This window comes from candidate division WOR-3 bacterium, assembly GCA_039802205.1.
Lineage (GTDB): Bacteria > Hydrothermota > Tepidihabitantia > SM23-42 > JAOAFX01 > JAOAFX01.
This window is the reverse complement of sequence record JBDRWD010000005.1, coordinates 1-57671: the sequence shown is the minus strand read 5'-3', so window position 1 is coordinate 57671 and position 57671 is coordinate 1. Positions and strand designations below refer to the sequence as shown.

At 43.1% G+C, this 57671-nt stretch carries 62 protein-coding genes and 2 tRNA genes; 35 read left to right on the top strand and 29 right to left on the bottom strand.

Going from position 1 to position 57671, the window contains the following annotated elements; genetic code table 11:
* Positions 1-171: 171 nt before the first annotated feature.
* From ABIL39_02035 to msrA, 5 genes are all read right to left on the bottom strand, one after another.
* Positions 172-1392: an HD domain-containing phosphohydrolase gene (locus tag ABIL39_02035; GenBank protein MEO0164899.1), complete on the bottom strand. Its 1221-nt coding sequence runs from the start codon at positions 1390-1392 to the stop codon at positions 172-174.
* 192 nt (positions 1393-1584) lie between these two features.
* Complete coding sequence (locus ABIL39_02030) at positions 1585-1779, bottom strand: hypothetical protein (protein MEO0164898.1); 195 nt, start codon at positions 1777-1779, stop codon at positions 1585-1587.
* Positions 1780-1797: 18 nt separating this feature from the next.
* A complete protein-coding gene (locus ABIL39_02025; protein ID MEO0164897.1) occupies positions 1798-1989 on the bottom strand; it encodes a hypothetical protein in 192 nt (63 codons plus the stop codon).
* A gap of 218 nt (positions 1990-2207) precedes the next feature.
* The gene (locus ABIL39_02020) at positions 2208-7052 is read right to left on the bottom strand and encodes a sigma 54-interacting transcriptional regulator (protein ID MEO0164896.1); all 4845 of its coding nucleotides are present in this window, start codon (positions 7050-7052) and stop codon (positions 2208-2210) included.
* A 65-nt stretch (positions 7053-7117) separates the two neighbouring features.
* Complete coding sequence (msrA, locus tag ABIL39_02015; protein ID MEO0164895.1) at positions 7118-7603, bottom strand: peptide-methionine (S)-S-oxide reductase MsrA; 486 nt, start codon at positions 7601-7603, stop codon at positions 7118-7120.
* 96 nt (positions 7604-7699) lie between these two features.
* Here msrA and ABIL39_02010 point away from each other — a divergent pair.
* From ABIL39_02010 to ABIL39_01965, 10 genes are all read left to right on the top strand, one after another.
* Positions 7700-7783, top strand: a tRNA-Ser gene (locus tag ABIL39_02010).
* A 24-nt stretch (positions 7784-7807) separates the two neighbouring features.
* Positions 7808-7896: transfer RNA gene (locus tag ABIL39_02005), tRNA-Ser, on the top strand.
* Positions 7897-7954: 58 nt separating this feature from the next.
* On the top strand, positions 7955-9424 hold the full coding sequence (gltX, locus tag ABIL39_02000; GenBank protein ID MEO0164894.1) for a glutamate--tRNA ligase: 1470 nt from the start codon (positions 7955-7957) through the stop codon (positions 9422-9424).
* Positions 9411-9977, top strand: a complete 567-nt coding sequence (locus ABIL39_01995; GenBank protein ID MEO0164893.1) for a Mov34/MPN/PAD-1 family protein — start codon at positions 9411-9413, stop codon at positions 9975-9977. Before gltX ends, ABIL39_01995 begins: the two co-directional genes overlap by 14 nt.
* Positions 9978-10355 carry a holo-ACP synthase gene (acpS, locus tag ABIL39_01990; GenBank protein ID MEO0164892.1) on the top strand — a complete coding sequence of 126 codons (378 nt, stop codon included), beginning with the start codon at positions 9978-9980 and terminating at the stop codon, positions 10353-10355.
* Positions 10356-10369: 14 nt separating this feature from the next.
* A complete protein-coding gene (locus ABIL39_01985) occupies positions 10370-11302 on the top strand; it encodes an ACP S-malonyltransferase (GenBank protein MEO0164891.1) in 933 nt (310 codons plus the stop codon).
* Between the two features lie 3 nt (positions 11303-11305).
* Positions 11306-12133, top strand: a complete 828-nt coding sequence (locus tag ABIL39_01980; protein ID MEO0164890.1) for a DUF2520 domain-containing protein — start codon at positions 11306-11308, stop codon at positions 12131-12133.
* 31 nt (positions 12134-12164) lie between these two features.
* On the top strand, positions 12165-13082 hold the full coding sequence (locus tag ABIL39_01975; GenBank protein ID MEO0164889.1) for an Ig-like domain-containing protein: 918 nt from the start codon (positions 12165-12167) through the stop codon (positions 13080-13082).
* Positions 13063-14979, top strand: a complete 1917-nt coding sequence (locus ABIL39_01970; GenBank protein ID MEO0164888.1) for a hypothetical protein — start codon at positions 13063-13065, stop codon at positions 14977-14979. The genes ABIL39_01975 and ABIL39_01970 overlap by 20 nt, the downstream gene beginning before the upstream one ends.
* A complete protein-coding gene (locus ABIL39_01965) occupies positions 14976-15509 on the top strand; it encodes a small multi-drug export protein (protein ID MEO0164887.1) in 534 nt (177 codons plus the stop codon). Before ABIL39_01970 ends, ABIL39_01965 begins: the two co-directional genes overlap by 4 nt.
* Here the strand turns inward: ABIL39_01965 and ABIL39_01960 are convergent.
* The 3 genes from ABIL39_01960 to ABIL39_01950 are packed head-to-tail and all read right to left on the bottom strand — an operon-like array spanning position 15502 to position 18288.
* On the bottom strand, positions 15502-16074 hold the full coding sequence (locus ABIL39_01960; protein ID MEO0164886.1) for a hypothetical protein: 573 nt from the start codon (positions 16072-16074) through the stop codon (positions 15502-15504). The genes ABIL39_01965 and ABIL39_01960 overlap by 8 nt on opposite strands.
* Before the next feature lie 10 nt (positions 16075-16084).
* The gene (locus ABIL39_01955; protein ID MEO0164885.1) at positions 16085-17014 is read right to left on the bottom strand and encodes a hypothetical protein; all 930 of its coding nucleotides are present in this window, start codon (positions 17012-17014) and stop codon (positions 16085-16087) included.
* Complete coding sequence (locus ABIL39_01950) at positions 16999-18288, bottom strand: FlgD immunoglobulin-like domain containing protein (protein ID MEO0164884.1); 1290 nt, start codon at positions 18286-18288, stop codon at positions 16999-17001. Before ABIL39_01950 ends, ABIL39_01955 begins: the two co-directional genes overlap by 16 nt.
* Positions 18289-18453: 165 nt before the next feature.
* On the opposite strand from ABIL39_01950, the gene thiE reads away from it, so the two are divergent.
* From thiE to ABIL39_01925, 5 genes are all read left to right on the top strand, one after another.
* Positions 18454-19458, top strand: coding sequence for a thiamine phosphate synthase (gene thiE / locus ABIL39_01945; protein MEO0164883.1), 1005 nt, complete (start codon positions 18454-18456; stop codon positions 19456-19458).
* Positions 19459-19524: 66 nt separating this feature from the next.
* On the top strand, positions 19525-19842 hold the full coding sequence (raiA, locus tag ABIL39_01940; protein MEO0164882.1) for a ribosome-associated translation inhibitor RaiA: 318 nt from the start codon (positions 19525-19527) through the stop codon (positions 19840-19842).
* The gene (hprK, locus tag ABIL39_01935) at positions 19839-20819 is read left to right on the top strand and encodes an HPr(Ser) kinase/phosphatase (GenBank protein ID MEO0164881.1); all 981 of its coding nucleotides are present in this window, start codon (positions 19839-19841) and stop codon (positions 20817-20819) included. The genes raiA and hprK overlap by 4 nt, the downstream gene beginning before the upstream one ends.
* Positions 20816-21214 (top strand): hypothetical protein, encoded by a 399-nt coding sequence (locus ABIL39_01930; protein ID MEO0164880.1) that lies wholly within the window; start codon positions 20816-20818, stop codon positions 21212-21214. The genes hprK and ABIL39_01930 overlap by 4 nt, the downstream gene beginning before the upstream one ends.
* Positions 21198-22832 carry a long-chain fatty acid--CoA ligase gene (locus ABIL39_01925; GenBank protein MEO0164879.1) on the top strand — a complete coding sequence of 545 codons (1635 nt, stop codon included), beginning with the start codon at positions 21198-21200 and terminating at the stop codon, positions 22830-22832. The genes ABIL39_01930 and ABIL39_01925 overlap by 17 nt, the downstream gene beginning before the upstream one ends.
* On the opposite strand, the gene coaD is transcribed toward ABIL39_01925, so the two are convergent.
* The 8 genes from coaD to ABIL39_01885 all read right to left on the bottom strand — a co-directional run bounded on the left by coaD (position 22822) and on the right by ABIL39_01885 (position 31053).
* On the bottom strand, positions 22822-23304 hold the full coding sequence (gene coaD, locus ABIL39_01920) for a pantetheine-phosphate adenylyltransferase (protein ID MEO0164878.1): 483 nt from the start codon (positions 23302-23304) through the stop codon (positions 22822-22824). The genes ABIL39_01925 and coaD overlap by 11 nt on opposite strands.
* Complete coding sequence (gene rsmD, locus ABIL39_01915; GenBank protein MEO0164877.1) at positions 23304-23843, bottom strand: 16S rRNA (guanine(966)-N(2))-methyltransferase RsmD; 540 nt, start codon at positions 23841-23843, stop codon at positions 23304-23306. The genes coaD and rsmD overlap by 1 nt, the downstream gene beginning before the upstream one ends.
* 70 nt (positions 23844-23913) lie before the next feature.
* Positions 23914-25509: a secretin N-terminal domain-containing protein gene (locus ABIL39_01910; GenBank protein MEO0164876.1), complete on the bottom strand. Its 1596-nt coding sequence runs from the start codon at positions 25507-25509 to the stop codon at positions 23914-23916.
* Between the two features lie 3 nt (positions 25510-25512).
* Positions 25513-25911, bottom strand: coding sequence for a hypothetical protein (locus ABIL39_01905; protein MEO0164875.1), 399 nt, complete (start codon positions 25909-25911; stop codon positions 25513-25515).
* On the bottom strand, positions 25889-26461 hold the full coding sequence (gene pilO / locus ABIL39_01900; GenBank protein ID MEO0164874.1) for a type 4a pilus biogenesis protein PilO: 573 nt from the start codon (positions 26459-26461) through the stop codon (positions 25889-25891). The genes ABIL39_01905 and pilO overlap by 23 nt, the downstream gene beginning before the upstream one ends.
* Positions 26458-27060 carry a PilN domain-containing protein gene (locus ABIL39_01895; protein ID MEO0164873.1) on the bottom strand — a complete coding sequence of 201 codons (603 nt, stop codon included), beginning with the start codon at positions 27058-27060 and terminating at the stop codon, positions 26458-26460. The genes pilO and ABIL39_01895 overlap by 4 nt, the downstream gene beginning before the upstream one ends.
* Positions 27060-28100, bottom strand: a complete 1041-nt coding sequence (gene pilM, locus ABIL39_01890; GenBank protein ID MEO0164872.1) for a type IV pilus assembly protein PilM — start codon at positions 28098-28100, stop codon at positions 27060-27062. The genes ABIL39_01895 and pilM overlap by 1 nt, the downstream gene beginning before the upstream one ends.
* A gap of 817 nt (positions 28101-28917) precedes the next feature.
* The gene (locus tag ABIL39_01885) at positions 28918-31053 is read right to left on the bottom strand and encodes a T9SS type A sorting domain-containing protein (protein MEO0164871.1); all 2136 of its coding nucleotides are present in this window, start codon (positions 31051-31053) and stop codon (positions 28918-28920) included.
* A gap of 114 nt (positions 31054-31167) precedes the next feature.
* Between ABIL39_01885 and ABIL39_01880 the strand changes: the two genes are divergently transcribed.
* Positions 31168-32463: a thymidine phosphorylase gene (locus ABIL39_01880; GenBank protein ID MEO0164870.1), complete on the top strand. Its 1296-nt coding sequence runs from the start codon at positions 31168-31170 to the stop codon at positions 32461-32463.
* Here ABIL39_01880 and ABIL39_01875 read toward each other — a convergent pair.
* Positions 32440-33762 carry an HD-GYP domain-containing protein gene (locus tag ABIL39_01875; GenBank protein ID MEO0164869.1) on the bottom strand — a complete coding sequence of 441 codons (1323 nt, stop codon included), beginning with the start codon at positions 33760-33762 and terminating at the stop codon, positions 32440-32442. The two genes, ABIL39_01880 and ABIL39_01875, sit on opposite strands and share 24 nt — an antisense overlap.
* An 89-nt stretch (positions 33763-33851) precedes the next feature.
* Between ABIL39_01875 and ABIL39_01870 the strand changes: the two genes are divergently transcribed.
* The 18 genes from ABIL39_01870 to nadD all read left to right on the top strand — a co-directional run bounded on the left by ABIL39_01870 (position 33852) and on the right by nadD (position 47997).
* On the top strand, positions 33852-34397 hold the full coding sequence (locus tag ABIL39_01870; GenBank protein MEO0164868.1) for a LemA family protein: 546 nt from the start codon (positions 33852-33854) through the stop codon (positions 34395-34397).
* Position 34398: 1 nt separating this feature from the next.
* Entirely contained in the window at positions 34399-35298 is a 900-nt protein-coding gene (locus ABIL39_01865; GenBank protein ID MEO0164867.1) for a M48 family metalloprotease, read from the top strand.
* Positions 35180-36031 carry a DUF3108 domain-containing protein gene (locus tag ABIL39_01860; protein MEO0164866.1) on the top strand — a complete coding sequence of 284 codons (852 nt, stop codon included), beginning with the start codon at positions 35180-35182 and terminating at the stop codon, positions 36029-36031. The genes ABIL39_01865 and ABIL39_01860 overlap by 119 nt, the downstream gene beginning before the upstream one ends.
* Positions 36027-37058: a sugar phosphate nucleotidyltransferase gene (locus ABIL39_01855; protein ID MEO0164865.1), complete on the top strand. Its 1032-nt coding sequence runs from the start codon at positions 36027-36029 to the stop codon at positions 37056-37058. The genes ABIL39_01860 and ABIL39_01855 overlap by 5 nt, the downstream gene beginning before the upstream one ends.
* Entirely contained in the window at positions 37055-37663 is a 609-nt protein-coding gene (locus ABIL39_01850) for an SPOR domain-containing protein (GenBank protein MEO0164864.1), read from the top strand. Before ABIL39_01855 ends, ABIL39_01850 begins: the two co-directional genes overlap by 4 nt.
* Positions 37664-37706: 43 nt before the next feature.
* Positions 37707-38306, top strand: a complete 600-nt coding sequence (gene rdgB / locus ABIL39_01845) for an RdgB/HAM1 family non-canonical purine NTP pyrophosphatase (GenBank protein ID MEO0164863.1) — start codon at positions 37707-37709, stop codon at positions 38304-38306.
* A gap of 29 nt (positions 38307-38335) precedes the next feature.
* On the top strand, positions 38336-39274 hold the full coding sequence (locus ABIL39_01840) for an AAA family ATPase (protein ID MEO0164862.1): 939 nt from the start codon (positions 38336-38338) through the stop codon (positions 39272-39274).
* A gap of 1 nt (position 39275) precedes the next feature.
* Entirely contained in the window at positions 39276-39728 is a 453-nt protein-coding gene (locus tag ABIL39_01835) for a Mut7-C RNAse domain-containing protein (GenBank protein ID MEO0164861.1), read from the top strand.
* Entirely contained in the window at positions 39721-40824 is a 1104-nt protein-coding gene (locus ABIL39_01830) for a SpoIID/LytB domain-containing protein (protein MEO0164860.1), read from the top strand. Before ABIL39_01835 ends, ABIL39_01830 begins: the two co-directional genes overlap by 8 nt.
* Positions 40825-41175: 351 nt before the next feature.
* The gene (locus ABIL39_01825) at positions 41176-41928 is read left to right on the top strand and encodes a slipin family protein (GenBank protein MEO0164859.1); all 753 of its coding nucleotides are present in this window, start codon (positions 41176-41178) and stop codon (positions 41926-41928) included.
* Between the two features lie 9 nt (positions 41929-41937).
* Positions 41938-42429, top strand: coding sequence for an archaemetzincin family Zn-dependent metalloprotease (locus tag ABIL39_01820; protein MEO0164858.1), 492 nt, complete (start codon positions 41938-41940; stop codon positions 42427-42429).
* Positions 42416-43501 carry an alanine--glyoxylate aminotransferase family protein gene (locus tag ABIL39_01815; GenBank protein ID MEO0164857.1) on the top strand — a complete coding sequence of 362 codons (1086 nt, stop codon included), beginning with the start codon at positions 42416-42418 and terminating at the stop codon, positions 43499-43501. The genes ABIL39_01820 and ABIL39_01815 overlap by 14 nt, the downstream gene beginning before the upstream one ends.
* 35 nt (positions 43502-43536) lie before the next feature.
* The gene (locus tag ABIL39_01810; protein ID MEO0164856.1) at positions 43537-44541 is read left to right on the top strand and encodes a diguanylate cyclase; all 1005 of its coding nucleotides are present in this window, start codon (positions 43537-43539) and stop codon (positions 44539-44541) included.
* 11 nt (positions 44542-44552) lie between these two features.
* Positions 44553-45002 carry a DivIVA domain-containing protein gene (locus ABIL39_01805; GenBank protein ID MEO0164855.1) on the top strand — a complete coding sequence of 150 codons (450 nt, stop codon included), beginning with the start codon at positions 44553-44555 and terminating at the stop codon, positions 45000-45002.
* A complete protein-coding gene (locus ABIL39_01800) occupies positions 44999-45811 on the top strand; it encodes a purine-nucleoside phosphorylase (protein ID MEO0164854.1) in 813 nt (270 codons plus the stop codon). Before ABIL39_01805 ends, ABIL39_01800 begins: the two co-directional genes overlap by 4 nt.
* On the top strand, positions 45808-46680 hold the full coding sequence (locus ABIL39_01795; GenBank protein MEO0164853.1) for a tetratricopeptide repeat protein: 873 nt from the start codon (positions 45808-45810) through the stop codon (positions 46678-46680). The genes ABIL39_01800 and ABIL39_01795 overlap by 4 nt, the downstream gene beginning before the upstream one ends.
* Complete coding sequence (gene bamD / locus ABIL39_01790; protein ID MEO0164852.1) at positions 46677-47417, top strand: outer membrane protein assembly factor BamD; 741 nt, start codon at positions 46677-46679, stop codon at positions 47415-47417. Before ABIL39_01795 ends, bamD begins: the two co-directional genes overlap by 4 nt.
* On the top strand, positions 47404-47997 hold the full coding sequence (gene nadD / locus ABIL39_01785) for a nicotinate (nicotinamide) nucleotide adenylyltransferase (protein MEO0164851.1): 594 nt from the start codon (positions 47404-47406) through the stop codon (positions 47995-47997). The genes bamD and nadD overlap by 14 nt, the downstream gene beginning before the upstream one ends.
* Here the strand turns inward: nadD and ABIL39_01780 are convergent.
* Together ABIL39_01780 and ABIL39_01775 are read right to left on the bottom strand one after the other, a co-directional pair.
* Positions 47994-49265 (bottom strand): DUF1015 domain-containing protein, encoded by a 1272-nt coding sequence (locus tag ABIL39_01780; protein ID MEO0164850.1) that lies wholly within the window; start codon positions 49263-49265, stop codon positions 47994-47996. The genes nadD and ABIL39_01780 overlap by 4 nt on opposite strands.
* Positions 49266-49314: 49 nt before the next feature.
* Positions 49315-50220, bottom strand: coding sequence for a hydroxyacid dehydrogenase (locus ABIL39_01775; protein ID MEO0164849.1), 906 nt, complete (start codon positions 50218-50220; stop codon positions 49315-49317).
* An 88-nt stretch (positions 50221-50308) separates the two neighbouring features.
* On the opposite strand from ABIL39_01775, the gene hslV reads away from it, so the two are divergent.
* The gene (hslV, locus tag ABIL39_01770; protein ID MEO0164848.1) at positions 50309-50833 is read left to right on the top strand and encodes an ATP-dependent protease subunit HslV; all 525 of its coding nucleotides are present in this window, start codon (positions 50309-50311) and stop codon (positions 50831-50833) included.
* Between the two features lie 7 nt (positions 50834-50840).
* On the opposite strand, the gene ABIL39_01765 is transcribed toward hslV, so the two are convergent.
* From ABIL39_01765 to rplM, 10 genes are all read right to left on the bottom strand, one after another.
* Positions 50841-51674: an RNA polymerase sigma factor RpoD/SigA gene (locus ABIL39_01765; protein ID MEO0164847.1), complete on the bottom strand. Its 834-nt coding sequence runs from the start codon at positions 51672-51674 to the stop codon at positions 50841-50843.
* Positions 51675-51681: 7 nt separating this feature from the next.
* Positions 51682-53172: a DegQ family serine endoprotease gene (locus tag ABIL39_01760; GenBank protein MEO0164846.1), complete on the bottom strand. Its 1491-nt coding sequence runs from the start codon at positions 53170-53172 to the stop codon at positions 51682-51684.
* Positions 53173-53186: 14 nt separating this feature from the next.
* Entirely contained in the window at positions 53187-53636 is a 450-nt protein-coding gene (locus tag ABIL39_01755; protein MEO0164845.1) for an Hsp20/alpha crystallin family protein, read from the bottom strand.
* Positions 53637-53650: 14 nt separating this feature from the next.
* The gene (locus ABIL39_01750; protein MEO0164844.1) at positions 53651-53959 is read right to left on the bottom strand and encodes a hypothetical protein; all 309 of its coding nucleotides are present in this window, start codon (positions 53957-53959) and stop codon (positions 53651-53653) included.
* A 135-nt stretch (positions 53960-54094) separates the two neighbouring features.
* A complete protein-coding gene (frr, locus tag ABIL39_01745) occupies positions 54095-54652 on the bottom strand; it encodes a ribosome recycling factor (protein MEO0164843.1) in 558 nt (185 codons plus the stop codon).
* 20 nt (positions 54653-54672) lie between these two features.
* The gene (locus ABIL39_01740; GenBank protein MEO0164842.1) at positions 54673-55380 is read right to left on the bottom strand and encodes a uridine monophosphate kinase; all 708 of its coding nucleotides are present in this window, start codon (positions 55378-55380) and stop codon (positions 54673-54675) included.
* Positions 55373-55960, bottom strand: coding sequence for a translation elongation factor Ts (gene tsf, locus ABIL39_01735; GenBank protein MEO0164841.1), 588 nt, complete (start codon positions 55958-55960; stop codon positions 55373-55375). The genes ABIL39_01740 and tsf overlap by 8 nt, the downstream gene beginning before the upstream one ends.
* Complete coding sequence (gene rpsB / locus ABIL39_01730; GenBank protein MEO0164840.1) at positions 55961-56668, bottom strand: 30S ribosomal protein S2; 708 nt, start codon at positions 56666-56668, stop codon at positions 55961-55963. It lies immediately after the preceding gene.
* Positions 56669-56687: 19 nt separating this feature from the next.
* Entirely contained in the window at positions 56688-57071 is a 384-nt protein-coding gene (rpsI, locus tag ABIL39_01725) for a 30S ribosomal protein S9 (GenBank protein MEO0164839.1), read from the bottom strand.
* An 11-nt stretch (positions 57072-57082) separates the two neighbouring features.
* A complete protein-coding gene (gene rplM / locus ABIL39_01720) occupies positions 57083-57511 on the bottom strand; it encodes a 50S ribosomal protein L13 (GenBank protein MEO0164838.1) in 429 nt (142 codons plus the stop codon).
* Between the last annotated feature and the right edge of the window lie 160 nt (positions 57512-57671).

The following is a 57671-nucleotide window of genomic DNA, read 5'->3' as shown; positions in this document are numbered from 1 at the left end:
TCAAGTTCTCGAACAAGGCTTTAGCCTGCGGATGGATATCTCTAAATCCCAAGGAATTACACATTCTGAAGGGTGCGGCTACCATTAATAATCCAGCACCTGTTTTGGCGCATAATAATTTCACAAAATGGAAAAGACTCAAGATATTGTGCCCTTTCTTGAATAATTTTTCTATTCGAAATTTCTTCTGATAAAATTTTTTAAAAATTCTTCGGGAATATTTAAAAATATCTTCACTATTCCTGGATCAAACTGTTGTCCCGCACATTTCTTAATCTCCTCTATTGCAATTTCGAGAGTGAGCCCTTTACGATACGGTCGGTCACTCACCATTGCGGAGAAGGCATCACAAACTGCCAGAATCCTTGATTCCAAGGGAATCGCCTCTTTTTTCAAACCCTCGGGATAACCCGAACCATCCCAGCGCTCGTGGTGGTATAATATCCATTTACTAATCTCAGCAAGATTTTTTATTGGTTTTACAATGTTCATACTGTGGATAGGATGATTCTTTACGATTTTCCATTCTTCTAAGTTCAGCGCCTCAGGTTTTCTTAAAATATCCTCGGGAACCGCAATCTTACCAACATCGTGTAATAAGCCAGCAAAATTGATCAGGATCAATTTTCTATCCGGAAATTCCATTCTTCGGGCAAGTTCAAGCGCCAGTTCGGCGACCTGTGCCGAATGTCCCCGTGTCGATGGATCGCGCATCTCAATCGCCTGGACCAATGCCTGGACCGATTCTACTGTCATTTCTTTCATTTTCTCAAATGTTTGAATTCTGTCCATGGTAACTACCAGTTGGCGGGCAATCCCTTCAATATACTCAATCTCTTGTTTTTCATATCCCCTTTTCCTTTGAGAAAAAATTAGCAATGTTCCAATCGGCATACCTCTAATGACCAAAGGAACTCCGGCGCATATGTTAAAACCGAAATTTTGGATGAACGATAAAAAATCTTTATGACGAAACCCCGTTCCTCGAGTGCATATTGTCTTTTTACTTGTTATCACTTCTTTAAGAAAATCCTTACCCTGGCTTAGAACCCCACTATGGAATGTATCGTTAAGGTTGTAATTGTTATAGAGGATAAAATCTCCGGTCCAAGCATCAATGGTATAGATCGCCAGGGCATTGCAATCAACGATTTCAACAATCGTCTTTTTAATCGCCTCCATGATACTTTTGGAAGTCAATCCACTGAGCAAAATCCGATCCATTTCCCACAATCCTTTAAGGTGGATGCTCTTTCTTTCCATCTCGCGGGAAATTCTGCGGAGAGATAAGGTCACAATTAAAAACAAAATTGCACCAAAAAGGGTGAGGATATCAAAGATGAGTATTGGTAAATAAATATGTAACAGGTTCAAAATATACTTAAGTGCCATTAAAAATAATGCAATCCCGAAAAAAATCAATATCTTACCCCACTCCTTTCTGGAACAAAAAAATAATATAATCGCAGAAATTATCAATAGTCCGATAGCTATTAAATTAAACATAAATCCCATTTTTGCTCTCCATTAAATTTAAAAAGAGCAAGGGGCAGGTAGAAAAATTCCACCTGCCCCGAACCTCAATTAAAATCTCCTTCTCCAGCCGAGTTCCTGGATGCTCATTATGCCGTTATAGAAGAGCCGAATCTTCTGCGCCACTCCAAGATTATTAAGCCGGTTTAATTTGAGCACAATCATCTTATCATCCCGGTAGGCAATCTCGCCCCGATATTTCGAGCCATCAATCATCTTTATCTCATAAAGATGGACAGGTCCCATAAATACCCCTCCAGCGAATTAATCAATCGGTGGCGGTGGCGGAGGAGGAGGGAAAGGAGACCTTACCGTATCGGAATCTGCATACGCGACTGCAGGTGCAATGATATCAACTGTTGACCCGATTATTGGGTTATTATGCGGGCGGAGGCTCAAGCCAAAAATGCCGCCCAAGACCAAAAGAATCATGATATATGTTATTGCTCTTCTCATGCTGACTCCTTTTACCTTCTTATATAGCAAAAATCATGCCAATAAAAATTCATGAAATTTCATGAGAAAAACGAATTTGGTAACCCCGCAACTGAGAAAATTTTTCCCAATTATGTGGAGTCCCTAAGATACTGGAAAATACGCTATTTTAATGGGATCTCATTGGGAAAATTTTTCCCAGTTGTCCGGATCACCATTGAGGTAAACTCGTGACTGGTTTATGGGGATAGAGAATATTTTTTTATGTAGTTATACAATGTCCTCCGATCAATCCCCAGTTTCTTTGCTGCCCTTGTCCGATTCCAGCCTGTCGCGTTCAATGCCTCGAGGACCGCCTCTTTTTCCAGTTCCTCTAAAGGTATTATCCCCTTTTTGGGTGCTGCAAGACCGATGTCTTCCATGGTAATCAAATCCCCATTGCAAAGGGTGACTGCCCTTTCAATCACATTCATCAATTCCCGGATATTCCCGGGCCAGTGGTAGGTCTTTAACCGCTCCATCACGCCAGGGGCAAAGCCCCGTATCGGCTTACCCATCTCTTTCGCATATCTCTCCAAAAAGAATCGGGCAAGCTGGGGGATATCAACGACCCGTTCACGCAAGGGTGGAACCGTTATCTTAAAGACATTTATTCGGAAGTATAAATCCTGGCGGAACCTGCCCTCTTCTACCTCAATTTCAAGGTCCCGGTTAGAGGCGAGGATGAAACGGACATCAATCCTCTTCGTTGTCGTCTCACCCACCCTCCGGATGATCTTATCCTCTATTGCCTCAAGCATCTTTGCCTGGAATCCAGGGGTGGTGTTGGAAATCTCGTCTAAGAATACTGTCCCGCCTTCAGCCTCTTCCAGTAGACCCTTCTTATCCGCAATCGCACCGGTAAATGCACCTTTTTTGTGTCCGAATAATTCAGATTCCAGCAAAGTCTCAGGGATTGCCCCGCAGTTTATGGATAAAAATTTCTTATCCCGGCGTCTACTCCTTAAATGAATCAAACGAGCAAGCATCCCCTTGCCGGTTCCGGTCTCACCGTATATCAAAACTGGGGCATCGGAATTGGCAATCGCCTCAACTGTTTTATATATTCTTCTCATCTTCGTGGATTTGCTCAACAGATAACCTGCGCCCAGATCGCTGATAACCTTGGTCTTCAGAAGAATGTTCTCCTCGCTCAAATTACGGAAGGCAATTGATTTCTCAATGACCGAGGCAAGAATCCTGGCAATGGTGATTAAAAAATCCCGGTCCTGTTCATTGAAGATGGAACCAATCATCCGGGAATCGAGGTAGATTGCACCGATCACATTGGCACCAACCACAAGCGGGATACACAGGATGGAACGAATCTGGTTTAAAAGAACACTTTTTCTTATATTAAACCGCGGGTCATCAAGAGCATTGGGAACAAAGACGATTCTATTTTTATTTATTTCGGCTATCGCGGTTCTGGATAACTCACCCGCATCTTTGATTGTCTTTCTGTCTATATTCCTGCCCGCCACAAATTCCATCCCTTTTTCGGTTTTGATGAATACCGCTCCCCGTTCAGCCCTGGTTGCCTCTATCACCAGATCAAGGATATTGACGATAAAGTCTTCATCACCAAGTCGAGAACTTATGAGTTCGGCAAGTTTAGAGAATGTCTCAAAATATTGAGCTGAAATAACCCTTCTTGAATAGTCACGCACCACCAGAGGATAGAAGCTTAATTTGAGCTTCTCCACCCTGTTTAGTTCCAATGTCCCACCAAGGGCATGGAAAATCCGGGCTACTGATTCCAGTTCCTCAGCAATCCCTTTTATCATCTCCTGGGCAATACCACGGTCAATGATTGATTCGATCTTCAATCTCTTTAAATATGCATAATCATACAAAAGTTCTTTCTCTTTCAGATATGTGAGATTCTCTTCGATATCCAGTTCCCCAATCACCTTGAGCCGGAATTCATTGATCTTTATCAAACCATCACCAAGCCAGTATTCCCGACTACCTTTTATCGCAATATCTTTTAACTGCCGGGCAAAACTGAGTCCCTTTTTAAAATCCCCTATCTCATAATACGCCTGGCTCGATTTTAGATATACCTCTCGCTTGATTGAAATCTCAGCGCCTTCTTTTTCCATGATTGCAATTCCTCTCTCAATATATTCCTCTGCGAGTTCTTTCTTTCCCAGCACCAAAAAGATAAGTCCAAGTCCTATAAGATATAAGACCTCATGTTTTTTCTTCAAACTTTCCTCAAGTATACCCTTTGCCCTATCAATCTCTCCGGTCTTGTAATAAATCATTGCCATGCCATAATTCGCATACGCTGAATCCGGGTCAATATCTTTTGCCCGCTTATAATAATCAAGGGCGTTTTTTAATTTCCCCGTGATTTCATAGATATTTGCCAGACAGAGAGTAATTGTGCACTCCTGAACACGATTTTTTAGTCGTGATTCTATATTGAATGACTTTTTAAAAGTATTCAGTGCTCCCGTAAAATCATTCGCATTAAGGATTAAAAACCCTTTATTAATCATCGCTGCGCCCAGGGCATTTAAATATTTAATTTTCTCAAAATTCTCTATCGCAATGTCAATATACTTTAAGCCACTTTCAATATCTCCGGTCTGGATAAAAAAAGAACTCAAAAGATTTGCAGCATAAGCCAGTTGCTTGATCATGCCTTTTTTATCGCAGAACTCAAGCAATTTTCTGCCGATTTGCAATCCATCAGTGTGATTGCCCCTAAACCATTCCAATGTTGCAAGGTAGTATAATACCTCGGCTTCAAGTTCAGGCGCTTCTATCTTCCGAGAAAGTTCCTCAGCTTCCTTAAGTATCTTTTTTCCCTGAGCAAAATCCTTTAAACAAATATAACAATAGGCAAGACGGTTGAGAATCTCAACTTTGTTTTTTTCTTCGCTTGCCGTTGCACTTGCACTCTTTAAATACTCAATCGCCTGCCCATAATCCCCCAGATTTGAATATGCCTTGCCAAGACCAAATAGTCCGGCAACTTTGAATTTCTCTAATCCAATCGTCTTATTGTAGCACTCAATCGCCCGGTGATTCTCACCGTCAAGAAGATAAAGTCCGCCCAGACGGAGGAAAACGGATGCTGCATCTTCCGAATCCAAGTTATAGACAGATTCAAGAGCACTGGTATAAAATTTTATCGCTCCCTTACGGTCATTTACTTCTTCTGCGACTACTCCTGCATTGTAAGAATAATAAAAAGCCTTTTTTGGACAACCGATTTTTTTATACAATCTTGCGAGCAATGGATAAAAGACCTCCGCAGGGATTGTCTTTTCAATCACTTCAATAATCTTTCTGCTTAAAAAAACAACCTCTTCTTCACTGATTTCTTTTTCAATAAGACTCTTCAAATACTGATTAGCCACTGTGAAATATCTCTTTTCACCGCGCCGTTCCTCCTTAATCATCCCCTGCATATGCAAAAACTCGAAATCGGCAATCTCCATTTCGGGTAGAATTTGCCAGAGAACCGAAAGGTCGAGAGGGAAATCGGCGATCATCAGAATTTTTAAAATGGCAAGGGCATTTCCACTAAGCCTTTGCAATCTCCTTGATAATAGTCCGGCGACATTTTCTGGAATTCCGGCACGGTGCAGTGTTTCAATATCAATTTCCCAGTGATTGATATAGTATCTTAAAATTCTTTGATTATGAAGTTCCTTCAGGGTCTCCACAATGAAGAGCGGATTACCCCCTGTATGCTGATATAACCAATCGATGAAGGATGTTAAATCTTGCCCATCTCGGGGTTTGATTTCAAAAAATGTCCTCTCAATCAATAATTGAACTTCGTTCCGGGAAAATGGTCGCAAATTGAGTTGAAAGAAGTTTAGATCTTTAACTCGCAGTTCAGAAGTGGCTGTGCCAATTAGTGTGATATTGGTCTCCTCAAGGCTATGCCCGATGAATCGCATTAAGCCAAGTTCATAATCACTCAATTCATCGAGGTCATCAATGAGTAAAACAACCCTGCGGTTACGGGCATATTCAAGTAAATGCTCGGTGATTTCAGCAAAGATCTGAAACTGGTCTTCCTTATCGGCAAATTTTAAATCTTTAAAATTTATAGACCTACAGATAAATTCGTGTAAGTAACCTTCTTCTCTCCCGGTATAAGAAAAAACTTCATAATCCTGAAATAGATATTTATATTTCAACTCTTTTAACAGGCGGCTCTTCCCAGAACCGGTCTCGCCGTTGATGATCACTGCCTCACCTTTTAATCTTAAAAGCCTTTCCATTATCTCTGGTATCTCAACAAATATTGTAGGTGGAAGAGAAACTTCGTAAGGAGGAATCACAAATTTCCTCTTGGGCAAAAGATCGGTGAAGACTTCATATAATTCCGGAACAGTGGGTCTTAAACAAGGTTCTTCTGAAAGGAGACGAAGAATCACATTGTTCAACTGCTCGGGGATATTTTGTATTGGTCGGAGTGGTAATTTCAAATTGGTACCAGACAAAATTTCATAAATTATTACGCCTAAGGAATAAAGGTCACTGCGCTGGTCAATCCCGATTCCCTTTAACACCTCTGGTGCCACATAACCGACCGTGCCATATTTTTTAATCTGTCGGGTGGTAATGCCGGCAAAACCAAAATCAATGAGAACGATCTTCTTCGCTTCAGGATTATAAATAATATGTTCGGGTTTCAAATCGCTATGAACAAATCCTTTATTGTGGAAAGCACCGAGTCCATTAATCACCTGGATTAATGCCTCAATTAACTCATCTGATAACCCATGAAAGAATTGATTTATTGGTTTTCCCTTGATGTAATCAAGAACGAAATAAGCCCGGCCATCAGGGGCGGTATTGTATTCGTGGGTAGGAACAATATTGGGGTGGGTGAACTGCGCGAGAATCTGAAATTCCCTCTTGATCAGATCATTGAATTCGGGCAAATTCTTCCGGGCAATCTTTAAAATATATTCCCGGTTTTGAAGTGAAACTTTATAGACTGTTGCGTAATTCCCTTCTTCAATTTTTTTAATTATTTGATACCGACCGATCCCGGCTGGCAATTGCGGCATACATTGTAGTTTAATCTATTCCTTCTTTTTGTCAATAGCATCTCGTTTAGCCAAATTCGGTATTTTTAGAATCTTTTCTTATAGAAATGGCAGGTGGGTTTGGTTCCTTTTCGGGCATAATAATCCTGATGATAATCTTCGGCAGGGTAGAATTTGGTCACCGGCAGGACCTTTGTCACCACTTTATAGCCCTTGGACCGGAGAATCCCGATCAGTTTTTCGGCAATCTGTTTTTCTTCTTCATCATTATAAAAAATCACTGATTTATATTGTTCGCCGATATCCGGTCCCTGACCATCGGGTTGGGTGGGGTCATGAATCTCGAAGAATAACTTAGCCAATTCTTCATAGGATACCTTCTCTGGATCATAAGTAACTTCCACGGTTTCATAATGACCGGTTGTGCCGGTTTTTACTTCCTGATAAGTAGGATTCTCCAGGGAACCACCCATATACCCGGAGACTGCCGAAATCACTCCTTCTTTTTTATCAAAAAAATATTCCACACCCCAGAAACAACCACCTGCAAAATAAGCCTTTTTTGTGTTCATACTATTATTCTAACTATTTCCATTAAAAAATCAATATCAGGTTGAAGCAAGTTTGGTTGACATTTTAACGAAATTGATTATAATATTAATGTTCCTGGAGGGCTAGTCCTAACTGGCAAGGCAGCGGACTTGAAATCCGCCGGGAGCAATCCCTTGGGGGTTCGAATCCCTCGCCCTCCGTTAATTGAGAATAACGACCAACCCGGAGAGGTGGCCGAGTGGTCGAAGGCACCCGCTTGCTAAGCGGTTTCTCATCGAAAGATGGGACGGGAGTTCGAATCTCCCCCTCTCCGTCTTTAAATCTTTGGTTTCTGGTGAAGATTAGGGGCAATCAGGCATAATAGATTTATCATGAAACAGGAGATTAGAGTTAGAATTGCACCCAGTCCTACCGGTTTTTTTCATATTGGTAGTGCCCGCACAGCGCTTTATAACTGGCTTTTTGCCCGGCATAATGGTGGCAAATTCATCCTCCGGATTGAAGATACAGATGTCACCCGTTCCTCCCGAGAGATGACTGGGGTGATACTGGAATCGCTTAACTGGCTTGGCCTGGAATGGGATGAAGGTCCCCAAAAAGGCGGGGATTTCGGACCATATTTCCAATCTGAACGGAAGGAAATCTATAAAGATTATGCCCAAAACTTACTTAAAGAGGATAAAGCCTATTGGTGTTACTGTACGGAAGAAGAGATAGAAAAAGAAAGAAAGGAACATTTTGAAAAAAAATTGAACTGGCAGCACCGCTGTCGGGAGAAATTTTCTGATGAAGAGAAACAAAAAAGAAAGAGTGCCGGTATCAATCCGGCATTGAGGTTCAAAGTGCCTCTGGAAAAAAAGATTGTATTTGCAGATATCATCCACGGAACAGTTGAAAAGAATGCCTCGGATATCGAAGACTTTGTAATCATCAAATCCGATGGAATGCCAACATATAACTTTGCCTGTGTGATAGATGATTACCTGATGCGCATCAGCCATGTTATCCGTGGGGTTGAGCATATCGCCAATACCCCTAAACAAATCCTCCTTTATGAAGCGTTCAATTTTCCGATACCGTCTTTTGCCCATCTGCCGGTAATCCTGGGCAAGGATAAAAAGAAATTATCGAAACGCCTCGGAGCCCGCTCCGTATTAGAATACCGGGATGCCGGGTATCTTCCCGATGCCCTGATTAACTTCCTCGCCCTGTTAGGCTGGTCACCGGGTGGTGATGAGGAGATTATGAGTCGGGAAAGGATGATTGAACTCTTCTCGTTGGAGCGAATTAATCCGGCAAATGCCATCTATGACGAAACAAAACTGGAATGGTTGAATAATCACTATATCATCAACCGGATTGATGAGGCAACTTTTTTAAAAAACATCAAACCTTTTGTCCTGGCAACCGGTTATATTACCGAGGAAGAATATAACAAGAATAGAGACTGGGTTGAGCGGGTATGCCTTTTGATGCGTCCGCGTCTGAAAGTTCTAAAGGATATTGCCAATGCAAAGTATTTCTTCAGTGAGGAATTTCTCTACGATGAAAATATTCTAAAAAAATATCTTGATGAAAAAAGCATCAGCCTGGTTAAAGAATTTACTGTTATTTTACAAAGCCTCAACGACTACCGCGCCCCGGTGATAGAAGAAAAGCTGAGGAAATTCTGCGAAATGAAGAAAATTAAAGCCCGTGAATTAATCCACCCCCTGCGTGTTTATATCACTGGGACCGATGCTGGTCCAGGACTCTTTGAAACAATGGAGTTAATCGGGCAGGAGAGGTGTATCAAAAGGATTTCTAACATCATTGCGCAATACGAACGTGGAACAAATTAATGTTGAAATCCCCAAAAAGGATATTGAAGCGTTTTTAAGCCTGCCAGCTTTTTTGTCCATCGTCTCTTCTTCCATTGAGACTTTTAAAAAAGAGACCATCGGTTATCTCGTGGGTGTTAAAGGCGAGAATAAATATGTAGTGGAATACGCCATACCATACCAGACCGCAGAGAGTAGTTTTGCCCATGTGACGATTGATTTAAAGAGGGTGGAGAGGGTAAACTCAATATTACGACTCCTCTCCGAAGGTTTAGAATACATCGGCGAATTTCATTCCCATACCGCGTTTGGCGAATCGCGGGCTTATATCACGCCCTCGGCCGAGGACCTTTTGACCACAGTCCCCGGAGAATTGAATATCATCTGTGCAGTAAATCCCAAAAAACGCGCGATCCGTTGGTATGAGAATAAAAAAGGGGTGCTGGTGGGCACTGTAGGCGATTATCGGATTGAGATTGGTGGATATTTTGTCAAAAAACCCGCGATTGGCAAAAAGTATGAACGGGTAAGGATAAAATGTCCCTCGGTCACCGGCATCGGGGTTAAAAAATAAATGGCGATATTCGGAATTGGCATTGATATAATTGAGGTGACAAGAATAAAATCAGCAGTGGAGAAGCACAAAAATTTTGTCGATAAAATCTTCGCACCTGAAGAATTAAAATTTTCCGAGCGGGGGGTCTTCCGGTATGAAGAACTGGCCGGAAGGTTTGCGGCAAAAGAGGCGGTTTTGAAGGCGATCAAGACCGGCTGGCGTCGGGGAATAAGTTACCGGGATGTAGTAATCCTGAATGAAAAAAGCGGCGCTCCCTATGTAGTTTTGTCCGGACGGGCAAAAGAGATATGCACGGAATTAAAAATTGATAAAATTTTTATTAGCATCAGCCACACTAAAGAACTGGCTGTCGGTCTGGCAATCGCCACGATTTAAAAAAGGAGCAGGGTATGAAAAAAATCGTCTTTTTGTTCGATGGCCAAGGTGCGTTCAAACCCGGCATTGGTCGGGAACTCTATTCCAAATATCCGAAGGCAAAAGAAATCGTTGATCAGGGCTGTGAAATCCTTGGTTATGATATAAAAGAATATTTGTGGGGTGAAAAGGCGAGTGAAACGAGCAAGATGACGAGCATTGCCCAGCCCGCAATAAGTTTAGTTTCTCTTGCCTACGCCGAAATTCTTAAGGAAATGGGGATTGCTGGCGAGGTCTCCTTGGGCCATAGTTTAGGTGAAGCAACCGCTATCGTCTACTGTGGTATTACGGATTTTACTGATGGTATACGTATGATCCAGAAGCGCGGTGAGGTGATGGAAAAGGGTGCAAAACACGGTGGGATGATGGCAATCATCAACATTGACCAGAATCTCCTGGAAGAGAAATGCCGGCAAGTGAGCGAAGAGATAAAAGAACCGGTGGTAATCGCTAATATCAATGCCCCTAACCAGATTGTAATCTCTGGTTCCAAGACCGGGATTCAAATGATTGCCCAGTTTGCTACAAAGAATAGGGGCCGGGGGATTCCTTTGGATGTCGGAGGTGCCTGGCATAGTCCTTATCTCAAAGAGGCTTCAGAAGAATTCAGCGAATTTTTAGATACGATTCCATTTCGCACCCCGACATATAAGTTCTTTTCGGTGGTGGAACAAAAAATTCTTACCGATGGCATGCAGATTAAAGATTCTTTAAAAAGACAGATGCTTGCAAGAGTAGATTGGGTGGGGGCGATTAATAGTTTAAGGGCACAGGGTTATGAACATTTTTTGGAAATTGGACCGAGTCGGATTCTGAAAGACCTGGTAAATAAGATTGACCCTGCGCTGCACTGCGATTCTGTCGCCCTTTATCCCGTACTCGAAGATTTACTCCCCAATCTTGCCTAAATAATGAAAGTAGCCCTCATCGGCTGCGGCCGGGTTGGAATAACCCTGGGATATTTTCTAAAAAAGGCAAACCACCTCTTTGGAATCTATGACAGAGATAGAAAAAAATTGCACCTGGCGTTGCGCCTTCTGAAAATAAAAAATAATCCTGATTATGGAGAGTTAATCAAAAATTCAGAAGTGTTGCTGTTTGCCACTCCTGACGACGAAATTTTGAAGGCGTATAAGCAGGCCCGAAAATATATCAAAGACAAAAAATATTTATTTCACTGCAGCGGGTTACTACCGGCTGAAATCTTCCCAAAGGATAAATTTGTCGTCCGGGCTTCAGCCCATCCTTTTGCTACCTTTCCTGTTATTACCTTGCCCCCGCTCCAAAAAAAGTACTTTTTATTCCTCCAAGGTGATAAAGGATGCCAAAAAATTGCCCGGATGATATTTCCCAGTAAATATTTTTTCATCCGTCCCATGAAAAAAGGGAAGAAGGGTTTGTATCATTTAACCGGTGTCTTCGCCAGCAATTTACTCGTTGCGCTGGGAACTGGTATCAAGATGATGACCAAAAAACTCAATTGGCAGAAAAATGATTTCTATACTATTATTCTTCCTCTCATGCAACAAACGATTGATAATATTAAAAAATACGGACTCCGCAAGGCATTGAGTGGACCCATTGCCCGGGGTGATATCAAAACCATCAAAGCACACCTCCAAATTTTACAGAAAGACCCGGCTCTCAAGGAGGTATATCGTACGCTCTCCCGTTTGATTATCCCTTACGGACCTCTGAAGGCTCAGTCCCACTTAAAGAAACTTTTGAAAATGAATTGACTTTTGAGCGAAAAACATTAAAATAAAAAGTATGGTAAGACGGCACTGTTTTTATCTACTGTTCATTATTATCTCTTTATTCTGTGCCCATAAAGCCCCACCTTTACGCATCGACCGGGTCGATCCAAAGCTTACCCGGGTGATCCCATTTTATAGCCATCAAATCATTCTCAATTTTTCCGAGGAGATAGATTCTCTAAGCATGAACCCGGAAAACTTTTTGATTTACACGGAAAAAGAGACCTTAGAGATTATATATGTAACCCATGGAAATACTCCGGATCAGATTTTTATTTTCACCCCAACAATGCGACCGGGAGAGTATAATCTGCAGGGGCGGGTTTATGACCGGAGTGGACGGAGTGGTTTTTTTAAAACAAAATTCATCTCTTCAACAAAGAAAGACACCATTCCTCCCCTTCCGGTCTCTTACTCAAAAGGACCCAAATCAAAAAAATTTGTCGTGGAATATTCCGAACCAATGGATACAAGTTCTCTGAAATTTTATATCGTCCCTGCAAAAAAAATCCCCCCTATCTGGCGAAATCTAAAAACCCTATTGCTTGACCCTGGGAGTGATTCATTCAATTATGATACAACTTACTATCTATTCATCCAGGAGATTAAGGATTTAGCAGGAAATGCTGCACCACCATTTATCACCACCATCACTCCGGATTCATTATACAAACCTTTATTCATAAGGGGAAAAGCAGTAGTAAATGATACACCGCTGATCAATGGGATTGGCATTCTTACGCGGACCAGGCCGTTGGGAATAAGCACAGTTGAAAAGGGGGAATTTTTGTTTGAAGTGCGCGACAGCAGTAATTATTACCTCCAAATCTTGGGTGCTAATTGTTACGGCGCCGATTCGGTATCGGTAGTAAAAGAAAATTTAATCAAACTGTTGCCTGGAGTTGTTAACATTGATTCCCTTATTTATTAGTATCATTGCCGGCATTTGTTGTATTCTGCTCTACCGTAAAAAAGTGGGACAGCTGTTACTCCGGCTCGGTGCGTTATGCATTTTATATTTACTCATCAGTAATTTTAGTTTTCAGTATCAAAGAGAGATAAATTCTTCTCCACCAATAATGCTGGTGGATTTTTCACCAAGCGTCTTGCCCCTTCTCCATTCAATTTTTGGTATACTCGACTCGCTAAATTTTCCGTTTCAAAAATTTTTTTTCAGCGATTCAGTATATGCGGATACGACCGGGGTAAATCCACGATTCACCAATATCACCCAAGCCCTGACTTTTGCGGCAAAACTTGTACCATCGGCAATAATTCTGATATCCGATGGCAACCATAACCTTGGACCTCCGCCCGAGGAAATAATCAAAGACTTCAAAATTCCGATCTATTGTTTTGGGGTGGGCGAGCAGATAAAAAGCAATCAGGCAATTGCCGAAATATTCTACCCGGATTATGCTTTTCTCAATGATACAATTAAAGTTGAAGTTGTTATTGAAGCAACGGGTTTGGGCAATAAAATTGGTAAGATAAACTTAATAACAGAGAAGTCTACCCTGAAAAAGGAATGTAAACTTTCCGAGCAATATGCCCGCCAATCAGTAGTCTTTGATCTCGTCCCGACCCGCACCGGCACCCAACGCTTTAAAATAAAACTGGAACCCCAGGTCTCAGAATCAAATTATCTGGATAATGAACAAGAATTTCTGATAACGGTATTTGAAAAAAAGGCATCGGTTTTATACTACACTGACCATCCTTCATTTAATACATTCTTCATCAGCCGCGCACTTAAAGAAAATCCGGACATCGAACTCGCCTCGGTCATCCAGATTGCGCCGGGTCGTTATGAGGGCATTGGGAAATGGGTGAATGAAAATCGTATAGTATTATCAGCCTTTGATATCCTTATTCTGGATAACATTGACGCCATTACTTATGATAAAAAGTTCCGGGATTTTTTAGCTCCGAAAAAAGGGCTATTGGTCTGTGGCAATATCTATGGAATGAGCGCTGCCCTCAATGAGATACTCCCTTTTAAAGTCTCCGGCAGCCAGTACCTGCAGGATTTACCGGTTAAAATTATCATTCCTTTTTCAATCCTTGCGCCTGGCATCGAATATCCGGCCGTTTCCCGGATTAATCAGGTATTAGGAGTGAATCAGAATGCCGTCTTGATCGCCCAAGCAGGTTCTTTTCCGGTATTGGGTTATCGAAAATTAGTCTCGGGCGTTGTATTCCAGATCAACATTTCGGATCTTGGTGTGTGGCAGTTCATCCAGAGTAATTTAAATAATCAAGATATCCTTAAAAAATTGATAAATGATATCATACGGTTTCTCTCGCCTTATGGTGGAAGCACACGGCTCTGGGTAAAAATCCCGAAGAGTAAATACCATCCCGGAGAGATCGTTAAACTCTATCTCAAAGCCTACGACCAAAATCTCCGTTTGGGATCCGGGGGCGAATTCTATCTCGAATATCAGAATAAAAAAATCCCATTCATTGAAACCCGACCTGGATATTACGAAACTCAATTCTCGGCCGAAAAAGCCGGTACTTATACCTTGTGGGTAAAGGGAACGCTCCAGAATGATACCCTGCATAGCAATCCATTAAATTTGGAGGTCACGGCAGAAGAGAAAGAATACGAAGAGTGGCTCAATGTGTCACGGCTCGAGCAAATCGCCAAAATGACCAAAGGTGCCTATTACGATATCTCAATGTTGAAAACATTTAAGCCTCCAGCTGGAGAAACAAGATACGAAATTATAAATTTTACCTTTGATAAACCATTCTTTTATCTTCTAATATTCATGCTCATTCTGATTGACTGGATTATCCGAAAAAAAGGAGGGATGGTATGAATCCTCAAGAACTCGTAGCCCGAGGATTCTCCCCTGAATGGGCAGTCTTTTTGACTTCCATGATTCCAGTGGTAGAATTGCGGGGGGCACTGCCTCTGGCAATCAATCTTTTTAAAATTCCCTGGCCCCGGGCATTTTTGATTTCGTTCCTGGGCAACATCCTGCCTGTTCCCTTTATCCTTTATTTTTTGAAACCCATCACCAATATTTTGTCTCGCCTCATTTTATTCAAAAGATTTTTTGATTGGTTATTCACACGCACCCGCAGGAAAAGCGCAATGATTGAGAAATACGAGGAAGTCGGTCTCATGTTATTCGTCGCCATCCCTCTCCCCGGGACTGGTGCCTGGACTGGTGCGCTTTTAGCCTATTTGCTAGACCTTGATTATAAAAAAGCCCTCTTTTATATCGCCCTCGGGGTTTTTATGGCTGGAATTATTGTCACCTCCTTATGTCTTATGGGTTGGATTGGAGCAATCATTGCTGGCTGCGGGATACTATTATTTTCTTTGTTAAGAATTCTTAAATAATCAAACTCATGGCGATGCCGGTGAGTATCGGCACCGAAAAATTATCGTCCCAGGGCAAAGGCAAGGCTTCAAAAAATGTTGAGCATAGTGCACCCCAAAATAACACCGCGAAAGAAATATTTAACAAAGAATGAAGAACAAAGACCATCAACACATTGGCACCGAAATAAGCAAGGCTACCAATCAATGTTTTTTTAAAAAGTTTCGGACCTTTTATATTCTGACCGAACATTGCCGCAAAGGTATCGCCCACGATGGTAAATGTGCAGGCAGCGATCACCACCGGTCGCGAAAACAGGAATGCGGTAATCAGACAACCTAAAAGGAGATAGGTTGCACCACTAAGGTTCGTCAACTCGTGGCGGCGGAGAAAAGAACCAAAGAAAAGAATGAAACCTTCTTTTACTCCATTGACATGAAGGCGGATAAAATCTATTGCTACGATGATCATGGTGACTGTAAAAAGCAGGGAACGAGCAGAAGTCTGGGGCAAAAGGTAGTATAAAACCGGAATGAATATTGCCCAAAGATTCAATAGTTTCCGAAATATTTCCGCCTTGAGCATCGTTTGGGGTTTAAAATTGAACGAGGAGTGAGAATTTGTTAGAAATACCTAAATCATTATGGGTGATAAGCCCGTAGTCAAAGAGTAATCTCTGATACCGTAAACCCACACCCGCAGTGAGACGCTCACCATAGCGACCGACACGACCATATATTCGCTGCCGGAACGCCAGTTCAATACCCTGGAGGAGGAAAAAGTCATCCTGAGCAAGGTCTTTGACGATGTCGGTTTCGATAATCAAAACAGAATTTATTTGATCCAGAGGGATCTGCGGAGCTCCTCCGATGGCGATTTTTGAAGCAATATACTCCCGATTGTCACTCTCCCAATAGATGGGTGAGAGGATTATATCCCGGATACTAATACCCCAGGTGAAATTTTTTAGTGCGAACCTAAGACCACCATCCACTCCTGCTCCCCACCCCCTTAGCACAGAGAGGTCGCGATAGTAAAATTTTAGATTTAATCCGTAGGCAAAAAAGTTCTTCGTTTTACCAGCATTAAGATAAAATACCCAATCGTGGGTGGCAACGGTATCGTAAGGGATCGGTTGATTATCATAACCCGGGGGTCGGGTGGTATCAGGAAGAGTCGTTAACTTAATACCACCTACCGAGACTAACTGGAAACCAAGTCCATAAGCAAGATTTTTCTGGGTTATCACCAAAGCACCAAATTCATTTTTGACCACACCCGAGAAATTCTCCGCGTGCATGAACTGCAATGAGCGTTGCAGGAATGGTGAGAGGGCAGGATTCAAAAGCAGGGCGCTCAGATCATTACCCTGAGCAACACCCGTTCCACCCATGCCACAAACCCTTCCACCGACAATTAGATCCTGAAATTCACCAGCGTATTTGGTCGCGAATCCTATTGTCCCAACCAAATTATAGATGATTACCAGAAACCAAAATTTTTTTATACTCATGATGCGATGCATTTCACTATCCCTCTTAAATATTTTTTTATTCTTGTACCATGGCCATGACGTGCCCGCACTGTGATACGGAATTCATACTCACCCGGTGGCACGACATTGCCGTTTTGGTCACGCCCATCCCAGACAATAAGCACTTCCCCAGGGGGTTTTTTTAATCCGTCAATCAGGTTACCTATTTTCTTACCTGTCTGATCATAGATATCAATATCAATCCGGGCTTCATCCGTGACATAAAGGGCAAGTGTGGTTCCTGGCTGTGTTTGAGTAAACACTTTAGGAAAACAACCCACAAAGATAGCATCTATGGCGATCCAGAGATATTGTCCACCTTCTTTCTCAGTTATAAAAACCTGACCATAGCGCCGATTGATAGTAATTCCTCTCGGAGAATGAAATTCGCCCTGTCCGGTTCCGGTCCGACCTTCGGAGATGATATAAGTCAGCTGATGATCAAACTTATGGATTTGGTCATTCTTTTCATCGGTGATATAAATATTCCCAAAGTAGTCAATCGCACAGTAAAGAAAATTTGCCTCAGCGAAGCCGATTTCAAAACTATAAACCGAGTTTAGAAATCGGCCCGAAGTAGCAAAACGGGAAACCCGTTTACCATCGTTGTCAGTAATGACAATAAACTCATCACGATAATGATTATGGGGAGCGGCAGCATCGATGACTGCTATCCCCATCGGATGGTATATCTCACCATACGCCTGTCCTTCCTTGCCAAAGGATTTTATCAATGAATCCTCTGGCGAATAGACATATATCTTTGAATTATCGTAGTCGGTTACATAAAGATTATTTTTTGAATCAAAACTGACACCAAATGGGCGTCCAGGAAGTTTTATCTCACCTATTATCTCTAATTTACCTTTGGTGTATTGTAATTTGACGACCCGTCGGTTACCGAAATCGGCAAGCGCAATCAATCCGTCTTCATTAGCCACAATCCCTTTAGGCTGGGAAAAAATCTTTTCGTTCCCATAAACTCTTACTTCCTTTAGACCAATATTATAAACAATCTGCCCGGACCCTGAATTTACGGCAAAGACTGTAAGTTCATCGTCATCACGCTTGGTCCGGGGGTCATCAAGTTCTTTTAATTTTACAGCGGTAATGCCTTGAGGGTCATTATAATCAAAATTCGGACCGATGAAGAGACGGAGGTAATACTTGGAGGCGCGATAAAAACCAAAGGTATGTTCAAATGGTGGAACCGCCAAGGTCTGGGGTTGATACTCACTAAGGATAAAGAGAATAATCAGGCACACCCGATAATTATAAGGATTTTGGTCGTTTTGTCAATGGAGCGTAAGCTTGAACATTGTTCAAAACTGGTAATCCCAATTCATAAGTAGGATACACCCCATCAAAAATCACGAGCATCCAAGTCCACCTATCGCTTGACATGACAGTCGCTTTTGATATAATTAATCGTGCAATGGACGCAAATCCTTGATGTCAATTTAAATCGTCTCAGTGAATCTTTAAAATTTATTGAGGATTATATCCGGTTTGAACTCAAAAATCCACGACATTTGGAAAAAATCCGAAAATTAAGATATGATTTTTTTTTACTAAAAAAATCTCTTTCCCTCTCAGAGATAATCTCCCATCGCTGTATTAAATTGGATGCAGGCAGAACTCCCGATTTTGATAGAATCCCCCGTTCCCAGGAGACTGACCTCATCCTGGCAAATTTTACCCGGGCTAAAGAAGCATCCCGAATCATCGAAGAAATCCTGCGTTTGAAAAATAAAAAAGCGGGCCGGCAGATGAAGGAAATAAGGTTCGGCATCTATGAAATAGAAAAGATTGTTCTTGAAACAAGTCAAAAGCGATTCAACCCTAAATTATATGCAATCATCGATGAAAAATATCTTGAAAAAATAGAGCTAAGGGAGACAGTAAAGATTCTCCAGGAAAATGGTGCGACGATGATTCAATTGCGGATAAAGACCCTTCCGGATAAAAAATTTTTTCAGGTTGCCGAAAAGATTAAAAAGGCAATAACCAATCCCGAGATCAAATTTATCATCAACAATCGACCGGATATTGCCCTGGGGACCAAAGCCGATGGTGTCCATTTAGGTCAGGATGATCTGCCGCTCAGGATTGCCCGCGCGATGCTTGGAGAAAAAGCCATTATCGGAATTTCTGCCCATAACTTGAAGGAAGCCCTGAAGGCTGAAAAAGATGGTGCAGATTATTTAGGGGTAGGCGCGATATATCCAACCCAGACCAAACTGGACACCCAACTCCGGGGTCTAAATTTAATCCGAAAATTGAGAGCTAAAATCTCCTTACCCATCATCGGTATCGGAGGCATTAATGAGAAAAATTATCGCGCAGTCATCAGGGCGGGTGCAGATGGAATAGCTGTTGCCTCATATCTTTTTGAAGGCAACCTTAAAGAGAACCTAAGGAGATTAAAGTTATAAATTGTTGATTATCAATGCCCTTGAATTATTTAAATTTTTATTTATACTTTAATGTAGGGAGGCATGATGAACATTACGATCTCGGCACGAAATTTTACCTTGACCGATGCAATAACTGAGTTTGCAGGTCGTAAACTTGGCAAGTTAAGGAGGTTTGAGCATCACATCATCGATGGTAATCTAATATTGGAAAAAGATAAATCAATCAGTATCGTGGAACTCACACTCCGGGTCAAACACTCCACCATCACCTGCAAAGTCAATACCCAGGATATATATCAGGGGATAATTGATGTGGCAAAAAAAGCCGAAAGGCAGTTACAAAAATACGAGGATAAATTTAAAGAACGAAAAAGAATGGCTGCCAAAACCAAGCGCGTATGACCAAAATAACTGCCAAAACTTTATACGAAGAGAAAAAAGACGATTTTTCGTTTGAAATAATTACCGGAGAAGATTTCCTCGCCCGCAGGATAATAACGAGCTGTGACATTTTTAGACCCGGACTTGCCCTTGCCGGCTATACCGGTTATTTCTTGAGCGAAAGGATCATGATCATTGGGAAAACCGAGACTTCGTATCTAAAGACCCTGGAGGAAAAAGTAAAAGCCCGGCGCATCGCCACAATAATGCGATTAGGCACTCCATGTGTGATTGTCACCAAGAAACTGGCCATTGACAGAAAATTTATTGATGAAGCACAAAAAAGGAAAATTCCGATTTTGCGGACGCCGATGTCTACCACCCCATTCATCCATGCCCTCTCTACCTATCTGGATTATAAACTTGCCCCCACCCTTTATCTACATGGCACGCTGATGGACATATACGGCGTTGGAGTATTATTTCTGGGAAAACCAGGCATCGGCAAGAGCGAATGCGCCCTGGACTTGGTGGAGCGTGGCCACCGTTTGGTAGCAGATGATCTGGTAAAGGTGGTCCGTCGGGGTGAGATGTTAATCGGCATGGGCGCGGAAAAAAGCGATAAGCTTAAACATCACCTTGAAATCCGTGGGGTGGGGATTGTTGATATCTTTCGGATCTTTGGAGTAAAAGCCGTCCGCCTTCGCAAAAGGATTGAAATAATCATCGAACTCGTTTACTGGTCCGAGACAAAAGGTGAGTATGAGAGATTGGGCCTGACCAAAAAAACTAAAAAGATTCTGGGCGTGGCAATTCCTTATATCAAGTTACCCCTTACCCCGGGGAAGAATATTTCGGTTATCGCCGAAGTTGTAGCAATGAACTATCTCCTGGAGTTAAGGGGTATAAATGTTGCCCGGGAATACAACGAAGAATTGCGCCGCCTACTTCTAAAAAGGGAAGTTCCCAGTGTCCATTTTGACGAGGATATTGAATGATTAAAGGTGTAATAATTGGTCATGGAAACCTTGCACAGGCGCTGCTAAATACTGTGGAAAAGATTCTCGGCAAACAGGAGATGGTCGAAGTATTCTCCAATGAAAACTTATCCTGCAGTACTTTGACTGAATTGTTAAAAAAATCGTTGGGTTCGGATGGAGACGAAAAAATCGTCTTTGTCGACTTACCCGGAGGCAGTTGTGCAATCTCATGTCTTAATATTCTGAGAGAAAACAAAAATTTAAAGATTATTTGTGGTGTCAATCTTCCCATGCTTTTGGAATTTTTTCTTTTGCGCGAAAAATATCGGGTAGACGAATTGATACCGATTTTGTTAAAAAAAGGGCGGGATAATATTATGATTTTGGGGAGTGTGGATGAAAACCCTCGGTGAGATATTCGAACACTCGGTTAAAAATTATCCAGAAAAAATCGCCTTAAAGAAGGGCAATACAGTTTATACCTATGCCCAATTAAAAGACCGCGTCCTCGCACTCCAGCAGTATCTCCTCCATCTTGGTTTAAAACCTAAAGAGCGTTTTGCCATCTTAGGTGAAAACAGTCCGGAATGGGCAATCAGTTATCTGGGAATTTTGCGTGCGGGTCTTGTTTGTGTCCCTCTTGATGCCCTGCATTCCGAAGCGGAATTGCTCCATATCCTTCGTGAGAGTGAGGCAAAGGGTGTGTTGGTCTCGGAACTCCATAAATACAAAATCGTTGGGCTTAAAGGCGACCTCAAGAGGTTAAAATGGATCATAAGTATGGAAGAGATCAAGAAACTCCCCACCCCAACCGGGGAACATTCAATCAAGATCGAACCTGATGCCCTGGCGGTCTTAATCTTCACATCTGGAACCACTGGACTGGCAAAGGCAGTCATGCTCAGTCATAAGAATATCATCGCCAACCTCCAATCAATAGAAAAGGTCATCCCGGTTTATCCTACAGATACCTTTGTCTCAATAATCCCTATGCACCACACTTTTGAAGCCACCTGCGGATTCTTATATCCTCTATATCGGGGGGTATCCATTTATTATCCCCCGAGTCTAAAACCCAACGAGCTAATTGCCACTTTTAAAGAGGCAAAAGTTACATGTCTAATTGCAGTTCCCCTTTTGTTTGAAAAATTTCTTGCGGGTGTAGAACGTAAAATCGCCAGAGCTCCCCTGCCAGCTAAATTGTTATTCACCACTATGAGTGGTGTTACTTCTATTTTTAAATTCTTGCGCCGACCATTCTTCAGTCGGATACGCAAAGAGATGGGATTAGAAAATTTGCGGCTGGCAGTCTCTGGAGGAGCTGCTTTATCAGCAAAAGTTGCCCGGGGTCTGGAAATGTTAGGTATCCCAATTTTACAGGGCTACGGATTGACCGAAGCCGCGCCCGTGGTGTCAGTAAATCCTCCGGATCGCCCCAAAAACGAAACCGTGGGTAAACCCTTACCCGGAATTGAAGTAAAAATTTCTGAGCCGGATGAAGATGGTATAGGGGAATTAATGGTGAAAGGGCCTAATGTGATGCTCGGCTATTATAATAATAAAGAAGCGACTGCGGAAGTATTAAAGGATGGCTGGCTTTATACTGGGGATTTGGGTTATATCGATGCCGAAGGATACATTCATATCACAGGACGAAAGAAAAGTTTGATCGTGACCGCCTCCGGCAAAAATATAATTCCTGAAGAGTTAGAAGAAAAATTGCTGACGAGCAAATGGATAAAAGAGGTTCTGGTCGTTCCCCGAATCGATGCCTGCACCAAAAAAGAAGAAGTTTGCGCTTTAATCTTTCCCGATTACGAACTGCTTGAAGAATATAGCATTACCCACAACCTCAATTTACAATTTAATGATATTGAGAATTTAATTCGGGAAGAAATAAAAAAGGTCAATGAGGATTTGCCCCCTTATAAACGCATCACCAAGTTTGAAATCCGAGAAGAAGAATTTCCTAAGACCACGACACAAAAGATTAAAAGACATATGTTCCTTGAACGCAGCATCAAGGTTTAATATTAAACTTCTCCATCAATCTTTTTTTCACAGGCGGTGGCACCAGTTTTGAGACATCTCCACCCAGCGCCGCAATTTCTTTGACTAACGAAGAACTGATAAAGATATAATTCTCTGAAGGCATCAAAAAAAGGGTTTCGATATCTGGATTCAATTTCCGGTTCATCAGCGCCATCTGAAATTCATAATCAAAATCAGAAACCGCACGGATTCCCCGAATTATCGTCCGGGCCGATACCGACTCAACAAATTCCACTAACAACGAAGAAAAACCCCTAACGGTCACGCGAGGATTATTTTTAAATATCTCCTGTATCATATCGATTCTCTCCTCAAGGGTGAATAGTGTTTTTTTTGGACGGGCACTGACACCCACGATTATCTTATCAAAAATCCTTATTGCCCGGTTTATCACATCTACATGACCGTAGGTGATGGGATCAAATGTTCCGGCATAGACCGCCTTTCTCATCATTCACTCTCCTTTAATTTTAAAAAAGAAACTATTGTTTCACCATACCGTTTGGTCTTTATTATGGAATATTCCTCAGGGATGGATGGAAGATTGAAACCCGAATATTCTGCAACCACAACACTTCCTTTGGTGATAAGATTTAAAAAGAGCAGGATCTTTAAGACCTCTGTAAGATATCTTCTCTGGTAAGGTGGATCAATAAACACAATATCAAAATTCATATCCTTGATCTTCTTTAAACCCGGCCGAAAATCCTGTTTTATTACCCTCACTTGCTTCTGGAGTTTTAACATCTTAATATTTTTGAAAAGAACATGGGGATCTTTTTCGATGAAAACACAAAATCTTGCTCCACGGGAAAGGGCTTCAATACCCATCGCTCCAGTTCCGGCAAAGATATCAAGCACTGAGGCATCAATAACCAAGTCGCCAAGGATATTGAATACTGCTGCACGAACTATCGCTTTCGTCGGTCTGATTCCGGTTGGAGCAGTCTTAATGTTCCTACCTTTATAGATTCCCGTTAAAATCTTCATTTTTTAGCGAATCCCCCGAAGCACACGGATGTGCTTCGGGGGCGTCTAATAAAGTTATGATTTATGTTTCTTATTTAATTATCGTGGGCGTAATAAATATCAACAACTCGCGGTCTTCGTAAGTTGTTGTCGTCTCACGGAATAAAGCACCGATGATGGGAATATTTTTAAGAATCGGTATCCCCCGCACATTCTTTGTTTCTTTCTTTCGGATAAAACCACCGATGACCACGGTATTCCCATCTTTCACCAAAACCCTGGTATCGGCCTCGGAAGTGGTGATTATCGGACGTCCGGCAAGGGCTGAAGCACGGTCTAATTCACTTACCTCAGCATGGATCTCCATCGTTATTTCTTCGAGGGAATTGATGTGAGGAGTAACTTCCAGTTTTGTACCCACGGTATAGAATTGAATAACCGTATTACCTGCCATATCTCGGGTTGGGATACCGAAACGCTGACCACCGAGTATTGATGCCTTTTTGTTATCCACTGCTGAAACCCGTGGTGCTGAGATGGTATTTGCCTTGCCCTTCTCTTCGAGCATGTTTATTGTAGCATTTACCTGGGCCAAGGATGGAACCGTACCAACATTGAAAACCCCATAACCCGCGATTGCTGGGGTGGGATTACTTGTCACATCAACTCTCAAAAGTCTGCTTTCCAGCCCTTTGAGTGTCCAGTTGATACCCAATCCCTGAGACTGCGAGGCATCGATATCCACCACCTTCGCCATAATTTCTACTTGAGGTGTCGGGGTGTCGAGAAGTTTGACCAACTGTTTAATCTTTTCGTGAATCGGCTCCACATCCGTCACAACCACCGAATTCGTCCGTTCATCGACATTTGCCTTACCCTTGGGTGAAAGCATCGCCTGTATTTTATTTAACATCTCAGAAGGATTAGCAAATTCCAGTTTATAGATGTTAGAAATAAGAGGCAGATCAAAATCTTGTTTATCAAGGTTTTCTGCGGTATCGACCCGAATCACACCAGGATCCTCACGGTATGCATACCCAGCTGCTCGTAGAATTATCTCCAATGCCTGTTTCCAAGGAACATTATGCAATCTCACCGTAACCGTTCCCTTTACATCCTTTCCCGCGACAATGTTCACCCCAGCATACTCAGAGAGTGCCCGCAAAACGGTTAAAATATCGGCATTTTCAAGGTCGATGCTGATCGGCCGGCCTGTGATACTTACTGGTGGCCGGGCAGTAGGAACTACCGGTGGAGGTGCTTCGGTGGGGACGGTGCTCATCGCCTGGGCTGTCAAAGCCTGCCAGGTGGGGATAGGTGCTGTGAGTCCGGTGAGCAAGGTTACGATAAAATTGTTACCTTCAGTGGTGGTTAAAAAAGAATAATCCTGATTCAGTTTGGCGACTACCCGGACCAAGTCGGGTTGCCCGGCAAAGCCAGTGATGGAGATCTCTTTTATCCCGCCGCTATTGAGAACATAACTTCTACCGGTGAGCGCACTGGAAACCCCTGAACAGTCAACAACCAATCTTGAGGGATCCTTCAAACTGAATGCATTGGCGATGAAAGGACCATCGGATTCAATGACCAATTTGGTATTAACTCCTTCCGATTTTACCACTATATCCTTGATGATTGTTCCATTGAGCAGTGCGAGAATTGAAAGAATTGTTAACAAAAATTTCATAATTTACCTCCTTTCTTTTCCCTCTTGGAGTCGTAATTCATACTTGGTCACAACTCCGGCATGCATGATTTCAAAAACTATTGCCTGATTATTAATTTCACTAACATGACCACCGGCAACGCGGTCGCCACGCTTTAAAATGTAACCATTGTCCTGGCCATCTTTTACCAGTGCATAGTACCCGCGGTCTCCCCACAAAATCCCGATGAGACGCAAATTTTCCGGACTTAAATGGCCAGTCTTACCACCACCCAATTCGAGCCCGAGCAAAGGAACGAAGGGATCCCTCCGACCAGCGGGTTCATAGTTATACTTCTCTACCGGGAATAGCGAATCGGCGGCGGGTGTCTGATTAAAAATTAATAAAACACAGATAAGATTAGCGACGGCGTGGAATACCACTTGGCACCTCCTGTGTTTTAGCCACAGTGTAAGTAATTGCCTGCAATTCGGCTTCGGTGCTTCGATCCTTCCCCGGAACGATCTTCACCGAAGGCACATTAACAATCCGGGGAAGATTGCCGAGATTGGAAAGAAATCTCCCCAGTTGATGATAGCCACAAGCCACCTTTATCTGAACAGGAATCTCGGAATAATTCTGTCTCGCCACCGGGCCACCAGGTTTGAATAAAAGAAAACTGACACCCGCTTTGGTACCCGAATTAGAGATCTGCTGAATCAATTTTGGAATCTCTTTTTCCTGAGGCAACATCTCTTTCGCCACTTCCCATTCGGCTTCCAGTCGGGCAATCGTCGCCTGCAATTCCGGGAGCCGGGCTTTCGCCGCTTCGGCTTCCTGAACTTTTATCTGCAATGAATCTTTTCTTGCGGTAAGGGCTTCAATCTTTTTCTGATTCGCAGCATAGGGGAGTTTGAAAAAGAGCACGAGCACAATTATCAAAATAATAAAAAACGCAATCGCCTGTTGGGTTTTTGTCTCCTTTAAATTCATCTTGTACCTCCTGCTGAATCAATCTTAACATTTGCGGTTAAGGTAAACTCCATCATCTCCTGTTTCTCCACAGTCTTTTTTTCCAGAACCGTGAGGTCGACATTGCCAATGTAGGGTGATTCCTCCAGACGATTCATAAATTCCGCAACGAGTAGATTCGATGCAGTCGTGCCCTTGATGTCAATGTTCTGGGAAGAAACATTGAGCATTGTCAGCCATGTGAATTCTGGGAGGCGTGCAGATATCTCATCGAGGATGTGAGCAATAAGAAATCTATTCCTATTTAGTTCTTTAATTGGGCTGAGGAGGGTCATTAATTCCTTCTCGCGTTTTTTCAAGCTATCCACCGTGGCGACATACACTTTTAATTCATCAAGTTTCGTCTGTAATTGGGTAATATCACGGTTTAATCCACCAATCTTACTCGATTGTATAATCAGAAATAGCGCGATAATGATCACAACCACCGCAATTCCCAGGATATAAAGGGCACCCAATTTCACGGCGGGTAACTTAATGGCTGGGGCCCCGGGTTTTGCGGCTTTTGCCTTTGGCGCTTTCGCCTTTTTAGGGCTAGGCGATAGATTTATTTTTATCATTAGTCCCCCCTTAATGCAAGTCCGACAGCCTGAGTAAGAAGCGGTCCCACAACCTCAACCCCTTCGGGTGCAAAGATGGAGGGGTCATATAAAATGTTCTTAAAGGGATTGAAAATTTCTACATTCATATTCAATCTTCGTTTCAGGTAATCAACCATATTTGCAATTAGTGCACCCCCACCGGTTATGTACATCTTGTTCACACGTTCTTCTCCGGTCACCGTAGAAAGAAATTGTAGACTTCTCTCAATCTGTGTGCTCAGGTCATTAACAAAGGACTCAAAAACTGCGTGGATTGAATCGCTCGAGGCTCCCACCGGAATTGTTCCTTTTACGGCATTTGCGGCATCCTCATAGTTAAAACCGATCTCTTTCTGCAACTTATTGATATAAGAGTTGACACCGTAATAAACATCACGAGCAAGCAATGAGGAACCACCCTTTATAACATTGATTATCGTCATGCCCGCCCCGATATTAACCAAGGCGATGAGCTCATCGGGACTGGGTTGATAGTTGTATTCAAAGGCATTCTGGAGCGCAAATGCCGCGGTGTCAATGATCACAGGATTTAAATTTATTTCCTTTAAAAGGGCTGTGAGGTTGTTTATGAGTTCGTTCTTTGCTGCAACCAACACCACTTCTTGCTGATTTTCACCGTAATTCGGATTGACCACATCAAAATCAAGAGATACTTCATTGATATCAAAGGGTACATATTGTTCCGCCTCCCATTTTATCTGTTCCCGGGTCTCGGCTTCACTGAGGCGGTCCATTACGATTCTTTTTATTATCACATCCCTACCTGCTAAACCAATCACCACATCCCGAGTGGTGATGTTCCTAGTCTCAAAAAGCGTTTTTATTGAGTCCAGAACTGCTTCACGGTCGATAATCTCACCTTCCACAATTGCATCCGGCAAGATTTTGGAAATACCGTAATTTAATAATCTCTTGGTCTTGCCGGGAAGAAGTTCTACTACCTTGGTTTGGCTTGACCCAATATCAAGACCGACCACTCTCTTCTTTTTTCCAAACATACGCACTCCTTTGCTCTATTTTCCCAAATCATTAATTTAAACTAATCTGGGGCTATTCCCCCAAAATTTTAATTTGAATATTATATATATAATTGCAAGAATGTCAAGAGTCAATTGCGCTGAGCCTCTCCACATTTTTATAAAATGTTTTATTTAGTGACAATAAAACCTATGGGCAAAATTGGTAAGGGCATCCAATAATTTCAGTGTCGGACAAGGTTTTGATTGATGCCCTTCGTAGGGCAAGCCTTTCGCATTGCATAAATAAAAAGTTAGTCGGGTGGTAACCGGTAAAATGGTAGGCGCAGGCTTTAGCCTGCGGATAAATGTTTTTAAATCCCAGGGTATTTCGCACCCTGAAGGGTGCGGCTACCGCTAATAATTTAGCGCATAAAAATGATTTGACAGAGAGTGGAGAGGACTTAGTCGATTTCTGAGTCCTCTCCACTCTCTTGAAGTTATCTTTCACACCTAATGGGCTATCAATGGCAGAGAAAAACTTTTATTTATATACAATTATCAGTGTAGGACAAATCTTCGGGTTTGCATTCTTTAATTCTTGCAAGGCTAAAGCCCTGCGCTACGAGAGGAGAACAGCCAGACATTCTCCGAAATAGATTTTATTGTCACTAAATAAAACATTTTAGTGGAGAAGATTCAGGCAAGATTTCCGGATGCGCTTAATCCCGTTTCCATAATCTTTTTCATCTGGTTCTTTTTCTATTCTGACTCACAAAAAACCGCACCGTATGCAGATCATTCAAAGAGAATTTTAACATTGAGGTGTTTTCGGTTTAGAGGATTAGCAAAAATTCAGTTATCTGATAAGAACAAATTTTTTACTAATCACTCTATTTTCCGCCTCAAGTTTTATAAAGTAAATCCCACCGGGAACGCACCTTTTGTGATCATCCTCACCATCCCAGTAAACAGTCTTTGCCCCGGCAGGCTCATGCACCCGATTGACCAGCCGCCGCACCAGCCGGCCCGTGACATCGTAAATATGCAGGGTGACTGTGCCGGTTTTAGTGGTAGTATAAGTGATTGGAACATGTGCGCCTGTCGGGTTAGGCAACTTGATGAGAACCTGCGATGGATTTTTTTCAAGGGAAAAGTTTTCCTCAATGCCTGGAGAATAGCCAGTATGGAAAACTTCGTGCTCCGAAATCAAAGTTCCGCCCAAGTAACCACTGGCAATAAATATACCTAAGTCGCCCAGTGCCGTCAGGGTCACCACGATTGGTGAAACATTTCCTACTGGATGTGGTTTTGGTCTATTCCAGTTTGTCCAGGTATTGGTGTATGGGTTATAAGACCAGATCTCATCGCTGGTCCCTCCGGTTATCTGGCCACAAACAAGCCAGAGCTCTTTGTTTATCCGGTCTATACCACTGGGCACCCGATACCGACCCACCATTCCCGGGATCAGTGCAGGTGTGCTCCAGTTGATTTGTGCGCAGTTATTGGGGTTTATCCTGCCCACAATATAATCACTCCGGTAGACCGCTGAACCATCATAGCCACAGGCCACAATAGCAAAGGTATCAATTATTCCACCTGCTGCACAACCCCGACCCGGACCAGGGATATTGGTCGCTTGGCTCCAATTATCAAGGTATGTATCATAAAAGTAAACATTGGTATGGGGTAAGACGATGCCTCCCCAGTTACCACCTCCGAAAGTGAAAATGAGGGAATCTTTATAAACACCAGAAACCATATCAATATTAGCCATCGGACAATCTGCACCCCTTGTCCACTGTGAAGAAACAGGATCGTAGATCTCGACCCGGGCTATGGGTGTGGGCCAAGAATCAGTACCACCTATCCGGTAATATTTACCCCGAACCCCCTGGGCTGTTCCGTAAGCCCCACACCCATAGGGATTGATTGGTCCCGCAATCCACTGATCTGAATTTATCTCATAAATCCAGGTCTGATGGGTATAACCCGCTGAGGTATTGAGTCCGAATACCATATATCGACCATTATGCAATGTTGCCAGGGAGTGCCCGGAGCTCGGCTGTGGAAACTGAGCCGGCAGAATCTCCCAGAATGTTTGATTAACGATACCAGTTTTCACCAATGTATCATTCAGGGGATTCATATCACTGGTTAAAACGGTAAATGCTTTGAATAAGTAAGACATACCGACATTGACACCACTCCTCCATTCGTCAAAGGTGATGGTAGTATCCGCGCCCGGATAAAGAGTTACATTCTGAATGCGGTGATAGATAACAATCCCTGAAGAGTCGATTTGAAAGTGGCCCTGGAAAACCTCTTGATTCCCTCCGAAGTTTTTAAATATTGCGGTAGGATGATATATCGTATGGGGCAGCAGATTCTCCGGAGGTTGAAGAATGGCAATCGTGCCCACATCATGGTCCGGTATGTATAACATTCCATTTATCGTTACATTGTCAATTGCCCCATACCATTGCCAGCCACCGCCGTCATCATAGTAGACATAAACCTGGATTTTTGGATAGATCTTATAGGCACTAACATCTGCCGAATCCCATTGCCCTAAAACATCGGAGGTGTAAATTCTTAAAGGCACGACACGCCAGGTGCTATCATCAAAATATTTAATCCCCATCTCTAACCGTTCTGCACCGCCGAAGAAATTGTATGTTACACCCCATTTTAACCAGGTGGTGGTGGAATCCGGAACAATGAGCGGAGAAAGGGCAGTATCTTTAAACACAGGTGCGCCAGGACCAGCCGATGCATCATCAAACCATAAACAGAAATCTTGGGCATCAGGTGGTCTCCAACCCGGGTATAGATTGGAGCTTGCGATACCCCAGGCATTGGGGAATTGATAGCTACTGGTGTGTGTCCAGTCTTGCCATCCCGTTTCAAATGACCAGACGATTGTCTGACCAACCTTAGTCTCATGTCCTCTGCTTGCTGCAAGTATCATAAATCCCATCAACAAATATCCCATTTGGACTCCTTTTCTCTTAATTTGATAAATTATACCCACCCCTTTAATCTTTGTCAACTTTTTATCGATATTAGACCGTTGATTTTTCTTTAGCCCACGGATATAATAATCGTGATGGGATATAATTTCCTTGATATCCTCATCAAAAAAAGAAACGGGGAGAAACTCGATGCTTCTGAGATTGAATCATTGATTAATGATTATACCGCCGGTCTGATCCCTGATTATCAATTCGCTGCCTTCCTAATGGCGGTCTATTTTCAAGGTATGGATTTTGAAGAAACAACCTTTTTAACCAAAGCCATGCTCCAATCCGGCTCCATTCTCGATTTATCAGACATTAAACTGCCAAAGATAGACAAACACTCCACCGGCGGGGTAGGCGACAAAATCTCCCTAATTCTCACCCCGCTCGTTGCCAGCTGTGGTATCTGTATACCCATGATTTCCGGTCGGAGTTTGGGTCATACCGGAGGTACCCTGGATAAACTGGAGGCAATTCCTAAATTCAGAACCGATCTGAGTTTGACGGAATTTAAAAAACAGCTAAAAACAATCAATGCTGGTTTTATTGGACAAACCCAGGAGATTGCACCGGCAGACCGATTAATTTACAGTCTACGGGATGTCACTGCCACGGTTGAATCTATTCCGTTGATCACAGCCAGTATCATGTCCAAAAAGCTTGCTGAAAACCTTGATGGTCTGGTGCTGGATGTAAAATTCGGCAATGGCGCATTTATGAAAGATTATAAAAAAGCAAAACAACTTGCCCATTATCTGGTCCAGACCGGCAAGAAATTCGGAGTAAAAACGATCGCTGTTTTGACCGACATGAATGATCCCCTGGGTGCTTATGTGGGTAATGCCCTGGAGGTTATGGAGGCGATCGAATGCCTAAAAGGAAAAGGTCCTCCAGACCTAATGGAACTCACCTTCACCCTTGCATTACTGATGCTTAAGCTTGCGGAAGTAAAGGGAGGAACAAGACTTTTAAAAGAAAAAATTGTGAGGGGTGAGGCATTGAGGAAGTTCAAGGAGATCATCATTGCCCAGGGAGGTGATGCGCAAGTGATAGAAGACTACGGAAGACTACCCATCGCCCAAAAGCGCCGTCTATTTCATGCACAAAAGAGTGGTTATATCCAAAGGATTGATACACAAAAACTGGGTATTTTAGCGACGAAACTGGGGGCTGGGCGATTAAAAAAGGAAGACCAGATCGACCCGGGTTGTGGTTTTAGAATTTACAAAAAGACAGGGGCACGGGTTGATAAGGGAGAACCGCTGGTAGAAATCTTCTCTGATGATAAACAAAAGGCAGAAGCAATCCTCAATGAATTACCCTCGGTGTTTTTGATTGGCAAAAAGCCTAATTACCGATACTTAATCAGGGAGATTATCCGGTGAAATCTCGCAATTTTCTTGGTACAATGATTCAATAAATTTTTCCACTACATACGGGTCAAATTGCTTACCGCTAAAATTCAGCAACTCTTTTATCGCCTCCAGCTTAGTCTTCGGTGGACGATAAGGCCTTTCCGAAAGCATCGCATCGTAGGCATCCGCCACCGCCAGAATCCGGGCTAAAAGAGGAATTTCATCTTCTTTTAAACCGTGGGGATATCCAGAACCATTATAGTGCTCGTGATGAAAATATATGATATCAAGGATCTCATGAAATTCACTCATCTGACTCAAAATCTCCTTCCCCAATATCGGATGTCGAAAGATGTAAGAGCGTTCTTTATCAGTCAATGGAGATTTTTTGTTGAGGACGCCATCCGGAATACCAATTTTGCCGATATCGTGGAGAAGGCAGGCTTTGCGTAAAAGTTCGATCTGTCGTTCTTCAAGATTTAAACGGCGGGCGATCCGGACCGCATATTCTGCTACCCTCAGGGAGTGGCCAGCGGTGTATTTATCCTTGGCATCAATCGTGCGGGCAATCAACTGAACAAATTCATCAAAACTCTTTACGTTCTTTTGCAACAGGAATTCCAGATTCGCTAATGACCGGTGGTATTCCCGAATAAGGCGGGCATAATTAACCAGAATGAAGATACCAAAGGAAAGACTGATGATCACCATCCCCAAAGAAAAAGTATTTTCAAAGCCAGGTAACAATGGGCTCCCGCGTAGTTTACCACCATAATCAAGCAGGCCACATAGCAGGCACAATCCAAGACCAACCGGCATGATGATCTGCAATGCCCGGTCTTCCAGCTTATTGGCATAGATGAAGATGTTGCGATAAGAGAGGATACAGACCACAAATAACAAGGAGGCAAAGATAGGATAAAATCTTCCCAATTGCGCGAAGTAGTAATTATGGTAAAGGATTGGTTCGGAGGTAATAATAGCGCCCGTGAATAAAGTCATAATTGAGGTGAGTGCGAAAACACCCAAACTCCACTTGATCCAAGGCTTTAGATCGCTCTCGGTGAGGGCATTCACCAGCAACGGTACAGTGATAAAATATGACCAGAACCCCAGATATTGCATCCGGACAAAAACAATCGCCTGTGCCGGGATATCGTTACATTCCAATAATAACTGGCACAATACCGTAAAGAAACCAGAGAGAAAAAAAGGCAGCACGCGACAGAAGCGCTTGCTATCTTTAAGATTCAAACAAAGATATCCAAGCGCCAAATTTATAAAAAACAGAAGAACCAATGCGGGAAGAGTAAAAAGGGACGGGGCCATCGGGCTTAAGTCTATTCAAATTTCAAAGAATGTCAATAGCCAGTTGACAAATCATCGATTTTAAATAAAATAAAGAAAATGGAGGTTAAATGACAATTTTTTTGATTATCATTATCATTCTTCTGGTCTTATGGGTCTTCGCGATCTACAATAGTCTTGTGACCAAAAGGGCCAGGGTGGATAACGGCTGGGCACAGATTGATGTTCAATTGAAACGACGCTATGATTTGATTCCCAATCTGGTAGAGACCGTGAAAGGTTATGCCGCACACGAAAAAGAGGTTCTTGAAAAGGTTGCTGAATTACGTTCCCGGGCAATGGGTGCCACCAATCCTAAAGAGGCAGCGGAAGCGAACAACATGCTCAGCACCACATTAAAGACTCTGTTTGCAGTTGCAGAAAATTATCCCCAGTTAAAGGCGAACGAGAATTTCATGAGGCTCCAGGAAGAGTTAACCGCCACTGAAAACAAGATCGCTTTTGCGCGCCAGTTCTATAACGATGTGGTGATGGATTATAATGCCACGATCCAGAAATTCCCACAAACAATCATCGCCTCAACCTTCAATTTCAAACCGCGGGAGTTCTTTACCGCCCCTCCGGAAGAGAAAGAGGCGGTGAAGGTAAAGTTCTGAGATGCGCGAAACACTCTACGACCAGATCGCCGCCAACAAGCGCAAGACATTTATCTTTATCGTTGTCACCAGTTTATTTTTGGGTGCCTTTGGTTATATCGTTGTGACCTTATTAGATTGGGGGACAGCCGGCTACATTTTCTTTGCCTTACTCATCATCATTTACAATTTCGTTCTTTATTACAATGCCGATAAGATCGCCCTTCTTTCTACGGGTTCGGTTCCCGCAGACCCGGAAGAATTCAAACAACTCCATAATGTAGTAGAAGAAGTGGCAATCGCGGCTGGGGTACCAAAACCCAAAGTCTACATCACGCCCTCGCCCGCGCCTAACGCCTTCGCTACCGGAAGAAATCCCAAGAATGCTGCAATCGCCGTGACGACCGGTCTATTGGAGATCATGAATCGGGAAGAATTGCAGGGGGTAATTGCCCATGAGATGGCTCATATTCGCAATTACGATATCCTGCTCATGACGGTTGTCTCGGCTATCGGGGGGTTAATCGTTCTTTTGCGCGATTTCTTTTTAAGAAGTTTTCTCTGGGGTGGGAGAAAAAGAGAAAACCGGGGACGGGGTGGCGGCATATTAATTCTTTTGGGACTTGTGCTTGCAATCATCGCCCCATTATTCGTTGCGCTCATACGTGCTGCCATCTCGCGCCAGCGGGAATATCTTGCCGATGCCTCGGGTGCCTACATCACCCGGTACCCTCAGGGGCTTGCTCAGGCACTCCGTAAATTGAAAGAATACTATCAACCGTTAGCAAGGGCATCGCAGTCCAATGCTCATCTTTTTATTGCCAATCCTTTTGGCAAAGACCGCTTTGAGATCTCAAATCTCTTCGCTACACATCCCCCGATCGATAAAAGGATTGAAAGGCTTAACCGCCTTGTTCTATAACGAACATGGATTTGCTCTCATGAGAAAAATTTTTTTTATTTTCTATCTCCCTCTTCTCATGTCCGCCTCGTCTTCTAAAACCTTCCTTATGCCAGGAGAAAAACTTATGTTTGAAGCTCATTATGGATTCATCAATTTAGGCACCCTCATTCTGGAAATCACGGATACCGCGACAATTGCGGGTAAAAAGTGTTATCTGCTCTCTTCTTTCCTTAACTCCCATCCCGATATGCGTTTTATCTTTTCTATTAACGATACGCTAAATACCATGACCACGGTGGACGGATTGCTCCCGGTTAGTTATGAAAAGAGAATTCATGAAGGCAAGTATTCTGCACATCAGAAATTTCAATTCTGTCAGGAAAGCCTTTATGTGCTCACTGCCGGGTCAAAAATCAACATCACCCATCCTGTGAGGGATCTCCTCAGTTTCTGGTATTACCTCCGTCTCGTCCCGCTCGTTTTAAAAGATACATTGATTTTGTGGATTTTTGAGCGCAACGAAGCCCATCGTATAGAGTGTCTTATTCAAAAAAAAGAAGTAATAAAAACCCCACTGGGCAAATTCTCGACAATCCGTGTCACACCGCGAACTGCTGGCAAAGGCATCTTCGGTGCAGGCGGAAGCATGGATATCTGGTATACCGACGACCAAAATCGGCTACCCGTTCAAATCCGCACAAAATTAAAATTCGGGACGGTTAATTTTAAATTAAAGGAGGTAAGAAATTAAAAGTTTTGCACTGATCCTCGCTGGTGGGCAAGGTGAACGTTTCTGGCCCTTAAGCCAACCTGATTTTCCCAAACAATTCATCAGCATCTTCAATAATCAGCCCTTAATTAACCAGACCCTTGACCGGATCAAAGACCAGTTCACCAAAGAGAGGCGCTTCCTCATCATTCCCCAAGAGTTAGAAAAAATCACCCGAAGATTTGTAGGCAATGAAAATTTAATAATTGAACCCGACCGGAAGAATACCGCACCGGCAATCTGTTTGGGAGCAATGATCCTAAAACAAAAATACGGTGACGGCATCATCCATGTACTACCCGCCGACCATATTATCAACGATCGAAAGAAATTTCTAAGATATCTCCATGCCGGGGCAAAAATGGCAGAGGAAGGTTTTATGGTTACCTACGGAATAATTCCGGAGCGTCCGGAGACTGGCTATGGTTATATAAAAATTGGCCGGATCATCAACGAATGCAATGGCATTGTCAGTTTTTACGGCGAGAGGTTTACCGAAAAACCATCGCTTAATAAAGCAATCCAGTACCTTAAAACCAAAAAATATCTCTGGAATAGTGGTATCTTTACATTCCGGATTATCAATCTTTTAGATGAAATGAAGACTCTCCTTCCCGAGGTGTATCAGGGTGTGGAGGATTATTTAAAATTTAAAAACAAAAGATTTTTCGCTGCAATTCCCGCGATATCGATAGATTATGGACTCATGGAAAAAACCCGACGGATTTGTGTAATCAAATCGGATTTTGGTTGGGATGATGTAGGAACCTATCTTGCCTTGGAGAGATATTTTAAGAAAGACAAAAATGACAATATCGCAATAGCGGATGTAGTCGCCCTTGATACTCAGGATTCAATTATTTACTCTGACAATGTGCCGGTCCGTGTCTGGGGTGTAAAGGGACTGGTGATTGTAGCAAGCCCCAGAGGGGTTCTCGTTTGTAAAAAAACACGGGTCCCCGAACTTAAAAAATTAATTGCTGGGGAAAATAAAAGGAGGTCAAAATGACGAGAAAAATACTCACAATAAGTATCATTGCGTTTTTCCTTCTCTGTGCGCCTAAAAAGACCACAATAAAAACTGAAGGCTTAGAAGAAGTGGTAGTCTTCGGTGAAGAGGGGAAAAACATCTCCGAGGAACCTGTCTATCCCACACCTTCGCCCACGCCACCCGAACCTGAAGTCTCTGTCGCTCCGCCAGCTCCAGAAGTTCCCCAATTGCCAACGATCCCAGAAATCACTCCTGCGCCAGTTGAAGAAGTCACGGTCGCACCACCCCTTCCTCAGCTACCCATTGAGGAACCAGTATCACCCCCACCTGCTCCTCCGACCGTAGCCCCTGCACTCCCTACCACACCTTCTGCCCCTCCGACTTCGGTTTATGGTTTTCGGGTTCAAATCTTCGCTTCGGCTACCCAGAAAGGTGCTTCAAAGGTCGCCGATGACGCCCGGAGCATCTTTGGAGGCAAGGTCTACATCGAACATACCCCACCTTATTACAAAGTCCGGGTTGGGGATTGTCTGACCAAAGAAGAAGCTGAGGCCCTAAAAAATCTCGCGATCAGCAAAGGCTACCGAGGTGCATTTGTTGTGGAGACAATGATAAATCCTTAAAAGGAATAAGGGGGGATATCCCCCCTTTATTCTGTTTTTCAACATGTTTCCGATCGTCCTGGCAACAAAAAATTCTAAAAAAATCGAAGAGATAAAAGAGATTCTTAATCTCAAAAACGTCGTCTTCTATCCCTATACCTATTTTCTTGAGATCACTATTCCTGAACCCGGTGAGACCCTTCTGGAAAACAGTCTACTCAAAGCCGAATTTGTCCACCGGATCACCCGATTACCAACCCTGGCTGATGACTCGGGACTTTTTATTGAAGCCCTGGACAATGGTCCCGGGGTTTTATCTGCCCGCTATGGACCTGATGACCGTGCAAGGATCGAACGTATCCTAAAGGAACTCGGCACTTCCCGTAATAGAAAGGCATGGTTCCGTGCGGTTTTTGTTTATTACTACGATATCAAAAAATTTGCGGTCTTCCAGGGTGAAATTGAAGGCCGAATTGCCTATGCACCGCGCGGAGATTCAGGCTTCGGTTACGATCCCATCTTCATTCCCAAGGGTTATCGCAAAACATTCGCGGAACTTGGTCCGAGCATTAAAAATAAAATCAGCCATCGGGCAAGGGCATTGAAAAAATTCAAAAAGTTCTTACTCCAGAACTTTGCTAAGGAAATAAGAGAGCAGGCTTGATTGAGGAGAAAAATTTAGTATAACGGTCTGTGGATCACCTTGATGAGATAATCGGACAAGAGATTGCCAAACGCTTTTTGCGTAATGCCCTGAGAAAAGAGTGTCTTTATAATCTCCTTCTCGCTGGTCCCCGGGGTGTAGGCAAAAGGACGACCGCATTTGCCCTGGCTAAGACCTTGGGTTGTCCATTTGACTCACCAAGTTTTATACTCGTTGCTCCGGTTCCTCCTCTGGATAAAGAAGAGAAGATGGATGAATATCTCAAAAACTACCTGCCCGGGAATGCTACAGTCCACATTGAAGACCGTGCTACAATCGGCATCAACCAGATAAGGCGTCTGGTAGAACGGCTCTTGCTTCTGCCCCAAAAAGAGAAAAAAAGAGTTGTTATCATTCTTGAGGCGGATCGGATGAATGAAGAAGCCGCTAATGCATTTCTCAAAACCCTGGAAGAACCTCCGCTCGACACTATCTTCATTCTCACCTCTTCCCGTCCCGAATATCTGATACCCACGATTCGCTCCCGCTGCCAGATCGTAAAATTTAGTTACTTAAAACCTGAAGAGATCAAAAACATTATTTTTGATGGCGAGGACAAATTTTTCCTTGGTAGTCCTGGAGAAATACTTTTCCTGCGCGAGAGCAATACAATGGAAATCGCCCGCAATATCCTCAAAAAAACCCCTTTTTCTGTCGCCGCCGCGGCAAAGTTAGTCAAAGAGTTTGAAGAGGAAAAACTCGCTGAATTGCTTTATGCCCTTTTAATACTATACCGGAATCTGCTTTACAAACAACTCCACCTATCAATAGTCGATGAATTTGATGAAGAACTCACCCGCAAGGCACAAAAAATCTCCAGGGAAAAACTCATTGATATTCTGCTGTTCCTCAACAGTAACATAAATTCACTTGAATATAATCCTAATTATAGAATCCTGCTCCTTAACACCTTTCTACGCCTGCCTTAAAATGGCGATAAAATTCCTTTGCAATGGCATGCTTGGTAAACTTTGCAAATACCTGAGGATGTGCGGAATTGATACGGCATATTCCAATGAAGGCGTAAAGGCTTATCTCGAAGCCCGGCGTGAGGGCAGGATCTTCTTAACCCGCAATTCAAAATTGGAAGGAAAAGAAGGAGTTTTTTTCCTTCAAACCGAAGAAACTTCATTGCAGATTAAAACCGTAATCAGACATTTTAGTCTTAAAGACCGATTAAATTTTTTCTCCCGTTGTCTTCGATGTAATGAACCATTAGAAGCAATCACAAAAGAGGAGATAAAGGGAATCATCCCTTACTACACTTATCAAAATTTTGCGGAGTTTGTCCGCTGCCCAAGATGTCAGCGGATTTACTGGAGGGGGAGTCATTATGAAAAAATGCTTCAGGAATTAAAGGGATTACTGGAATTGAATGATTAAATACCCCGGTATACTTTTTGTCATTTTTATTTTCATCAATTGTATTCCGTATCTTCAACCTCCGAAACCAGAACCGCAGGTGCGAGTCGCGATCGTTATCGGGGTTGATTCCATAATCGTAAGTGGAATTAAAGAAGATAAACATCTCAAGGAATACAAAATCAAAACCACCGATAGCTTGCCCATTATCTTGCGACCCTATGGCGGGTCCGTGATGGTGAATGGCCGACCATACCAGGGATGGATAGAGATAAAAAAAATAAAAAATAAAATCTGGGTCCTCAATATCATAGATATTGAAAGTTATTTAAAAGGTGTCGTGCCCATGGAACTGGGTCGTATTGATGGAAAAATTATCGAGGCAGCAAAGGCCCAGGCGGTAGCAGCCCGGACATATGCCTATGCCCATTTAGGACAGTATCCAGAATTGGGGTTTGACCTTTATGGGACCGTTAAAGATCAGGTATACGGAGGCATCGCGGTTGAAGATTCATTGATCAACCGGGCGATAAGGGAAACCAGGGGATTAGTTTTGACCTACCGAGGCAAGCCGATCGATGCCAAATTTCACTCCACTTGTGGAGGGCATACGGCAGATTTTAATGATGCATGGCCCGACAATGCCCCACCATATTTAAAGAGCATCCCTTGTAACTTTTGTAGTCAAAGCCCCCATTTTCGCTGGAAAAAAGTCATAACCCGAGACGAATTTTTTCGTAATTTAAAGAAAAATCTCCAAAACTTAGGAATTGCCATTCTGGATACAGAATTAATTGTCTCTTTAAAATTGAAACGTAATCCGCGAAGTCAAAGGGTTACGGAGATGAAAATCGTTACCACCCGAAACGAATATAAAATTTTTGCGCACCAAATCCGTAAATTACTGGGTTCTGAAAAAGATCCAGGGGGATTGTTAAAATCAAATTGCTTTGAGATTTATCTGAAAAATGGTGCAGTGGTGATTGAAGGTAAGGGGTATGGACACGGAGTGGGGATGTGTCAGTATGGGATACTTGCGATGGCTCAAAAGAAGAAAAAATTTGGAGAAATGCTGAAATACTACTATCCCGGGGCGAGATTATCCCGTCTGTGGTGATACTTAGTGGTGGTTGAAAACTACTGAATCCACTTTTTGTCAAATTGTTTTTATACGTTGGATTATTAGAGGTAACCGCACCCTTCTGGGTGCGAGATACCCTGGGATTTAAAGAGATTTATCCGAAGGCTAAAGCCTGCGCCTACATTTTACCGGTTACCACCGACGACTTCAGGCTGGCATTTTTTATTTAAGCAACGCGAGTGCCTTTCCCCGACGCTAAATCATCGATTACCATTTCAAATCTTGCCCATGCCTTCATAGATATAAAAAATATAGAGAGGACCCAGTGAAAAACTAGGCTTGACTTATTCCAAAAAAGGGCTATAATAATCAAATTAAGGAGGTTTAATGGGATTGACGACGATATTAATCCTCATTCTCATTTTAATTGTACTTAGTGCGATTAAAGTGATGCGAGAATACGAAAGGGCCGTGGTCTTCAGATTAGGAAGATTTATTGGTGTAAAAGGACCAGGCCTTTTCATCCTTTGGCCCGGTATTGATAAAATGGTGAAGGTCTCGTTAAGGGTGGTTACGCTCGATGTAGCACCCCAGGATGTGATCACAAAGGATAATATTTCGGTTAAAGTCAACGCCGTGGCGTATTTCAGGGTTTTTGATCCCGCCAAAGCCGTGATCGAGGTAGAAGATTATCTCTACGCGACCAGTCAGATTGCTCAGACGACCCTGCGGAGTGTGCTGGGCGAATATGAACTTGATGACCTTTTGACCCAGCGCGAAAAAATAAACATGCGCCTTCAGAAGATAATTGACCAACACACCGACCCCTGGGGGATAAAGGTATCGACCGTAGAGATAAAACATGTTGATATTCCCCAGGAGATGCAACGGGCAATCGCGCGTCAGGCCGAAGCCGAGCGTGAACGACGGGCTAAAATCATCCACGCCGAAGGCGAATTGCAGGCAGCAGAAAAGCTTAATAAAGCTGCAGAAATCATCGGTCGCACTCCTACTGGTATTCAGCTGAGATTTTTACAGACCCTCACCGAAGTGGCGACGGAAAAAAATTCCACAACCATCTTTCCCATACCCATCGACCTTTTTACACCTTTTATAAAAAAAATGGCGGAAAAAGAGTAAAATAATATAATGCTCTGTCTGTATCAGCAAGCCGGGTTGGAGTTTTCAGAACTCATTGAGGAGGTCTTGAGCAAGAAGTTCAATCTTCCCGTAATCGTTGGTGAAAAGTTCCAGATTCCTGAAAACACATTCAATCCCCTGCGTGCCCAATATGATGCCACCAACCTCATTGAAGCGCTTGCCGGAAGCTTGAATAAAAAATGCTCCTACCATTTGTTCATTGTGGATGTTGATATTTACACCCCGCGCTTCAACTTTATCCTTGGTCTTGCCAATACTCAAAAACACATCGCGCTGGTATCAATTCATCGACTTTCCCGAGGTGGTTTATTAAAAAACCGACTCATAAAAGAAGTAATTCATGAATTAGGGCATCTCTGGGGGCTCGAGCATTGTACTCGCTCTTACTGTGTGATGTATTTTTCCAACACCGTTGCTGATACAGACCATAAGGGGAGTGATTTCTGTGAAGCGTGTAGGAGGAAACTTGAAAGAATATAAACTCTTTACTCCAGGTCCAATTGATATTCCAGAAGAAATTCTTAAAGCGACTGCCCACAAATGCATTTATCACCGTGAAGAAAGATTTGGGATGCTTCTTGATCAAATCAATGAGATGCTAAAAAAAGTTATCGACTGCCATTATAAAATCTACCTCCTCACCGCCTCCGGAACCGGGGCAATGGAAGCCGCCTATGTGAATATGGTCTCAAAAGCCGATGCCGTAGTAGTAGCAATATGTGGCAAATTTGGCGAGCGCTGGGCAGAATTGTGCACCAGTTTTAACAAAAGACCCATTGTGGTGCGTCAGGAGTTTGGCAAATCGGTCACCGCTGAGATGATTGAAAATGGTCTGAAAAAAGCAAAAAAACCAGCGGTTGTCTTCACAACCCTCACCGAGACATCCACCGGAGTGGTCAACGATATACACACGATCAGTGAAGTAGTGAAAAAATACGAAGGCTATCTCGTCGTCGATGGAGTTGCAGGTATCGGCGCGGACCGGTTTTACCAGGACCGCTGGGGTGTGGATGTGGTCGTAGGTGCCTCACAAAAAGCATTGATGGCACCTCCGGGTATCGCTTTTGTCGGCATCAGTGCCCGGGCCTTTGAAAAAATCAAATCCTCCGACACCCCTCGTTATTACTTCAATTTTTGTCTTTATGATAAATTTTTAGAAAAAGGCCAGACCCCGTGGACTCCGGCAATCACGATTTTGTATGGATTGAAAAAGGGCCTGGAAAAGATAAAACGCATCGGCATCGAAAAGAATTATGAACGTCACCACCAAATCGGCGAATATGTCCGGAAGTGGGTCAAAAACATGGGCTACGAACTATTTCCTGAAAACCCCTCGGATGGTTTGACGGTTATAAAAATGCCCTCGGGCATGGAGAGTACGCCGATCATTAAAGAATGCAAGGAAAAATACGGTATTCTCTTTGCGAATGGCCAGGGAGAAATGAAAGGCAAAATCCTGCGCATCGGGCATATGGGTAATTATAGTCTGAAAAAATTGCATCAGGCCCTTGATATTCTAAAAAAGGTTATGGCGCAAAATCGTGGCAGATAGAAACCAGGGATTGATATCATAAGGAGGGCCGAGCTATGAATCGTTACATAAAACTCGGTTATGAGGGTGTGGAACTCGAATTACCGGTTCATGCCCTTTACCTCTATCGGGATGAAAACCAGCTCCTGGAGAATATCAAGCCCTTAATCAAAGAAGGGATTGAACGGAAGGAGCGGTGCGTCTATATAGGTAAAGAGCCTTGTATCAAAGAATTAAAGAGTGAATTCAAAAATCAACTCATCGTCGTGGAGGAGAATATTGAGGCTTCACTATTCCTTCCTTGGTTGAAGAATGAATACGATCGCCTCATCAAAAACCATATGGGTGTACGTATCTTTGTGGAGAGTACATCAGAATTTTTATCTTTCGAGGAACTCCTGGATGATTTTAATACCCAGCCCGACCTCCGTTTATTTGTTTTGTGCCAGTACCGGATTAGCAATGTAAGCTCTCAAGAGATCTTGGATATTCTTAAAAACCATCCCTATGTCTTTGTGGAGCACCTCCTCAAACCCAATTGTTTCTATTCCCGGGTCAAACATCGTATCTGGCTTGATCCCCTCACCGGCATATTCAACCGTCGGTATTTCGAGAATCAGTTGAGCAAGGAGTTGCAGCGGGCATCCCGTTATGAACATGCCCTTTCTGTGCTTTTTATTGATATTGATAAATTTAAAAAAGTGAATGATGAATTTGGGCATCAGATAGGTGACCAGGTACTCCTGGAACTTGCCCAACTCTTAGAAAGAAATTTACGCAGCGTGGATGTGATTGCCCGCTATGGTGGAGATGAATTCATCATCCTTTTGCCCGAGACCAAAAAGGAGGCAGCGTACAAGACCGCCAACCGCATCCTCTATGCGATCCAGCAGTACGATTTTTTCAAGGAAACAAAAAAAATCAAGGAATTGGCTGTTTCTATCGGAATTGCCTCTTTCCCCGATGATGCGGGTGGCACATACGAGTTGATAAAGAAAGCAGACACGGCCCTTTACAAAGCAAAGGAGCGGGGTGGAAATCAGATTATGGTATTCATGTGAAAGGAGGGAATATGGCAATAACCCCTTTGGAGATACGAAAACAAGAATTCAGAAAATCTCTCCGTGGTTACGATCCTCATGAAGTGAGATCGTTTCTGGAGATGGTCTCAAATGAGTTAGAAAACCTATTACGCGAGAACGCGGCCTTAGCGGAAAAAGTCAAGGATTTAGATGCAAAGATAGAAGATTACCGAAGGATGGAAAAAATCTTACAGGATACCCTCACCACTACCCAGAAGGCGACCGAGGAATTAAGAGAGGGAGCAAAAAAAGAGGCAGAGACAATAATCGCCAATGCCCGGGTTGAAGCCCAGCGTTTCCTCCGCGAGGCACAAGCCGAACTCGCTCGCATCAAGGAAGAAACGAAGATGGTCGAGCACCAAAAATTGTTGCTCGTCTCTGAATTTCGCGGACTTCTGGAATCCTATCTCCGTCTGTTGGAAAGATTGGAAAAGAAATGAAAGAGAGATTAAAAACGACTTTAGCCTATCTTGAAAAACGGACCGATCTAAAACCTAAGATCGGCATCATATTGGGCACAGGACTCGATGGGTTGGTCAAAAGAATCAAAATCAAAAATGCCTTTGATTACGCCCAGATTCCCAACTTTCCGGTGGCCACAGTTTCATTCCATAAAGGAAGATTGATATTCGGTCGGTTGAATAACCGGGAAGTTATGGTAATGCAGGGGAGATTCCATTATTATGAAGGCTACAGTGCCCAGACGATTGCCTTTCCAGTAGTGGTTATGAAAAAGATGGGGGTGCGCTATCTTATAATCTCCAATGCTGCGGGAGGTTTAAATCCCGATTTTAAACCGAGTGATATAATGGTAATTACCGACCATATAAATCTAATCTTTGACAATCCTTTAAGGGGTCCTGATGAGTTAAAGATGGGACCGCGGTTTCCTGATATGTATCATTGCTATGACCCAATGCTCATCAAGAAGGTGGAAAGATTGGCACAGCGGCTTGGTATATTCTTAAAGAAAGGCGTCTATGTGGCGGTCCCCGGACCCAACCTCGAAACCCGGGCAGAGTATCGGTTCCTGCGCATGATCGGAGCCGATGCCGTAGGGATGTCCACCGTGCCCGAGGTAATAATGGCAAGATATTTAGGGATAAAGGTTCTCGGTTTTTCCGTTATCACCGACATGGGTGTCGCCGATGCCCTCCAGCCCGCAAGCATTATTAAGATTCTTTTGGCAGCAAAAAAGTCCGAACCCCAATTGATAAAGCTCGTGGAAAATTTAGTCGGACAGCTATGAATAAAAAAAGTTATTTTTTGATAATCCTCCTTCTCACCTGTGCAGCCCAGGATGTCCATGTCAAAAACGCCCGTCGGTTTATCGGTCAATGGAATTATGATCGGGCATTGGTCGAATTGTTAAAATACCGTGAGACCCCGGACGCCGAAGTTCAATATTTAATTGGAGTCTGTTATTTTGGTAAGAATGAGTATGACCAAGCAAAAGAACATTTTAAAATCGCACTGGATAACGACACTATCTTTAAAGACAGTATTATAAATGTCTATAACACTGCTACAAAAAAAGCCCTGGCGATTTCGGATTTCAAAAAAGCCCTCTATTTCTCCCGCATCCTTGCCGATTTGATTCCCGATCATCGGCAGGCGGACAACCTATTTTTGATGGCGGATTTGAATTTTCGGGAAGGGGATTATCATAATGCACTCCTTGGGTATCTCAAGGCTTTTGATATTGATTCCACTTCGGAGGTTGCCCGCCGATCCATAAAGAATTTCTTGCGCACGCTTATTGCCTGTGATAGTCTGAAGCGTGCACACGCCTTAGCTCTGAAGGAATATAAAAAAATGCGCACTTCAGAGAATTTGTTGCTTTTGGGTGAAATCAATTATCTTCTAGGCAAAAAATATTTTGCGTCCAATCAGTATGATAGTGCGCTAATCTATTTTAAAGAAATCGCCGTTAGTCAAGAACCCAAATCCCTTCTTGATGATAGCTATTTCTATATTGCGGAGATATTCTATAACCAGGAAAATTATTCTCAGGCACTTGAGTACTACAAAAAAGTCCTCCGCCTGAATCCTTACCAAAAAGGTGAACTCGTCCAAAAGGCGCAGGCGCGGATAAAAGAAATAAAGGAAAAACAATGAAAAGGTATTTAAGAATATATCTATTCATATCTTTGCTAATCCTTTTGTGCAGTAAACCTGCCCTTACACCACTGGCACCGGAAGACGAATTCGAGCGCGCGCGGGAGTTTTTTGAACATAAAAAATATGATATGGCGATTAAAGCTTTTGAGCGGATTATCTTTTATCATGCAACCTCGGAATTCGTTGACGATGCCCAGTTTTATTTAGCACGAACCTATTTCGAAAAAAAAGATTATGCCCAGGCTATCACTGAATTTGAATATCTAATAAAGAATTTTCCCAATACACCATTTTTGGAACCGAGTTATTTTTTAAAGGCAAAAGCATATTTCTTAAAATCGCCCAGTTATGAAAAAGACCAGACAGAGACAAAAGATGCCATCGCGGCCCTTGAGGATTTCATTACCCGGTTTCCCAATTCGCCCTATAATGATTCAGCCCGAATCCTGATTCTCCAGGGGCGTAGTCGTCTGGCAAAAAAGGAATTGGAAAACGGCCGGCTTTATCTGAAAATGAAAGAATATCCGGCAGCGGTTCTTTATTTTAAATATGTGATTGAAAATTATCCCGAAACCCCATTTGCCGACGAGGCCCAGTATTTATTAGGGTTGAGTTACGAAAAATTAGGGAAAAAGCAAGAAGCACAGGAAATATATACCAAGCTCCTGGAAAATCAGGTCTGGAAGAAACGGGCAGAAAAAAGAATCAGGAGTCTGGGGGTTGAAAAACCCTAATCTTTCCTTTGGCATCTTTGGCGGGCTCTTTGACCCACCCCATATCGGACATCTTATTTTGAGCCAGTGGGTGCTGGAAGAATTCGCCTTGGATAGGATAATTTTCATTCCTGCATTTAATCCACCCCATAAACGAGATTGTGCTTCTTTTCACCATCGGTGGGCAATGACCAAACTCGCAATCCAGGCTAACAAAAAATTTCTCCTCAGCGCAATAGAGAAAAAAATCAAGGGGAAAAGTTATACTTTCAAGGTAATTAAGGAATTAAAAAAGGTGGCAGCATTTCAGAAAGGACAGTTTTATCTGATCATCGGCGCCGACCAATGGAATGAAATAAATAAGTGGCGGCATCCCGAATTGATATTTGATGAAACAAAAGTTATTGTAGTCCCCAGACCCCATCATCAAATTAAAAAAATCCAGCCTTTTTATCGCCAAATCCTCATCAGCAATGCCCCGCTGATTGATATCTCTTCAACCCTGGTTCGCTCCCGAATCCAAAAGGGATTGAGTATTGAATACCTGGTGCTTCCTGGGGTAGCAGATTACATCATCAAGAATAAACTTTATACTTCTTAATCTCCAGCAATATCATAAAAGACCAAACCGGAAATCAGTTTTGGATAAAAATCGGTTGATTTCTGGGGCATCCTTTCTCTTTTCATCGCCACTGCCTGCACTTGTTCCGGACGTGTCGGATTCAAAAGGAAGGCAAATTGAAACTCACCCGCATCCACCCGATCCATTGTTTCTTTGATGCCGCGCTGATAACGGATATGTTCTTCAGTCTTCTCAGGTTTTATCCCGAGGATTTCTTCAATCAAAAGGGTATGTAGAATTGTGACATCCAATTCTTGATATTCCTGGCTCCGATCCGGCAATAACTGGCGCAGGGGGGTGATATCCTTTAATTTCAACAAATAAACACCCTGAGGTCCATAAAAGCCAAAGGCATGTTCTCTTTCTTTCTCTAATTCGGTCTTTAGTTCGTCTTTGCCGACCTTTCGGAAAGAAAAGAATTTATCTGCCTTTTCAATAAACTCCGTGATGTCAAAATCTTTCAAATTCATTACCAAACGATGCGTGGGCAGGATTACCAGCCCCGGATCCTGAATATTCACCAATGTCACCATCTTGAAATTTGCTGGATGTTCTTTGCCCACCTCACCGAGTTCTTTTAAATAATTCAATGCGGTCTCGTAACGATGATGCCCATCGGCAATGACCAGAGTTGAATTTTGGATTTGATCTGTAATCTTTTTGAGCAGTTCGTTATCACTGATTCTCCACAATTTATGGGTTATTCCCCGGTCGTCCACCACCTCAAGGAGTGGGGTTTGAAGCGCACCTTCAATCAATTCCATGACACGATTTTGGGGATCTGTATACAAGAGGAAAACCGGTTCAAAATCCTTCTTGGTGATGCGAGTAAGATTGAGACGGTCCTCTTTAGGCTTTGAAAGGGTCTTTTCATGGGGAAGGATGCTACCTTTGCCCAATTCCTCAAGGCGCAGCCGGCATATGAAACCTTTTCTCACTAATTTTTTGCCATCAAGTGTGAATTCCTGGAAATAAGGATATATCGATTCTTCCTTTTCTTGAATAAAAATGCCTTCCTTCAACCAATTCGCTACACAATTTTTGGCATTTTCATACTCCCACTTTCGGTCATGACCATCGGCGTAGTGGGTCAAAACCAGATTCACAAAGTTATACGGGCTCCGCTTTTTATATTCCCTTTCCATTTCATCCGTTATCTGGTCATAGGGTTGGGTAATTACATCCGAAAGATTCTTTATTTTACTCAGATTGTAGCGGATGCCCTTAAAGGGTCGGACCTCCGGCATTTATACCTCCTTTACATCACCCTCTTGATTTTTCGGGTTAAAATATTGGTTATTGATAAGATTTTAACGCATCCCGGACCAGCTCTGCAATCTGGACTCCAGCACGTATCTGACCTTCCTCAGTCTGTGCACCAATATGGGGAGTGAGTATTACCTGTTCCAGACTGAATAATTTATGCTCTTTTGCGGGTTCAACCTCAAAAACATCAAGGCAGGCAACTTTTACCTTTCCCGAAATTAAGGCATCATAAAGGGCATTCTCATCTACTACACCCCCCCGTGCGCAATTGACCAGAATGACACCATCTTTCATCTTATCAAAGGCATCTTTGTTGATGAGATGGGTGGTCTCCTTGGTCTTGGGAATGTGGAGTGAGATGAAATCCGAATTCTTGAGCAGGGTATCAAAATCGACGATCTGGGCAAATTCACTGACTGTGACATAGGGGTCATAGGCAATCACCTTCATGCCTAAGGCCTGGGCCCTTTTTGCCAGTTCAGAGCCGATCCGTCCAATGCCGATGATGCCCAAGGTCTTGCCATAAAGTTCTATCCCATGAAAACGCTTCTTTTCCCATCTTCCTGCCTTAGTAGAGACGGTGGCCTGAGGAATCATCCGAGCTGCTGCCAGCATCATACCTAAAGCAAGTTCGGCGACCGAAATCGAAGTTGCGGCAGGGGTATTCAAAACTTTTATCCCTCTTGCTTGGGCAGCTTCAGCATCCACATTGTCCAGTCCGACGCCGGCCCGGCCGATAACCTTTAACTTTTTTCCAGCCTCAATAACCTCTTTGGTCACCTTTGTGGCACTACGGACGATTATCGCATCAAAATCCGGAATTGTTTTTATCAATTCTTCCGGAGTCATCCCGCTTTTTTCCACCACCTCAAACCCACTTTGCTTTAAAATTTCAATCCCAGCGGGTGCGATCGGATCCGAAATAAGAATCTTCATTTTTGAGCCTCCTTTTGGCTAATTATACTCAAATACCTTCTAAAATCAACAATTGACAGCAACATATTGATAATTATAATTATCCACTATGATCTCCACGACGATATTAGGTTTGAGAAAAAATGATAAAGTTGCGATCGGCTGTGACGGACAGGTGACAAGTGGGGAAACCATAATGAAACAGCGGGCGCGAAAAATCCGCAAGATGTATAATGATAAAATTCTGGTGGGCTTTGCCGGCGCTACGGCAGATGCCTTGACGCTGTTTGAAAGATTTGAAGCAAAATTAGAAGAGTTCCGGGGTAATGTCCCCCGCAGCGTTTTGGAACTCGCCAAGGATTGGCGGCAGGATAAAATTTTACGAAGATTGGAAGCTTTTCTGGCAATTCTTGACCGTGAACATTCCTATATTGTCTCCGGCGCTGGTGATGTGGTGGAACCGGATGATGGTATCGTGGCGATTGGCTCCGGTGCACCATACGCCCTTGCTGCGGCGCGGGCGTTATTAAAACACACCGACCTCTCGGCCCGGGAGATTGTTGAAGAATCAATAAAAATTGCCGCCCAGATTTGTATCTATACTAATAACGAGCTCTTTATTGAAGAGTTATAGAACGAGTTTACTTGATCCTGGGTAAGATCAGCCTTAATTTCTTTAAAGCATTATCCCGGATCTGTCTTACCCGCTCCTTGGTGATGTTCATCAGCCGGCTAATCTCTTCAAGACTCTGAGTTTCGTAATCACCCAGACCAAAATTTCTTTCGATTATCTCTTTTTCCCGCAGGGATAGTTTCTTTAATGCCTTCTGAATCTTTTCAGATTCCTGCTTCCGTCTCAAGACCTCTTCGGGTGAAGGGAGCACATAACTTTGAGGAACCTCTTCCAAGGAAAGAATTTCGATTAAGGGACCATATTCTTCTTCGGTAGGAGTTTCGTCAAGAGAAATTATCGGCAACAATTCCCTCAATGCCCGGGAAATCTGCTGGCTGGAAACCTTGAAATGTTTCGCTAATTCCTGAACCGAGGGCTCACGGCCATGTTCCTGGACAAAATCAGGAATGTACATCTTAATCCGCCGTGCCAAATAACTCTTGGGGATAAGTTCCTGTTCGGAGAACAATGCATTAAAGATTTCACGTTTTACCCACCAGATGGAATAGGTGCTGAGTCGATAACCCTTCCGTTCGTCAAATTTCTCTATCGCGTGGATTAAACCGCGAGTTCCCGCATTTATCAGTTCGCTCAAACTCAAACCATAGTCCAGATAATTCTTACAAACATGAAGAACGATCCGCAGATTTGAAAGGATTAGTTTTTCCTTCGCTGCCGTATCTTTATTCTCACGGAAACGCCGGGCAAGCTCAAATTCTTCTTCTTTGGAGAGGACTGGATAACGGTTTATCTCTTCAATGAACTGGTTCAAACCCCTTTCCGTGAATCGCCCGAACCTCATCCAATTATTATGGTGTCACCGCTACATATCTTTTGCGTTCACCCCTTTGAATCTGAAAGATCACCGGCTTCCCCTTCTTCAAATCTTTAAGTGCATTTCGGAAGTCACTCAAATTTTTAATCTCTTTGTTGGCAATTCCGATTATCACATCTCCCACCTGCAGGCCGGCATCACTCGCGGGCGAATTCGGATCCACACCAATCACCACCACTCCCTTTTGCGCACTGATATTATATTCTTTTGCCTTGGGACTGTCAATATCCACTACCTGGAGACCAAGTTCGGTAGCCTGCTTTTCCTCGCTGACACCCGCAACCGACTCCTTCATTTCCCCAATCTTAACTTTCAACTCCAACTCTTTACCGTTCCTTATCAACTTTATCTTCACCGTCTTACCAGGCGTAGTCCCAGCTACCATCAACCGCAAAGACTGGAGATCTGTAACCTTCTTCCCATCATATTCAATTATCACATCTCCCTCTTTTATCCCGGCTTCCTCAGCCGGAGAATTGGCGATCACCTCGCTTATCAGCACCCCATCCAGCGAAGGAAGATTCAATGCCTCTTTCATCTCTTCTGTAAGTTCTTCTAAATAAACCCCCAGATATCCGCGCGTTACTTTGCCTTTTGTCTTGAGTTCTTCGATGATATTTTTGGCAAGATTTATGGGGATTGCAAAGCCAATGCCAATGTTCCCGCCGCTCGTAGAGGTGATTGCGGTATTTATTCCGATCACCTCTCCTTGGAGATTGATCAACGGTCCTCCGGAATTACCCGGATTGATCGCAGCATCTGTCTGTAAGAAGTTCTGTAAATCCGGTCCTTCGCTTAAGGGAATATCGTGCCGACCCTTTGCCGAAATGACTCCCACCGTCACTGTCCCTTCCAGATTAAAAGGATTACCTACCGCCATCACCCAATCGCCTACTTTGATTTTATCCGAATCGCCGAGCTTTAGATATGGAAGTTTCTCTTTCGTCTCAATCTTTAATAATGCGACATCGGTCCGGGAGTCTGAACCGATGATTTTCACAGCATTGCCTTTGTATTCTTTTTTATTGGTGAGGCGGATGATGATATTGGAAGCATTTTTTATGACATGGTGGTTCGTCACTACATAACCGTCTTCGGAGATAATGAACCCCGAGCCCAAAGTCCTTGTTTTGCTCTCGGGAGGGGGGAAATTTTTGAAGAAATCCCGGAAGAAATCTTCAAATGGACCACGGAATTCCCATCGAAATTCATCAATTCCGGTCTTAACAGTTTTCTCTGCAGAAATATTCACCACTGCCGGTGATACCATTTCGGCAACCTGGGTAAAGGGACTTCCGCCCTGTTCATCTACAATGGGATACAATCCCTTGTCCGTCGCGTGTGCCTCGTTCTTATTGGTTATCGTGGGGAACCCGGCACTTATTATCAATCCAAAAAGAAAAGCAACGACTGCCGCTACTCCGGCAATGATACCCGCAACTCTCAGTGAAATCTTTCCTTCCATTGCCGCCTCTTTGATTATTTAATCTCCACTTCAATCTCTTTCGGTTTCATCGTCTCGGGTTTGGGTAGCGTGATCTGTAGAACACCATCCTTGTATACGGCCTTGATTTTATTTACATCCACCTCGCTGGGCAGGGTTATCGTCCGAGAGAATTTACCATACATCCGTTCAACTCGATGGAAAGTCTTATTTTTGGTCTCAGCCTCGTGCTTTCTCTCTCCGGAAATCGTCAGCAGATTACCGCGTACCGAGATTTTGACATCCTCTTTTTTCAATCCTGGAAGTTCGGCGCTCACGATAAAATTCTCGTTGTCTTCCTCAATATCAATCACCGGAACCCAGATACCTTCGGTTTCTTCGCTTGTTGTGCGACCAAAAAAGGCATTGAACAGTCTATCCATATCTTCTCTCAATGACATCAACTCCCGGAATGGATCCCATCTTTTTATTAATTTATCTGCCATATTGACCTCCTTTCTTATTGTTTATTTTTTAGTCCAATTTTTTTGTACTCATTCTCTTTTTTGGTTATCTCGTTTTTTATACGTTTAATCTTCTGGATGAGTTGTTTGATCCTAGTGTCGCTTTTGAAATCCTCATTACCTTTCAACGGGAAAAAACCATAAAAAACTTCACCCAGTTCGCGAAACAGTTCCTGTAATTGCCGCTTCAACTCAAAAATCTCCAGTTTCAGTTTACCCTTCAGTGTGAGATCTCCAGCCTCTTTGCTCAAAACTCTTGAAGCTTCTTCAAGCCAGCGGGAAAAATCGTCCCAGAATTTCGCCATTAATACCTCCTTACCTTATTTTGACCGGTTACTATTCGAGCCGGTTTATTGTCGGTTGGGAATAATTATAAACTATAAAATAATGGACGCCGGGAATAAAAGATATTTTTAAACTTCTATGGTTAGGGGGAAATTCTATTGTTCCCTGATTTCTTTTTCCTTCTTTTTAAGCAATTCATCAATCTTCTTAATATATTCATCCGTCATTTTTTGGATTGCTTCCTGGGCTTTAAATGAATCATCTTCGGAAATCTTTTTTTCTTTTTCAATCTTTTTTAGTTCATTATTCGCATCGCGCCGGATGTTTCGCACCGCTATCCGGCATTCTTCAGCGAGTTTCTGGGCCAGACGGACGAGTTCTTCTCTCCTTTCGGTAGTAAGGGGTGGTAAAGAGAGTCTTATCACATTGCCATCGTTGTTCGGGGTGAGCCCGATGTCTGCCTTGTAGATTGCCTTTTCAATTGCCCCAAGGGCCTGTTTATCCCAGGGCTGGATGACAATCAATCTTGGTTCGGGTATACTGATAGTAGCAATTTGATTCAAAGGCAACAGTGTATCATAATACTCAACCTTTACTCCATCCAAAAGGGCAGGAGTTGCCCGACCGGTTCTTATCTTAGCAAATTCCTGATTCAATAGGCTCAAGGATTTTTCCATCTTCTGTTTCGCTTCTTCTTTAATTTTTTCTATCATATCTGTTCCTCCTACAATTTTTAAAAGACCAGTGTTCCAATCTCTTCCCCTAAAACAATTTTTTCAAGGGGATATCGGGTGAGATTGTAAACGCATATTGGGATACGGGCATCTTTGCAAATTCCAAAAGCGGTGAGATCCATAACCTTAAGATTTTTATCTATCGCCTCTTGAAAAGAGAGCCGACGATAAAGTCTTGCATTTTTGTCTTTTTCGGGATCGGCAGAATACACCCCTTCAACCTTTGTTCCCTTGATGAGCAATTGGGCAGAAAGTTCAACCGCACGCAACGCTGCTGCGGTATCCGTGGTGAACAATGGATTACCGGTGCCACCTGCCAGCAGGAGGATGCCGCCCTGTTCATAAAGGATGCGGTCTTCCGTTTTTTGAAAACCGCGCACCAAACCGGGGATTTCAAAACTGCTGCGCAGAAAAACATCGGAAATCTTCCTCTTTAAGACTGAATAGAGCGCGATCCCGTTGATTATCGTACTTAGCATTCCACAATGGTCCGCATCAACCTTATCTAACCATGATACTTCTTTCCCGCGGACAATATTACCCCCTCCCATGACCACAGCGATTTTTACACCGAGCTTTTTTACCGTGATTATTTGTGCGGCGATGTATTCTAAAATCCTGGGAGTCAAAACCTCATGGTTTTGCCCGAGTAACTCACCGGAGATTTTTAAAAGAATCTTATTGTATTTTAATTTTTTTTTACTCACCGAGTCGGAAACGAACAAATCTTCGAATCACGATATTCTCACCAAATTTTGCTATCTGTTCTTTTAGGTAATCGCCTACAGTCTTTTCGGGAATTTTGACAAATGGTTGTTCTAAAAGACAAACCGAATTATAAAATTTCTCCATTTTGCCTTCCACAATTTTTTCGATTATTTCAGGCGGCTTTTTTAAATCTTGAATTTGACTCCGGTAGATCGCCTTTTCCTTTTCCACGATCTCCGGGGGGAGCTCTTCCCGACTCACGACCAAGGGTTCGCTGGCAGCAATCTGTAATGCAATATCGCGCACAAATCGGCGGAAATCTTGATTGCGCGCTACAAAATCGGTTTCACAATTTACCTCTACCAGCACCCCCAGCCGGTCTCCAGGATGGATATAGGCATCAATTATCCCTTCCTTGGTAACCCTTCCCACCTTTTTAGCGGCAAGGGCTAAACCTTTCATACGCAGAATATCTACTGCCTTTTCAATATCGCCATTGGCTTGGATGAGGGCATCCTTACAATCAACGATGCCCGCACCTGTCCTCTCTCTTAATTCTCTTATCTTTTCCGTATCCATTTACGCCTCCTTTTCCTCGGTCTCAAATCCTTTCCGGCCCTCAAGTACCGCATTAGAAATAATGCGTGTCACCAGAGATATCGCCCGGAGTGAGTCATCGTTGCCCGGAATTGGGTAATTTATCCCCGTAGGATCACCATTCGTATCTACAATCGCAATGATAGGAATGCCCATCTTTCTTGCCTCTTTCACGGCTGTAGCATCCTTGATTACATCAACAATATAAATGAGTCCGGGCAGTCTATCCATCTCTTTTATCCCTTCAAAATACCGAGTCAATTTTTCAAATTCATGTTCATACCGCACCAGTTCTTTCTTAGGAAGCATTGCCCAGCGCCCGTCTTCTTTCATCTGTTCCAATTCGCGTAACCGCTGAATCCGGGTGTATAAGGTATTAAAATTGGTGAGCAATCCACCTAACCAGCGTTCAATTATATAAAAAGCACCAGCACGGAGCGCCTCTTCTTTTATCACATCCTTTGCCTGCTTTTTCGTCCCCACATATAATATCCCTTTTCCCTGTTCGGCAATTCTTACTGTGGCTTCATACGCCCTTTTTAGACATTCCTGCGTTTGCCGGAGATCTATTATATGGACGCCGTTCTTTTTGCCAAATATATATTTTGCCATCTTCGGATTCCAACGTTTGGTCCTATGGCCAAAATGGATACCGGTGCTTATTAACTCCTGTAATGTCACCAACTCCAAATTGCCTCCTTCATTAATATTAACGCTTTGAGAATTGGAATCGCTTCCGCCTTTTGGCGAGCCCGTATTTCATCCGTTCTTTCTCCCGTGGATCCCGTTTCAATAAACCCGCACTTTTGAGCGTCGGACGGAGTTCGGGATTCATGTGCACGAGGGCGCGGGCGATACCCAGACTTACCGCACCCGCCTGACCTGATATTCCACCTCCCCGCACTTTGGCATAGATATCAACCGTCCCCTTCACACCCGCAGTTATCAAAGGGAGATTGATAAGATCCACCAGGTCCTGACGACAGAAGTACTGGAGGGGATCTTTACCATTGATTTTGATAATTCCTTTGCCAGGGAACAATCTAACCTTAGCGACACTTCTTTTTCGTGAACCAGTAAATATCTGTTCCATCCATTAACCTCCTAAACCTCGATCACCTGCGGTGATTGGGCACTATGTGGGTGCTCAGTACCGAGATAAAGTTTCAATCTTTTTAATCGCCGCGTTCGGAATTTATTTTTGGGCAGCATACCGCTTACCGCGTGATAAAGAACCTTTTTAGGATTTTTTTCCAGCAAATGCTTTAAACTTATTGCCTTCAGACCACCCAGATAGAAAGAATGGTGATAATAGATCTTATCTTCCATCTTTTTTCCGGTGACTCTAAATTTATCCGCATTGAGCACAACCACATAATCTCCACAATCCACCTGCGGAGAATATTGTGGCTTATCTTTGCCCGTCAAAATCCGGGCAATCCGTGAAGCGATCCGACCCAGAATTTTGCCCTGGGCGTCGATCACATACCACTTCCTTTTAACCTCGGTCTTCTTAAGCACTTTTGTTTTCATAGCAAATATTATACCTAATTTAACAAAAAAGTCAATACTAAGCTGCACTGAGTACTCCTCACTTTTAATCTTCGGTTGGGCATAACTTTTTGAAACAAAAAAGCCACGGGTATTTGGATAAATCCAGCTTATCCAATAATTCTAAACCCAATCGGAAACT

Excerpts from the sequence above, each read along its gene's own strand:
- ABIL39_01955 (MEO0164885.1), bottom strand. The coding sequence starts at position 17,014 with ATGCATCGCATCATGAGTATAAAAAAATTTTGGTTTCTGGTAATCATC.
- ABIL39_01865 (MEO0164867.1), top strand. The coding sequence starts at position 34,399 with ATGCGCGAAACACTCTACGACCAGATCGCCGCCAACAAGCGCAAGACA.
- ABIL39_01925 (MEO0164879.1), top strand. The coding sequence starts at position 21,198 with ATGAAAACCCTCGGTGAGATATTCGAACACTCGGTTAAAAATTATCCA.
- ABIL39_01985 (MEO0164891.1), top strand. The coding sequence starts at position 10,370 with ATGAAAAAAATCGTCTTTTTGTTCGATGGCCAAGGTGCGTTCAAACCC.
- ABIL39_01875 (MEO0164869.1), bottom strand. The coding sequence starts at position 33,762 with ATGGCCCCGTCCCTTTTTACTCTTCCCGCATTGGTTCTTCTGTTTTTT.
- ABIL39_02035 (MEO0164899.1), bottom strand. The coding sequence starts at position 1,392 with ATGGCACTTAAGTATATTTTGAACCTGTTACATATTTATTTACCAATA.
- bamD (MEO0164852.1), top strand. The coding sequence starts at position 46,677 with ATGAAAAGGTATTTAAGAATATATCTATTCATATCTTTGCTAATCCTT.
- ABIL39_01795 (MEO0164853.1), top strand. The coding sequence starts at position 45,808 with ATGAATAAAAAAAGTTATTTTTTGATAATCCTCCTTCTCACCTGTGCA.
- rsmD (MEO0164877.1), bottom strand. The coding sequence starts at position 23,843 with ATGAAGATTTTAACGGGAATCTATAAAGGTAGGAACATTAAGACTGCT.
- hslV (MEO0164848.1), top strand. The coding sequence starts at position 50,309 with ATGATCTCCACGACGATATTAGGTTTGAGAAAAAATGATAAAGTTGCG.
- ABIL39_01820 (MEO0164858.1), top strand. The coding sequence starts at position 41,938 with ATGCTCTGTCTGTATCAGCAAGCCGGGTTGGAGTTTTCAGAACTCATT.
- frr (MEO0164843.1), bottom strand. The coding sequence starts at position 54,652 with ATGATAGAAAAAATTAAAGAAGAAGCGAAACAGAAGATGGAAAAATCC.
- ABIL39_01780 (MEO0164850.1), bottom strand. The coding sequence starts at position 49,265 with ATGCCGGAGGTCCGACCCTTTAAGGGCATCCGCTACAATCTGAGTAAA.
- ABIL39_01755 (MEO0164845.1), bottom strand. The coding sequence starts at position 53,636 with ATGGCAGATAAATTAATAAAAAGATGGGATCCATTCCGGGAGTTGATG.
- ABIL39_01975 (MEO0164889.1), top strand. The coding sequence starts at position 12,165 with ATGGTAAGACGGCACTGTTTTTATCTACTGTTCATTATTATCTCTTTA.
- ABIL39_02025 (MEO0164897.1), bottom strand. The coding sequence starts at position 1,989 with ATGAGAAGAGCAATAACATATATCATGATTCTTTTGGTCTTGGGCGGC.
- ABIL39_01965 (MEO0164887.1), top strand. The coding sequence starts at position 14,976 with ATGAATCCTCAAGAACTCGTAGCCCGAGGATTCTCCCCTGAATGGGCA.
- rdgB (MEO0164863.1), top strand. The coding sequence starts at position 37,707 with ATGTTTCCGATCGTCCTGGCAACAAAAAATTCTAAAAAAATCGAAGAG.
- rpsI (MEO0164839.1), bottom strand. The coding sequence starts at position 57,071 with ATGGAACAGATATTTACTGGTTCACGAAAAAGAAGTGTCGCTAAGGTT.
- raiA (MEO0164882.1), top strand. The coding sequence starts at position 19,525 with ATGAACATTACGATCTCGGCACGAAATTTTACCTTGACCGATGCAATA.
- ABIL39_01895 (MEO0164873.1), bottom strand. The coding sequence starts at position 27,060 with ATGATAAAAATAAATCTATCGCCTAGCCCTAAAAAGGCGAAAGCGCCA.
- ABIL39_01960 (MEO0164886.1), bottom strand. The coding sequence starts at position 16,074 with ATGCTCAAGGCGGAAATATTTCGGAAACTATTGAATCTTTGGGCAATA.
- ABIL39_01980 (MEO0164890.1), top strand. The coding sequence starts at position 11,306 with ATGAAAGTAGCCCTCATCGGCTGCGGCCGGGTTGGAATAACCCTGGGA.
- ABIL39_01765 (MEO0164847.1), bottom strand. The coding sequence starts at position 51,674 with ATGAGGTTCGGGCGATTCACGGAAAGGGGTTTGAACCAGTTCATTGAA.
- ABIL39_01760 (MEO0164846.1), bottom strand. The coding sequence starts at position 53,172 with ATGGAAGGAAAGATTTCACTGAGAGTTGCGGGTATCATTGCCGGAGTA.
- ABIL39_01860 (MEO0164866.1), top strand. The coding sequence starts at position 35,180 with ATGCTCATCTTTTTATTGCCAATCCTTTTGGCAAAGACCGCTTTGAGA.
- ABIL39_01850 (MEO0164864.1), top strand. The coding sequence starts at position 37,055 with ATGACGAGAAAAATACTCACAATAAGTATCATTGCGTTTTTCCTTCTC.
- ABIL39_01930 (MEO0164880.1), top strand. The coding sequence starts at position 20,816 with ATGATTAAAGGTGTAATAATTGGTCATGGAAACCTTGCACAGGCGCTG.
- acpS (MEO0164892.1), top strand. The coding sequence starts at position 9,978 with ATGGCGATATTCGGAATTGGCATTGATATAATTGAGGTGACAAGAATA.
- ABIL39_01750 (MEO0164844.1), bottom strand. The coding sequence starts at position 53,959 with ATGGCGAAATTCTGGGACGATTTTTCCCGCTGGCTTGAAGAAGCTTCA.
- hprK (MEO0164881.1), top strand. The coding sequence starts at position 19,839 with ATGACCAAAATAACTGCCAAAACTTTATACGAAGAGAAAAAAGACGAT.
- ABIL39_01830 (MEO0164860.1), top strand. The coding sequence starts at position 39,721 with ATGATTAAATACCCCGGTATACTTTTTGTCATTTTTATTTTCATCAAT.
- ABIL39_01775 (MEO0164849.1), bottom strand. The coding sequence starts at position 50,220 with ATGAAGATTCTTATTTCGGATCCGATCGCACCCGCTGGGATTGAAATT.
- ABIL39_01910 (MEO0164876.1), bottom strand. The coding sequence starts at position 25,509 with ATGAAATTTTTGTTAACAATTCTTTCAATTCTCGCACTGCTCAATGGA.
- pilM (MEO0164872.1), bottom strand. The coding sequence starts at position 28,100 with ATGTTTGGAAAAAAGAAGAGAGTGGTCGGTCTTGATATTGGGTCAAGC.
- tsf (MEO0164841.1), bottom strand. The coding sequence starts at position 55,960 with ATGGATACGGAAAAGATAAGAGAATTAAGAGAGAGGACAGGTGCGGGC.
- ABIL39_02020 (MEO0164896.1), bottom strand. The coding sequence starts at position 7,052 with ATGCCGCAATTGCCAGCCGGGATCGGTCGGTATCAAATAATTAAAAAA.
- ABIL39_01880 (MEO0164870.1), top strand. The coding sequence starts at position 31,168 with ATGGGATATAATTTCCTTGATATCCTCATCAAAAAAAGAAACGGGGAG.
- ABIL39_01835 (MEO0164861.1), top strand. The coding sequence starts at position 39,276 with ATGGCGATAAAATTCCTTTGCAATGGCATGCTTGGTAAACTTTGCAAA.
- msrA (MEO0164895.1), bottom strand. The coding sequence starts at position 7,603 with ATGAACACAAAAAAGGCTTATTTTGCAGGTGGTTGTTTCTGGGGTGTG.
- ABIL39_01870 (MEO0164868.1), top strand. The coding sequence starts at position 33,852 with ATGACAATTTTTTTGATTATCATTATCATTCTTCTGGTCTTATGGGTC.
- rplM (MEO0164838.1), bottom strand. The coding sequence starts at position 57,511 with ATGAAAACAAAAGTGCTTAAGAAGACCGAGGTTAAAAGGAAGTGGTAT.
- ABIL39_01825 (MEO0164859.1), top strand. The coding sequence starts at position 41,176 with ATGGGATTGACGACGATATTAATCCTCATTCTCATTTTAATTGTACTT.
- ABIL39_01885 (MEO0164871.1), bottom strand. The coding sequence starts at position 31,053 with ATGGGATATTTGTTGATGGGATTTATGATACTTGCAGCAAGCAGAGGA.
- ABIL39_01800 (MEO0164854.1), top strand. The coding sequence starts at position 44,999 with ATGAAAGAGAGATTAAAAACGACTTTAGCCTATCTTGAAAAACGGACC.
- coaD (MEO0164878.1), bottom strand. The coding sequence starts at position 23,304 with ATGAGAAAGGCGGTCTATGCCGGAACATTTGATCCCATCACCTACGGT.
- pilO (MEO0164874.1), bottom strand. The coding sequence starts at position 26,461 with ATGAATTTAAAGGAGACAAAAACCCAACAGGCGATTGCGTTTTTTATT.
- ABIL39_01810 (MEO0164856.1), top strand. The coding sequence starts at position 43,537 with ATGAATCGTTACATAAAACTCGGTTATGAGGGTGTGGAACTCGAATTA.
- ABIL39_01805 (MEO0164855.1), top strand. The coding sequence starts at position 44,553 with ATGGCAATAACCCCTTTGGAGATACGAAAACAAGAATTCAGAAAATCT.
- gltX (MEO0164894.1), top strand. The coding sequence starts at position 7,955 with ATGAAACAGGAGATTAGAGTTAGAATTGCACCCAGTCCTACCGGTTTT.
- ABIL39_02030 (MEO0164898.1), bottom strand. The coding sequence starts at position 1,779 with ATGGGACCTGTCCATCTTTATGAGATAAAGATGATTGATGGCTCGAAA.